Origin of the sequence: Phycicoccus avicenniae (assembly GCF_018139485.1) — a bacterium.
Classification (GTDB): domain Bacteria; phylum Actinomycetota; class Actinomycetes; order Actinomycetales; family Dermatophilaceae; genus Phycicoccus; species Phycicoccus avicenniae.
The window spans coordinates 1-57,110 of sequence record NZ_JAGSNF010000025.1 but is presented as its reverse complement, the minus strand read 5'-3'; the positions used below and the strand labels follow the sequence as shown (position 1 = coordinate 57,110).

At 74.7% G+C, this 57,110-nt stretch carries 52 protein-coding genes and 1 tRNA gene (1 of these 53 running past the window's edge); 39 read left to right on the top strand and 14 right to left on the bottom strand.

The window, feature by feature from the left end:
- The 4 genes from KC207_RS16540 to KC207_RS16525 form a co-directional block, all read left to right on the top strand.
- Nucleotides 1-796 carry the 3' portion of a GNAT family N-acetyltransferase gene (locus KC207_RS16540; protein ID WP_211604427.1) on the top strand. It extends 50 nt beyond the left edge of the window, so 796 of the gene's 846 nt are visible here — the last part of the coding sequence; the start codon falls outside the window, past its left edge; it ends in the stop codon at nt 794-796.
- A gap of 108 nt (nt 797-904) precedes the next feature.
- Nucleotides 905-2,674 (top strand): proline--tRNA ligase, encoded by a 1,770-nt coding sequence (locus tag KC207_RS16535; protein WP_211604426.1) that lies wholly within the window; start codon nt 905-907, stop codon nt 2,672-2,674.
- Entirely contained in the window at nt 2,671-3,432 is a 762-nt protein-coding gene (locus KC207_RS16530; protein WP_211604425.1) for an HAD family hydrolase, read from the top strand. Before KC207_RS16535 ends, KC207_RS16530 begins: the two co-directional genes overlap by 4 nt.
- 29 nt (nt 3,433-3,461) lie before the next feature.
- A complete protein-coding gene (locus KC207_RS16525; RefSeq protein ID WP_211604424.1) occupies nt 3,462-4,241 on the top strand; it encodes a TSUP family transporter in 780 nt (259 codons plus the stop codon).
- Nucleotides 4,242-4,254: 13 nt separating this feature from the next.
- On the opposite strand, the gene KC207_RS16520 is transcribed toward KC207_RS16525, so the two are convergent.
- Together KC207_RS16520 and KC207_RS16515 are read right to left on the bottom strand one after the other, a co-directional pair.
- Nucleotides 4,255-6,216 (bottom strand): alpha-amylase family protein, encoded by a 1,962-nt coding sequence (locus KC207_RS16520; RefSeq protein ID WP_367616066.1) that lies wholly within the window; start codon nt 6,214-6,216, stop codon nt 4,255-4,257.
- A gap of 567 nt (nt 6,217-6,783) precedes the next feature.
- Nucleotides 6,784-8,781: a thioredoxin domain-containing protein gene (locus KC207_RS16515; RefSeq protein WP_211604423.1), complete on the bottom strand. Its 1,998-nt coding sequence runs from the start codon at nt 8,779-8,781 to the stop codon at nt 6,784-6,786.
- Nucleotides 8,782-8,928: 147 nt separating this feature from the next.
- On the opposite strand from KC207_RS16515, the gene KC207_RS16510 reads away from it, so the two are divergent.
- Complete coding sequence (locus KC207_RS16510; RefSeq protein WP_249138822.1) at nt 8,929-11,289, top strand: molybdopterin cofactor-binding domain-containing protein; 2,361 nt, start codon at nt 8,929-8,931, stop codon at nt 11,287-11,289.
- A gap of 11 nt (nt 11,290-11,300) precedes the next feature.
- A complete protein-coding gene (locus KC207_RS16505) occupies nt 11,301-11,777 on the top strand; it encodes a (2Fe-2S)-binding protein (RefSeq protein ID WP_211604422.1) in 477 nt (158 codons plus the stop codon).
- A 51-nt stretch (nt 11,778-11,828) separates the two neighbouring features.
- On the opposite strand, the gene KC207_RS16500 is transcribed toward KC207_RS16505, so the two are convergent.
- Genes KC207_RS16500 through KC207_RS16490 form a run of 3 tightly spaced genes read right to left on the bottom strand, consistent with a single transcriptional unit; the run spans nt 11,829 to nt 13,708 of the window.
- Nucleotides 11,829-12,449: a protein kinase family protein gene (locus KC207_RS16500; protein ID WP_211604421.1), complete on the bottom strand. Its 621-nt coding sequence runs from the start codon at nt 12,447-12,449 to the stop codon at nt 11,829-11,831.
- Nucleotides 12,450-12,455: 6 nt separating this feature from the next.
- Complete coding sequence (locus KC207_RS16495; protein ID WP_211604420.1) at nt 12,456-12,734, bottom strand: hypothetical protein; 279 nt, start codon at nt 12,732-12,734, stop codon at nt 12,456-12,458.
- Complete coding sequence (locus KC207_RS16490; RefSeq protein WP_211604419.1) at nt 12,731-13,708, bottom strand: hypothetical protein; 978 nt, start codon at nt 13,706-13,708, stop codon at nt 12,731-12,733. Before KC207_RS16490 ends, KC207_RS16495 begins: the two co-directional genes overlap by 4 nt.
- Before the next feature lie 103 nt (nt 13,709-13,811).
- On the opposite strand from KC207_RS16490, the gene rimP reads away from it, so the two are divergent.
- The 9 genes from rimP (at nt 13,812) to KC207_RS16445 (ending at nt 24,407) form a co-directional block, all read left to right on the top strand.
- Nucleotides 13,812-14,327, top strand: coding sequence for a ribosome maturation factor RimP (rimP, locus tag KC207_RS16485; protein ID WP_211604418.1), 516 nt, complete (start codon nt 13,812-13,814; stop codon nt 14,325-14,327).
- Between the two features lie 3 nt (nt 14,328-14,330).
- Nucleotides 14,331-15,395: a transcription termination factor NusA gene (gene nusA, locus KC207_RS16480; protein WP_211604417.1), complete on the top strand. Its 1,065-nt coding sequence runs from the start codon at nt 14,331-14,333 to the stop codon at nt 15,393-15,395.
- Between the two features lie 104 nt (nt 15,396-15,499).
- A complete protein-coding gene (locus tag KC207_RS16475; protein ID WP_249138821.1) occupies nt 15,500-15,742 on the top strand; it encodes a YlxR family protein in 243 nt (80 codons plus the stop codon).
- Nucleotides 15,743-15,835: 93 nt separating this feature from the next.
- On the top strand, nt 15,836-18,646 hold the full coding sequence (infB, locus tag KC207_RS16470) for a translation initiation factor IF-2 (protein ID WP_211604416.1): 2,811 nt from the start codon (nt 15,836-15,838) through the stop codon (nt 18,644-18,646).
- A gap of 222 nt (nt 18,647-18,868) precedes the next feature.
- Nucleotides 18,869-19,342: a 30S ribosome-binding factor RbfA gene (gene rbfA, locus KC207_RS16465; RefSeq protein ID WP_211604415.1), complete on the top strand. Its 474-nt coding sequence runs from the start codon at nt 18,869-18,871 to the stop codon at nt 19,340-19,342.
- Nucleotides 19,326-20,297: a tRNA pseudouridine(55) synthase TruB gene (gene truB / locus KC207_RS16460; protein WP_211604414.1), complete on the top strand. Its 972-nt coding sequence runs from the start codon at nt 19,326-19,328 to the stop codon at nt 20,295-20,297. Before rbfA ends, truB begins: the two co-directional genes overlap by 17 nt.
- A 10-nt stretch (nt 20,298-20,307) precedes the next feature.
- Nucleotides 20,308-21,270: a bifunctional riboflavin kinase/FAD synthetase gene (locus KC207_RS16455; RefSeq protein ID WP_211604413.1), complete on the top strand. Its 963-nt coding sequence runs from the start codon at nt 20,308-20,310 to the stop codon at nt 21,268-21,270.
- A complete protein-coding gene (locus KC207_RS16450; protein ID WP_211604412.1) occupies nt 21,270-22,409 on the top strand; it encodes an FtsW/RodA/SpoVE family cell cycle protein in 1,140 nt (379 codons plus the stop codon). Before KC207_RS16455 ends, KC207_RS16450 begins: the two co-directional genes overlap by 1 nt.
- Nucleotides 22,410-22,532: 123 nt before the next feature.
- The gene (locus tag KC207_RS16445; RefSeq protein ID WP_211604411.1) at nt 22,533-24,407 is read left to right on the top strand and encodes an AMP-dependent synthetase/ligase; all 1,875 of its coding nucleotides are present in this window, start codon (nt 22,533-22,535) and stop codon (nt 24,405-24,407) included.
- 73 nt (nt 24,408-24,480) lie between these two features.
- On the opposite strand, the gene KC207_RS16440 is transcribed toward KC207_RS16445, so the two are convergent.
- From KC207_RS16440 to KC207_RS16425, 4 genes are all read right to left on the bottom strand, one after another.
- On the bottom strand, nt 24,481-25,311 hold the full coding sequence (locus tag KC207_RS16440) for a hypothetical protein (RefSeq protein ID WP_211604410.1): 831 nt from the start codon (nt 25,309-25,311) through the stop codon (nt 24,481-24,483).
- Complete coding sequence (locus tag KC207_RS16435) at nt 25,308-25,886, bottom strand: RNA polymerase sigma factor (RefSeq protein ID WP_211604409.1); 579 nt, start codon at nt 25,884-25,886, stop codon at nt 25,308-25,310. The genes KC207_RS16440 and KC207_RS16435 overlap by 4 nt, the downstream gene beginning before the upstream one ends.
- Before the next feature lie 73 nt (nt 25,887-25,959).
- The gene (locus KC207_RS16430; RefSeq protein ID WP_249138820.1) at nt 25,960-26,547 is read right to left on the bottom strand and encodes a protein-L-isoaspartate O-methyltransferase family protein; all 588 of its coding nucleotides are present in this window, start codon (nt 26,545-26,547) and stop codon (nt 25,960-25,962) included.
- Complete coding sequence (locus tag KC207_RS16425) at nt 26,544-27,914, bottom strand: dihydrolipoyl dehydrogenase family protein (protein ID WP_211604408.1); 1,371 nt, start codon at nt 27,912-27,914, stop codon at nt 26,544-26,546. Before KC207_RS16425 ends, KC207_RS16430 begins: the two co-directional genes overlap by 4 nt.
- An 85-nt stretch (nt 27,915-27,999) precedes the next feature.
- Between KC207_RS16425 and KC207_RS16420 the strand changes: the two genes are divergently transcribed.
- The 13 genes from KC207_RS16420 to KC207_RS16360 all read left to right on the top strand — a co-directional run bounded on the left by KC207_RS16420 (nt 28,000) and on the right by KC207_RS16360 (nt 42,057).
- Nucleotides 28,000-29,967, top strand: coding sequence for a TIGR03960 family B12-binding radical SAM protein (locus KC207_RS16420; protein ID WP_211604407.1), 1,968 nt, complete (start codon nt 28,000-28,002; stop codon nt 29,965-29,967).
- 28 nt (nt 29,968-29,995) lie between these two features.
- Nucleotides 29,996-30,460: a GNAT family N-acetyltransferase gene (locus KC207_RS16415; protein WP_211604406.1), complete on the top strand. Its 465-nt coding sequence runs from the start codon at nt 29,996-29,998 to the stop codon at nt 30,458-30,460.
- Nucleotides 30,461-30,567: 107 nt separating this feature from the next.
- Nucleotides 30,568-31,626, top strand: coding sequence for an OmpA family protein (locus KC207_RS16410; RefSeq protein WP_211604405.1), 1,059 nt, complete (start codon nt 30,568-30,570; stop codon nt 31,624-31,626).
- A gap of 1 nt (nt 31,627) precedes the next feature.
- Nucleotides 31,628-32,218 carry a hypothetical protein gene (locus tag KC207_RS16405; protein WP_211604404.1) on the top strand — a complete coding sequence of 197 codons (591 nt, stop codon included), beginning with the start codon at nt 31,628-31,630 and terminating at the stop codon, nt 32,216-32,218.
- A gap of 73 nt (nt 32,219-32,291) precedes the next feature.
- A complete protein-coding gene (locus tag KC207_RS16400; RefSeq protein WP_211604403.1) occupies nt 32,292-32,591 on the top strand; it encodes a hypothetical protein in 300 nt (99 codons plus the stop codon).
- Between the two features lie 44 nt (nt 32,592-32,635).
- Complete coding sequence (locus KC207_RS16395; protein ID WP_211604402.1) at nt 32,636-33,586, top strand: acyl-CoA thioesterase; 951 nt, start codon at nt 32,636-32,638, stop codon at nt 33,584-33,586.
- Between the two features lie 71 nt (nt 33,587-33,657).
- Nucleotides 33,658-34,416: a TIGR03936 family radical SAM-associated protein gene (locus tag KC207_RS16390; protein WP_211604401.1), complete on the top strand. Its 759-nt coding sequence runs from the start codon at nt 33,658-33,660 to the stop codon at nt 34,414-34,416.
- A gap of 149 nt (nt 34,417-34,565) precedes the next feature.
- Nucleotides 34,566-37,541, top strand: coding sequence for an Rne/Rng family ribonuclease (locus KC207_RS16385; protein ID WP_211604400.1), 2,976 nt, complete (start codon nt 34,566-34,568; stop codon nt 37,539-37,541).
- Nucleotides 37,542-37,698: 157 nt separating this feature from the next.
- The gene (rplU, locus tag KC207_RS16380) at nt 37,699-38,007 is read left to right on the top strand and encodes a 50S ribosomal protein L21 (RefSeq protein WP_211604399.1); all 309 of its coding nucleotides are present in this window, start codon (nt 37,699-37,701) and stop codon (nt 38,005-38,007) included.
- A 36-nt stretch (nt 38,008-38,043) separates the two neighbouring features.
- Nucleotides 38,044-38,316, top strand: coding sequence for a 50S ribosomal protein L27 (gene rpmA, locus KC207_RS16375; RefSeq protein ID WP_211604398.1), 273 nt, complete (start codon nt 38,044-38,046; stop codon nt 38,314-38,316).
- 108 nt (nt 38,317-38,424) lie between these two features.
- Nucleotides 38,425-39,954, top strand: a complete 1,530-nt coding sequence (obgE, locus tag KC207_RS16370; RefSeq protein WP_211604397.1) for a GTPase ObgE — start codon at nt 38,425-38,427, stop codon at nt 39,952-39,954.
- Between the two features lie 13 nt (nt 39,955-39,967).
- Entirely contained in the window at nt 39,968-41,131 is a 1,164-nt protein-coding gene (gene proB / locus KC207_RS16365; protein WP_437179140.1) for a glutamate 5-kinase, read from the top strand.
- 11 nt (nt 41,132-41,142) lie between these two features.
- A complete protein-coding gene (locus KC207_RS16360) occupies nt 41,143-42,057 on the top strand; it encodes an amidohydrolase family protein (protein WP_249138819.1) in 915 nt (304 codons plus the stop codon).
- A gap of 35 nt (nt 42,058-42,092) precedes the next feature.
- Here KC207_RS16360 and pdxY read toward each other — a convergent pair whose 3' ends face one another.
- A complete protein-coding gene (gene pdxY / locus KC207_RS16355; protein ID WP_211604396.1) occupies nt 42,093-42,947 on the bottom strand; it encodes a pyridoxal kinase PdxY in 855 nt (284 codons plus the stop codon).
- 61 nt (nt 42,948-43,008) lie between these two features.
- Here pdxY and KC207_RS16350 point away from each other — a divergent pair, with 61 nt between their 5' ends.
- The gene (locus tag KC207_RS16350; protein WP_249138818.1) at nt 43,009-44,298 is read left to right on the top strand and encodes a glutamate-5-semialdehyde dehydrogenase; all 1,290 of its coding nucleotides are present in this window, start codon (nt 43,009-43,011) and stop codon (nt 44,296-44,298) included.
- Nucleotides 44,299-44,356: 58 nt separating this feature from the next.
- Here the strand turns inward: KC207_RS16350 and KC207_RS16345 are convergent, their stop codons facing one another.
- Nucleotides 44,357-45,361, bottom strand: coding sequence for a glycosyltransferase family 2 protein (locus KC207_RS16345; RefSeq protein WP_211604394.1), 1,005 nt, complete (start codon nt 45,359-45,361; stop codon nt 44,357-44,359).
- A gap of 568 nt (nt 45,362-45,929) precedes the next feature.
- Here KC207_RS16345 and KC207_RS16340 point away from each other — a divergent pair.
- From KC207_RS16340 to KC207_RS16320, 5 genes are all read left to right on the top strand, one after another.
- Nucleotides 45,930-46,169: a hypothetical protein gene (locus tag KC207_RS16340; RefSeq protein ID WP_211604393.1), complete on the top strand. Its 240-nt coding sequence runs from the start codon at nt 45,930-45,932 to the stop codon at nt 46,167-46,169.
- 26 nt (nt 46,170-46,195) lie between these two features.
- Entirely contained in the window at nt 46,196-46,765 is a 570-nt protein-coding gene (gene nadD / locus KC207_RS16335) for a nicotinate-nucleotide adenylyltransferase (protein WP_249138817.1), read from the top strand.
- Complete coding sequence (gene rsfS, locus KC207_RS16330; RefSeq protein WP_211604391.1) at nt 46,762-47,142, top strand: ribosome silencing factor; 381 nt, start codon at nt 46,762-46,764, stop codon at nt 47,140-47,142. The genes nadD and rsfS overlap by 4 nt, the downstream gene beginning before the upstream one ends.
- Nucleotides 47,139-47,795, top strand: a complete 657-nt coding sequence (locus tag KC207_RS16325) for a histidine phosphatase family protein (RefSeq protein ID WP_211604390.1) — start codon at nt 47,139-47,141, stop codon at nt 47,793-47,795. The genes rsfS and KC207_RS16325 overlap by 4 nt, the downstream gene beginning before the upstream one ends.
- 67 nt (nt 47,796-47,862) lie before the next feature.
- Nucleotides 47,863-47,935: transfer RNA gene (locus tag KC207_RS16320), tRNA-Ala, on the top strand.
- Between the two features lie 171 nt (nt 47,936-48,106).
- On the opposite strand, the gene KC207_RS16315 is transcribed toward KC207_RS16320, so the two are convergent.
- Nucleotides 48,107-48,706: a DNA-3-methyladenine glycosylase I gene (locus tag KC207_RS16315; RefSeq protein ID WP_211604389.1), complete on the bottom strand. Its 600-nt coding sequence runs from the start codon at nt 48,704-48,706 to the stop codon at nt 48,107-48,109.
- On the bottom strand, nt 48,703-49,854 hold the full coding sequence (locus KC207_RS16310) for a metallophosphoesterase (protein ID WP_211604388.1): 1,152 nt from the start codon (nt 49,852-49,854) through the stop codon (nt 48,703-48,705). The genes KC207_RS16315 and KC207_RS16310 overlap by 4 nt, the downstream gene beginning before the upstream one ends.
- Before the next feature lie 44 nt (nt 49,855-49,898).
- On the opposite strand from KC207_RS16310, the gene KC207_RS16305 reads away from it, so the two are divergent.
- The 3 genes from KC207_RS16305 (at nt 49,899) to KC207_RS16295 (ending at nt 52,936) form a co-directional block, all read left to right on the top strand.
- On the top strand, nt 49,899-51,368 hold the full coding sequence (locus KC207_RS16305; protein ID WP_211604387.1) for a flavin-containing monooxygenase: 1,470 nt from the start codon (nt 49,899-49,901) through the stop codon (nt 51,366-51,368).
- Nucleotides 51,369-51,488: 120 nt separating this feature from the next.
- On the top strand, nt 51,489-52,244 hold the full coding sequence (locus KC207_RS16300) for a CHRD domain-containing protein (RefSeq protein ID WP_211604386.1): 756 nt from the start codon (nt 51,489-51,491) through the stop codon (nt 52,242-52,244).
- 2 nt (nt 52,245-52,246) lie between these two features.
- The gene (locus tag KC207_RS16295) at nt 52,247-52,936 is read left to right on the top strand and encodes a class F sortase (protein ID WP_249138816.1); all 690 of its coding nucleotides are present in this window, start codon (nt 52,247-52,249) and stop codon (nt 52,934-52,936) included.
- A gap of 86 nt (nt 52,937-53,022) precedes the next feature.
- Here KC207_RS16295 and KC207_RS16290 read toward each other — a convergent pair whose 3' ends face one another.
- On the bottom strand, nt 53,023-53,571 hold the full coding sequence (locus KC207_RS16290) for a TetR/AcrR family transcriptional regulator (RefSeq protein WP_211604385.1): 549 nt from the start codon (nt 53,569-53,571) through the stop codon (nt 53,023-53,025).
- A gap of 75 nt (nt 53,572-53,646) precedes the next feature.
- Between KC207_RS16290 and KC207_RS16285 the strand changes: the two genes are divergently transcribed.
- Together KC207_RS16285 and leuS are read left to right on the top strand one after the other, a co-directional pair.
- A complete protein-coding gene (locus tag KC207_RS16285; RefSeq protein WP_211604384.1) occupies nt 53,647-53,973 on the top strand; it encodes a DMT family transporter in 327 nt (108 codons plus the stop codon).
- Nucleotides 53,974-54,135: 162 nt separating this feature from the next.
- The gene (gene leuS / locus KC207_RS16280; protein WP_211604383.1) at nt 54,136-57,051 is read left to right on the top strand and encodes a leucine--tRNA ligase; all 2,916 of its coding nucleotides are present in this window, start codon (nt 54,136-54,138) and stop codon (nt 57,049-57,051) included.
- The last annotated feature ends 59 nt before the right edge of the window (nt 57,052-57,110 follow it).

Sequence of the window (57,110 nt, the reverse complement as noted above, 5' to 3'; positions counted from 1 at the left end):
CGCCGCCCTCGAGGTGTGCGCCCGCGAGCCGGCCGTGGGGGTGTTCGCCGCGGCCCGCATCCTCGAGGGGTCGGCCGCGGGGTCGCTGTCGTCGGTGCTCGGCCACCGGGAGGACGGCGTCCTCGACGGGATCTGCTGGGCGAGCGCGAACGTCGTCCCGGTCGGCACGACCGAGGCGAGCCGCCCGCTCTTCGCCGAGCGCCTGCGGCGCTGGCGCGGCCGGTGCGCGTCGGTGTTCGGCCCCCGCGAGGAGGTCGTCGGGCTCTGGCAGCACCTCGAGCCGCACTGGGGGCCGGCCCGCGCGGTCCGCGCCCACCAGCCGCTGCTCGTCGCCGACCGCCCGCCCTCGACGCTCGGGGTCGAGCCCGACCCCCGGGTGCGGCTCGCACGGCGGGACGAGGTCGACCTCGTGCTGCCGGCCGCCGAGCACATGTTCACCGCCGAGATCGGCTACCCGCCCTACACGGGGAGCAGCCGGGGCTACCGGGCCTCCCTCGCCTCGCTCGTCGGGCGCGGCCACACCTACGTCGTCGTCGAGGACGGCGAGGTGGTCTTCAAGACCGACATCGGCAGCCTCGCCCTCGGCTGCGCCCAGCTCCAGGGGGTGTGGGTGACGCCCCGGCTGCGCGGCCAGGGCCTGGCCGTCCCGATGCTCGCCGCCGTCCTCGAGCACCTCATGGTCGGTCCGGCGCCGCTCGTCAGCCTCTACGTCAACGCCTTCAACGCCCCGGCCCGCGCGACCTACGAGCGCCTCGGCTTCCGTGCCGAGGGCGAGTTCACGACCGTCCTGCTCTGACCGGGGGTGACCGCGCGGCGGGGACCGGGGGAAACCGCGCGGCGGACCGGTCGGCCGCGTCGTTATCCTTGCCGGGTCCCGCACCCCGACGCCCCCAGGAGCCTCCCCGTGGCCATGCGCATGTCGTCCCTGTTCCTGCGAACCCTTCGCGAGAACCCGGCGGACGCGGAGGTGCCGAGCCACCGGCTGCTCGTGCGGGCGGGCTACGTCCGCCGGGTGAGCCCCGGCATCTACACGTGGCTGCCGCTCGGCCTGCGGGTCTTCCGCCGCGTGGAGGCGGTCGTCCGCGAGGAGATGGACGCCATCGGTGCCCAGGAGCTGCTCTTCCCCGCGCTGCTGCCGCGCGAGCCCTACGAGGCCTCCGGCCGCTGGGAGGAGTACGGCCCGAACGTCTTCCGCCTCAAGGACCGGCGCGGCGACGACTACCTCCTCGGCCCGACGCACGAGGAGATGTTCACCCTCGCGGTCAAGGACCTCTTCAGCTCCTACAAGGACCTTCCGCTGTCGATCTACCAGATCCAGACGAAGTACCGCGACGAGGCACGGCCGCGGGCCGGACTGCTGCGCGGGCGCGAGTTCGTCATGAAGGACAGCTACTCCTTCGACCTCGACGAGGCCGGGCTGGACAAGAGCTACCAGCTGCACCGCGACGCCTACGTCCGGATCTTCGACCGGCTCGGCTTCCACTACGTCATCGTCCAGGCGATGGCCGGTGCGATGGGCGGGTCGAAGTCCGAGGAGTTCCTCGCGACGGCCGAGAACGGCGAGGACACCTACGTCCACTGCCCGGGCTGCGGGTACGCCGCGAACGTCGAGGCCGTGCGCGTGCCGGTGCCCGACCCCGTCGACGCCTCCGGCGTGCCGGCGGCGCACGTCGAGGACACCCCCGACACCCCGACGATCGACACCCTCGTCGCCCACCTCGAGCAGGCCTTCCCCCGCGGGGACGGGCGGGCCTGGACCGCGGCGGACACGCTGAAGAACGTCGTCGTCACCCTCGTCCACCCCGACGGCACCCGCGAGCCGCTCGCCATCGGCGTGCCCGGCGACCGCGACGTCGACGAGAAGCGGCTCGCCGCCCAGGTCGAGCCGGCGGTCGTCCAGGCCTTCGACGAGAAGGACTTCGCCGCGCACCCGGTCCTCGCCAAGGGCTACATCGGCCCCGGCGTGCTCGGCTCCGAGCGGTCGAGCGGCATCCGCTACCTCCTCGACCCGCGGGTCGTCGACGGCACGGCCTGGGTCACCGGAGCCGACGAGACCGGCCGGCACGTCCTCGACCTCGTCGCCGGCCGCGACTTCACCGCGGACGGCACGATCGAGGCCGCCGAGGTCCGCGACGGCGACGCGTGCCCCTCGTGCGGGCACGCCCTCGAGTCCGCCCGCGGCATCGAGATGGGCCACATCTTCCAGCTCGGCCGCAAGTACGCCGAGGCCCTGGACCTGCAGGTCCTCGACGAGAACGGCAAGCTGCGCACGGTGACGATGGGCTCGTACGGCGTCGGGGTCTCCCGGGCCGTCGCGTGCGTCGCCGAGGGGAACCACGACGAGCTCGGCCTCGTCTGGCCGCGCGAGCTCGCCCCGGCCGACGTCCACCTCGTCGCCACCGGCAAGGACCAGGCGGTGTACGACTACGCCGAGGAGCTGACCCGGGCCCTCGACGCCCGCGGGGTCGAGGTCCTCCTCGACGACCGGAAGCAGGCGAGCCCCGGCGTGAAGTTCAAGGACGCCGAGCTCGTCGGCGTCCCGACGATCGTCGTCGTCGGCCGCGGGCTCGCCGAGGGCACCGTCGAGATCAAGGACCGGCGCTCGGGCGAGCGCCGGGAGGTGCCCTCCGACGGCGCCGTCGAGGAGGTCCTGCGCGAGATCGGCCGCGCATGACCGCCCGGCCCGTCGAGGCCGTCGTCTTCGACTGGGGCGGCACCCTCACCCCGTGGCACGACGTCGACCTGCCCGAGCAGTGGCGCGTCTTCGCCCGGGAGGTGCACGGCGTCCCCGTCGGCTCCGACGAGGTCCCGCAGGAGGACCTCGACGCCGCCCACGACCTCGCCGACCGGATCCTCGCGGCCGAGGGCGCCGCGTGGGCCCGGGGGCGCGACGAGCACTCCTCCGCCGCGCTCGCGGACATCCTCGACGCCGCCGGCGTCGACGCCGAGCACGACCGGCACCACCTCGCGCTCGCCGCGTACCGCCGGTTCTGGGAGCCGCACACGCACACCGACCCGCAGGTCCGCCCGCTCTGGGAGGGGCTGCGGGAGCGGGGGATCGCCGTCGGCGTCCTGTCGAACACCATCTGGAGCCGCGACTACCACCGCGAGATCTTCGCGCGGGACGGCGTCCTCGACCTCGTCGACGCCGACCTGTACTCCAGCGAGCTCGACCACGTGAAGCCGCACCCCGAGGTCTTCCGCGCGGCGTGCCGGGCCGTCGACGTCGCCCCCGAGCACGCCGTCTACGTCGGTGACCGGCTCTTCGAGGACGTCCACGGCCCGCAGCAGGTCGGGATGCGCGCGGTGTGGGTGCCGCACTCGGTCCTGCCGGCCGACCAGAAGGTCGAGGTCGACGCCGTTCCCGACGCGCAGGTCCAGGAGCTGCGCGAGGTGCTCGACGTCGTCGACGCGTGGTGCGGCCGTGGCTGAGCGTCGTGCCGCCGCGGGGACCCCCACCGGTGGCTGACCCCGACCTCACCGTCCTGCTGCTCCTCGCTCTCGCAGGGTTCGTCGCCGGCTGGGTCGACGCCGTCGTCGGCGGCGGCGGGCTCGTCCAGCTGCCGGCCCTGCTCGTCGGCGTGCCCGGGGCGACGCCCGCGCAGGTGCTGGCGACGAACAAGATCGCGGCGGTGTGGGGAACGGCCGTCTCGTCGGCCACCTACTACAGGCGGGTGCGCCCGGACCTGAGGACGGCGCTCCCGATGGCGGGGATCGCCTACCTCGGCGCCGTCGGCGGAGCGCTCCTCGGGCTCCACGTGCCCAAGAGCGCGTTCAACCCGGTCATCCTCGTCATGCTCGTCGTCGTCGGGGCCTACACCCTGCTCAAGCCCTCGGCCGGCGAGCTCACGGCGCTGCGCTGGAGCGGTGCCCGGCACACCACCGCCGCCGTCCTCACCGGCTTCGCGATCGGCGCCTACGACGGGGCGCTCGGCCCGGGGACGGGGAGCTTCCTCGTGTTCGCGCTCGTCGGGCTGCTCGGCTACGCGTTCCTCGAGGCGAGCGCGACGGCGAAGATCGTCAACCTCGCGACGAACCTCGGGGCGCTCACCGTCTTCCTCCCCGGCGGCCACGTCCTGTGGGAGGCCGGGCTCGTCATGGCCGCGACGAACGTCGTCGGGGGGTACGTCGGCGCACGGACCGCCGTGGCGCGCGGGAGCCGGTTCGTCCGCGGCATCTTCGTGGTCGTCGTCGGGGCGTTCGTCGTGCGGATCGGCGGGGACCTCCTCGGCCTCTGGTGAGGCGGCCCCGGCGTCAGGACGGGGGCACGGGCACCGCCGCGGCGTGCGCGACGGCCTCGCGGGCCGCCTCCTCGGGCACGAGCCAGAGCACGGCGTGGGGCGGGAGCCGGACGAGGTCGTGCTCGGCGTCCCAGGAGGGTGCGGAGCCGGTGAGCGCGTCGACCGCCGACGCGAGCCCGAGGTCACGGACCCGCCACCCCGGCCACGTCCGCTCCCCCGGGGTCACGTTGTACACCCCGGCGAACCGGCCGAGGGGGTGGTCGCGCAGGGTCACGAGGACCCCGGGGTCGTCGACGGGGCCGAGCACGGTCGCCACCGACGCGTGCAGGTGCGGCAGCGCCGACCGGGTGCGGACGAGGTGCCGCAGGTCCCCGAACACGCGCCCCGGGACGGTCGCGGGGTCGTGCCGCGCCGCGACCCGGTCCGGGTCCAGCCGGGGGCGGTGCGCCCACCGGTTGTCGTCCTCGTGCCCGGGCTCGCCGGCCCAGTGCGGGTCGTTCGGCTGGGCGAGCTCGTCGCCGCTCCAGATCACCGGGACCCCGCCCCAGCCGAGGACGACCGCGTGGGCGAGGCGCAGGGCCGCGAGGGCGCCGTCGACCTCGGCGGGCGTCCTCGCCGCCTCGAGCCCGACGAGCGAGGCCGCCGTCCCCGACGTCCGCCGGTCCCCGGTCACGGGGTTCAGCTGGAAGGTCAGCCCGCGGGCGGGGGAGCCGGGGAAGCCCCCGGTGAACCAGTCCGCGAGGAAGGCGCGGTGGGCGTGCCCGGAGAGACCGACGGCTGCGGCGTCCTCGTCGGAGACGGCCCAGCCGATGTCGTCGTGGCAGCGCAGGTAGGTCACCCACGTCGCGGTCGACGGCGCCGGGGGCAGCGACCCGAGGGCCTGCACCGCGAGCCGGACGTCGCGGGTCGCGAGCATCGACCACACCTGGACCATGAGGGAGTTGTGGTACGCGAGGTCGCTCACCTTGCCGGTGTGGCGACCCTGTCCGAGGTAGGCGAGCAGCTGGGCCGGCGCGACGATCGCCTCGGCCTTGAACGCGACCGACGGGCACGCGATCCGCGTCACCGCCCGTAGCACCTGGGTCAGCGCGTGCACCTCGGGCTGCCCCTGGCAGTCGGTGCCGAGCCGCTTCCACAGGAACGCGACGGCGTCGAGCCGCAGGACGTCGACGCCGAGGTTCGCCAGGTGCAGGACGACCCCGACGAGCTCGGCGAGCACGTCCGGGTTGCCCCAGTCGAGGTCCCACTGGAAGGAGTTGAAGGTCGTCCAGACCCACCCGTCGAGCTCGTCGTCCCACGTGAAGCTGCCGGGTGCGAAGTCCGGGAAGACCTCCGGCAGGGTCCGCTCGTAGGCGTCCGGCTCCGTGCGGTCGGGGAAGACGTGGAAGTACGCCCGGTAGCGGGGGTCGCCGGCGCGGGCCCGGACCGCCCAGTCGTGCTCCCGCGCGACGTGGTTGAGCACGAGGTCGAGGACCAGGCTCATGTCGTGGTCGTGGAGGACGTCGGCGAGGTCGGCGAGGTCCTGCGTCGTCCCGAGGTCGGGACGGACCTCGCGGTGGTCGACGACCGCGTAGCCGCCGTCGCTGTCGCCCTCGCGCGTCCGCAGGAGCGGCATGAGGTGCAGGTAGCGCACGCCGAGCTCCTCGAGGTAGGGCACCCGGGCCGCGACGCCGTGCAGGTCCCCGGCGAAGCGCTCGGTGTACGCGGCGTACCCCACCATGCCGGGGTCCTGGAGCCAGTCCGGGCGCAGCATCCGCTCCAGGTCGCGGCGGTGCAGCCGGTCCGGGCGGCGGGCGAAGGCCTCGGCGGCCAGCGCGACGAGACGGGCGCCCACCTCGGCGGAGCGGCCGGGGTGGACCGCCTCGAGCCCCTCGACGAGGTCCGGCCACCAGCGCTCGAGCCGCGCCCGGAGCATCTCGTCCCGGCCCCCGGGGTCGGCGGGCAGCGGCGGTGGGGGCGGGAGGCGTCCGGGCACGGCCCGATCATCCCGGAGTCCGGCCCCGGAGCACCACCGGGTACCGGCCCCGGGGGGACGCGGAGCACCGCCACCCTCGTCCGGACCTCGGGCGCCGTGGGACGACGACGGTCCGGCCCTGTGCAGGCGGGGCCGCCGCTGCTACCTTGGTGCCGTTCAGCCGATGTTCAGCAGGGGACGTCGGTGAGAGCACTCGAGGCCGATCATGTCCCGACCTCCCCAGGTCCACGGCCGCCGACCGTCTCGCGGTCGGTCCGCGCCCTCGGGCCCGTCGGGGTCCGGGTTCGTGCCCGGACCGGATCCCACCCCGTCGTCCCTGCACCCGCCTCCGGTGCGCCACCGGGGCGGGGGACACCTCCAGACCCGGCGTGTCGTGCTCAGGCGCGACGCGTCCGGTCCGTCGGTGCTCGTCATCGACGGACCGGCGGAGGCCGGACGGCGGTGACCCGCTCGCGGGTCACCTTCCCTCTGTGCCGTCCGGCTCCGTGGGACGCCCCCGGCGCGTGGCCGCACCCCACGCCCCGGGGGCGTTCTGCCGTCCGCCCCGCCCCGACCGGCGCGGACCGCTCACGACCCCCGCGACACCAGGAGGCCCTCCAGGTCGCCCACGGTGGTGACCGGGCGGTCGCACACGAAGCCCCGGCACACGTAGGCCGCCGGCCCCTCGTCCACGAACGGGCGGTCCGCCAGCAGCGGGACGCCCGGTGTGTCCGGCGCCCCCGCGACGACGACCGTCCCCGGGGAGGTCGACCGGCGGGCGGCACGGACCAGCGCCTCCGCCGACGGCCCGGAGCCGACGACGGCCACCTGCAGCGGGCCCGCCGCCGCGGCCTCGGCGACGGCGAGGGCCCAGCCGGCGAACCGTGGCTCCGACCCGGCGACCGCGCCACAGGCCGCGAGCGCGGTCTCCGCCGTGGTCCGCAGCGTGGTGTCACCGGACAGCGCGGCCGCGGTGAGCAGGGCGCCGGCGAGCGCCGAGGCGCCCGAGGGCTCGGCGTTGTCCGACCGTCCCGCCGGACGTGAGAAGAGGGCGGGGGCGTCGTGGGCCGTGTCGTGGACGTCCCCGTCGCCGTCGACGAACCGTTCGGTCGCGTCCCGCAGCACGGCGAGGGCCTCCGTGAGGTGGCGGGCCCGTCCCGTCGCCTGGTGGAGCGCGAGCAGCCCCTCGGCGAGGTCGCCGTGGTCGTCGAGGACGGCGGGGGCGAGCGAGGGCACCCCGTCCTTGGACGTCCGGCGCAGGCGGCCGTCGACGAGGTGGGTCGCGAGCACGTGGTCGGCGGCGGTCGTCGCGGCCTCGACGAGGTCGGGCCGCTCGAGGAGGACCCCGGCGTCCGCGAGCGCCGCGACGGCCAGGCCGTTCCACGCCGTGACGACCTTGTCGTCGCGGGCCGGCTGCGGGCGGGCGTCCCGCGCGGCGCGCAGCCGCGCGCGCACGTCGGACCACCAGACCGGGTCCCCAGGGTCCTCGAGCAGACGGAGCGTCGACGAGCCGTGCTCGAACGTGCCGGCCGGGGTCACCGACAGCAGGCTCGCGGCCCGCTCCCCGTCGGGCTCGCCGAGGACGTCGACGAGCTGCCCCGGTGTCCACGCGTACGTGAGGCCCTCGCGGGAGGCTCCGTCGACGACGGTGTCGGCGTCCAGGGCGGAGGCGAAGGCGCCGGCGGGGGTCCGCAGGTCGCGCAGGAGGAAGTCCGCCGTCTCCTCGGCGACGCGCCGCGCGAGCGGGTCCCCGGTCGCTCGCCACAGGTGGGCGTACACCCGCAGGAGGAGGGCGTTGTCGTAGAGCATCTTCTCGAAGTGCGGCACGACCCAGTCGGCGTCGACGGCGTACCGGGCGAAGCCGCCGCCCAGCTGGTCGTACATGCCGCCGCGGGCCATCGCCTCGCACGTGCGGCGGACCATCGCGAGCGAGTCCTCGGACCCGGTGCGGGCGTGGTGGCGCAGGAGGAACTCCAGGACCATCGACGGCGGGAACTTCGGGGCCCCGCCGAAGCCGCCGCGGGCGTCGTCGAACTGGGTCCGCAGCCGGAGGGCGGCGGCGTCGAGGACCTCGGGGCCGAGCGCCGCGCGCTCCCCGGGACCGGTGACCTCGCGCAGCCGGGCGGCGATGTGCGCGCCCGACGCGACCACCCGGTCCCGCTCGTCCCGCCAGAGGGCCGTGACGTTCGCGAGGAGGTCGAGGAGGTGCTCGCGCGGCAGGTAGGTCCCGGCGAAGAACGGCTCACCGTCGGGGGTGAGCAGGCACGTCATCGGCCACCCGCCCTGGCCGGTCAGCGCCGTCGTCGCGGCCATGTAGACGGCGTCGACGTCCGGGCGCTCCTCCCGGTCGACCTTGACGGCCACGAACCCCTCGGCGAGCACCCGGCCGACCTCGTCGTCCTCGAAGCTCTCGTGGGCCATGACGTGGCACCAGTGACACGCGGCGTAGCCGACGGAGAGGAACACCGGGACGTCCCGCCGACGGGCCTCGGCGAAGGCGTCCTCGCCCCACTCCCACCAGTCCACCGGGTTGTCGGCGTGCTGGAGCAGGTAGGGGGAGAGGGACTGCGCGAGCCGGTTCGCCATCCACCCACCGTACGGACCGGTCGTCCCACGGGGCGGGTCCGGCCCATCCGCCCCCGGGGAGGTCTCCGAACGTTTCGTACCCACGGGTAACGGGCCCCCTCTGGGTCACGACGTCGTGACCGGCCCCCGCCCGGGAAGGACAGGCCGATGACGACTGCCCACGACCACGACGCCGACGGGACCCGGACCATGCGATCCACGGACGGCTCGCCACCGGGAAGGGGGGTGAGCCGGCGCGGCTTCGTCGGCTGGGTCCTCGCGGGCAGCACCCTCGCGGTCGCCGCGGACCTCACGACGGGTGCGCAGCCGGCGCAGGCCGCGGTGCCCACCCCGCCGCAGGTCCCGGAGCTCTACGACCTCGGGGACCTCCAGACCCAGTCGGCCCTCCCGACGTCGCAGCTCATCACGATCACCGTCGACGAGGACGGTCTCGCGCACTTCGCGATGCCGCGGATGGAGGTCGGCCAGGGCATCACGACCGCGGCGGCGATGATCATCGCCGAGGAGCTCGACATGGCGGTCGAGGACGTGCGGGTCACCCTGGCCCCCGCCCGCCCCGAGCTCGTCTTCAACCAGCTGACCGGTGGCTCGAACACGATGCAGTCGATGTTCACCCCGATCCGGGTCGCCGCCTCGGTCGCCAAGGGCAGGCTGCTCGCCGCGGCCGCGACCGCGCTCGGGGCGCAGGTCTCGGGTCTCACGACGAAGGCCGGCGTCGTCACGCGCACCGACGGCGCGTCCGTGACGTACGGCGAGCTGTCCGCCGCGGCGGCGAGCGACGAGACCGTCGCCGTCGAGGTCGGGCTCAAGGCCCGGGACGGCTTCGACGTCCTCGGCACCCCCCGCTCCCGCGACGACGCGCTCGCCGCGGTCACCGGCCGCAAGCAGTTCACGATGGACCTCGACGTGCCGGACGCCCTGCCCACGATGCTGTGCCGGCCGCCGACCCTCAACGGCTCGCCGCGATCGCTGCGCAACCGGGCGCAGGTCGAGGCGATGCCGGGCGTCACCGACGTCGCCGTCGTCGACACCGGGGTCGCCGTGCGCGCCGCGACCTTCGGCCAGTGCATCGACGCCGTCCGTGCGATGGACGTCGACTGGGAGGGTGGGCCGGTCGACGGGGAGGACGACGCCTCGATCCTCGCCGAGCTGAAGCGGGCCGAGATCCCGATGGTCGTGCCGAAGGTCCCGTTGCTCGCGACGACGCTCGACCTCGAGGTCGAGTTCATGTTCCGCAGCAGCGCCGCGCTCGAGCCGAACTGCGCGATCGCCGACGTGCGGCCCGACCGGGCGACCGTGTGGTCCGGGCTCAAGGCCCCGATCGTCGCGCAGCGCGACGTCGCGAAGGCCGTGGGGCTGCCGCAGTCCGCCGTCGAGGTCAACGTCGTCACCGGCGGCGGCTCCTTCGGGCACAAGCTCTTCGGCGACGCCGCGGTGGAGGCCGCGGTCGTGTCGAAGGCGATGGGCAAGCCGGTCAAGCTGCTGTGGCACCGCGCCGACGAGCCGCGCCAGGGCCGGCTGCACCCGATGGCCACCTCGCGGGTGCGGGCGACGACCCTCGCCGGGCAGGTGCTCACCTACGAGCAGCGGCACACGAGCGTCGTCACCGACTTCGGGCACGGGCTCGGGGAGCGCCTCACGGCGCTCGCCGCGGAGCTGCCGGCGAACCTCGGCGGGCTCACCCTGTCGCAGTCGATCTTCACCCTGACCCAGGAGACGCCGTACGACTACGGCGTCGTGACCCAGCTGCTCAGCGAGGTCGACACCCGCTTCAACACCGGCAGCATGCGCAACATCTACTCACCGGACGTCGCGGTCGCCCGTGAGCTCATGACCGACCTGCTCGCGCGCCGCGTCCGCAAGGACCCGTACCGCTTCCGCAAGGAGTTCGTCCGCAACGAGAAGGTGCGCCGCTGCCTCGACACCGTCGCCGAGGTCGGCGGCTGGGGCCGCTCACTGCCGGACGGGGTGACCCAGGGGATCGCGGTCCACGCCGAGTACAAGGGCGCGACCGCCGTCCTCGTCGAGCTCGACACCCGGCCGGAGACCGTCGGCCGGCGGATCCGGAACGCGGTGACCGGCCCGCGGGTCACGAAGGCGGTCATCGCCGTCGACGCCGGCTTCGTCGTCAACCCCCGGGGGCTCGAGGCGCAGATGATGGGCGGCGTCGCCGACGGCATCGCCCTCGCGCTCACGAGCAGCTGCCACCTGGAGGACGGGCACTTCCTCGAGGCGAGCTGGGACAACTACTTCTACACCCGGCAGTGGAACACCCCGCCGGAGTTCGAGTGCGTCGTCATGGACTCCGACGACGAGCTGCCCGGCGGCGCCGGCGAGGCGGGCGTCGCCGCGTCGGTCTCGGCCGTCGCCTGCGCGTACGCCCGGGCCACCGGCACCGTGCCGACCCGCTTCCCGATCAACCACGACGGCCCGCTGGCCTTCGAGCCGAAGTCGTTCGTCCCGTCCGTCCCCGCGTCGCCCGTCAACGGGCTCGACCTCACGTCCTGAGGAGCACACCGATGGCACAGCACACCTTCCGGGTCAACGGAGAGACCGTCACGGTCGACGTCGAGGACGACGTCCGCCTGCTCTGGGTCCTGCGGGACGTCCTCGGGATCACCGGCCCGAAGTACGGGTGCGGGATCAACGTCTGCAAGGCCTGCACGTCGCACGTCAACGGCCGCGCCTTCAACCCGTGCTCGGTGCGGGTCGGCGACCTCGGCCCCGACGACGAGGTGACGACGATCGAGGGCCTCGCGGACACCGTCGATGACGACCTGCACCCGATGCAGCAGGCGTGGGTCGAGCGCGACGTCGCCCAGTGCGGCTACTGCCAGCCCGGCCAGATCATGGCCGCCGTCGCGCTCGTGCGGGCGGTCCGCGAGGAGGGCCGCACCGTCACCGACGACGACCTCGACACGATCCGCAACATCTGCCGGTGCGGCACGTACACCCGCATCCGCGAGGCCGTGAAGGACGGCGCCGAGCGGATGTGACGCCCGGCCGGGGGCGCCCGCCCGTCGGGCGCCCCCGACCGCACGACGCGGTCAGTCGTCGAGCGCCTTCATGACGGCGAGGTCGAGGCTCAACGCGGTCTCGTCGGCCCCCGACTCGGCCGTGCGGGCGACCTCGACCCCGGCGCGCAGCAGGGTCCAGGCCCGGGCCTCCTCGGGGTCCAGCCCCGCCGCGTCGGCGACAAGGGCGAGCCGGTGCCGGACCGACCAGCGCAGAGCCGTGCCCGTGCCGAGGTCGGCCGGCCGCATCCGTACCGCGGGCCACACGTCCCACGCGGGATGACCGGCGAGCGGCTCCGGCAGCACGGCGACCGGATCACCGTGGTCGAGGCGCAGCGCACGGTCGTCGAGGGCCCCGTGCAGCAGCCGAGGGAGCGTGCCCTCGGAGCCGAGCAGGTCGGCCGCGAGCCCCCGGGTGCGGGTGGCGACCCGACGGGGGACCGAGGGCAGGTGGGGCAGCCGCTCCAGCAGCGGGGGGACCACCGTGGCGATCGTGGGCACCGACGGCGGGGCGGGGACGCGCAGCCGTCGCAACAGCGCCCCGACGGCCTCGCACACCGGGTCGTCCCACCACGCGTCGTCGAGCGGCTCGAGCCGCGGGTGCAGGAGGAGGCCCCGGGAGGGCAGCGCCGCGACGAGGGCGGCGGCGGCCACCCCGTCTCACGTCCGGAGGGCGACCTGGGCGGTCCGGGTGGCCCGACGCGGCCGGTGCGCCACGAGGGTCAACGGCTCGTCCCGCCGTCGCACCGGCAGCAGGAGGGCCTGCGGCGCCGCGGTCGGCGGTCCGTCGACGGTGAGCGTCCACCGGTCCAGGGCCTCGGCGACGTGCCCGGGCAGTGCGGACAGCCACGCCGCACCGCTCGGGCCGTCCTCCGCGGGAAGTTCCGGGACCCCCGTCCGCCACGCCTCGGGCAGTGCCGCGAGGTCGAGCGCCGTCACGCGAGCCCGGGGAACGGCTGGAGGTCCGCCCCCCAGCGGTGGACCTCGACCTCGACGGGACCGAGCCAGCGCACGACCCCGGCCACCCCCGTGGCGCCGTCGCCCGACACGACCTCGGCGGCGGCCCCGCCGATCGTGGCCCGCAGCGCGAGGAGGGTGTCGAGGACGAGGCGGTCGACGTCGCGGCCGGTCTCGACGGGGCCCGGGAGGGGGCGGCCGAGGACCGCGCCGTCCGGGACGTCGCGGGACAGGTCGGCGTGCAGGGTGTCGAGCGTCCCGAGGGTCCGCGCCGCCCGGTCGCGTCGGGACCCCGAGGAGCGGGCGGCCGCGACCTCGAGGAAGTAGCGCGCCGCCCCCGCGGCCTCGGCGAGCCGGGCGACCGGCGCGGCGTCGACGACGTCGTCGACGAGCACCGGGGGAGCGCCCCCGAGCAGGACGGCGGCGGCCCACCGCTGGGCGTGCAGGGTCGTGACCGGTCCGCGCAGGTCCTCGCCGACGTCCGCGACCGCGGCGAGGTCGTCGAGGACGACCGCCTCCGCCGCGGCGAGCCGCCGCCGGGCCGGGACCGCGGGCGTGCCGGACGGGCTCCCGGACGGCGTCGGGGCAGGGGCGGCCGGCGTTTGAACACTCGTCGAGGGCCGGGGTCCGTCCGGCCCGGGGTCGGCGAGGCGCTCCGGCGGCATCCCGCCGCGCAGCAGGGCCGTGCGCACGACGGTGACCTGGCGCCGGTGCAGCGCGGCGAGCGCGCTCGGGAGCGGACCGTCGGTGTCGCCGGCCAGTCCGGCGAGCGCCGCGCTGTCCGCGACGAGCCGGACGAGCAGGTCCTCGGCGGGCAGCGGGGTGCGGACCGGGACGAGCGGGACCCGCGGGGCGTCGTCCTCGAGCCGGATGCCGCAGCCCGTGAGCAGGGCCGTGCCCGCGACGGCCAGCACGACGGGGCGCCGGCGCGGACGCGGGGTCTCGGCGGCCGGCATGGACGGCATCCTCCCACGGTGCACCGACCCCGCACGGGTGCCCTAGGGTGGGGTTCCCCCGGCGCCCGCCGGACGAGAACTGCACAGGGAGGACCGATCCGTCATGGCCACCGTCGACCGCGTCCTGCCCGTGCTCCGCGAGGCCCTCACCGGCTCCGGTCTCGTCCTCGAGGACGTCACCGTGACCCCCGCCGGCAAGCGCCGCGTCGTCCGCGTGCTCGTCGACCGCGACCTCGGCGACGTCGACACCGTGACCGAGGTCGTCCCCCCGCTCTCGCTCGACGAGGTGGGCGACGCGACCGGCCTCGTCGGGGACGCCCTCGACACCGCCGACGTCCTCGGCGAGCAGCCGTACACCCTGGAGGTGTCCTCGCCGGGCGTCGGTCGACCGCTCACCGAGCCGCGGCACTTCCAGCGCAACGTCGGCCGCCTCCTCACCGTGACGACCGCCGAGGGGGACGTGGCCGGGCGGCTCGTGGCCGCCGACCGGGCCGGCCTCACCCTCGCGTCGGGCGGCCCGAAGACCCCCACCACCGAGCGGACCCTGGGCTACGACGACGTGCAGCGTGCCGTCGTCGAGGTCGAGTTCGGGCGTCCGACCGAGACGAAGGAGAGCTGAGACGTGGACATCGACCTCGCGGCCCTGCGCGCCCTGGAGCGGGAGCGCGGCATCTCGCTCGACGTCATCGTCCCGGCCATCGAGCAGGCCCTGCTCCTCGCCTACCAGCGCACCGAGGGGCACTACCGCAACGCCCGCGCCGAGCTGGACCGGGGGAGTGGGCACGTCGTCATCTGGGCCCGCGAGGAGACCGAGGTCCCGGCACCGGAGGGCGAGGTCGACGAGGAGGGTGCCCCCGCCCGTCCGCGTCGCGAGCTCGGCCCCGAGTTCGACGACACCCCGACCGGCTTCGGCCGGGTCGCCGCCGCGACCGCGCGTCAGGTCATCGTGCAGCGGATGCGCGACATCGAGGACGATGCGATCCTCGGCGACTTCCGCGGCCGTGAGGGGGACATCGTCGCCGGTGTCGTCCAGCAGAGCCCGGACCCGCGGCACGTCACCGTCGACTTCGGGACGGTCGAGGGGATCCTGCCGGCCGCCGAGCAGGTCCCCGGCGAGACCTACCCCCACGGGGCGCGGCTGCGGACCTTCGTCGTGTCGGTGCGCCGTGGTCCGCGCGGCCCGCAGATCGGGCTCTCGCGGACCCACCCGAACCTCGTCCGCAAGCTCTTCGCCCTCGAGGTCCCCGAGATCGCCGACGGCAGCGTCGAGATCGCCGCGCTGGCGCGCGAGGCGGGTCACCGGACGAAGATCGCGGTGCACTCGACCGTCCCCGGCCTGAACGCCAAGGGCTCCTGCATCGGGCCGATGGGTCAGCGGGTGCGCGCGGTCATGGCCGAGCTCCAGGGCGAGAAGATCGACATCGTCGACTGGTCCTCCGACCCGGCCGAGTTCATCGCCGCGGCGCTCTCGCCCGCCCGGGTCGCCTCCGTCGAGGTCGTCGACCCGTCGCTGCGGGCCGCGCGCGTCGTCGTCCCGGACTACCAGCTCTCGCTCGCCATCGGCCGGGAGGGGCAGAACGCCCGGCTCGCGGCGAAGCTGACGGGCTGGCGGATCGACATCCGACCCGACACCGGACCCGGGTCGGGCACGTCCGTCGACGCCGGCGACACGCCCGAACCCGCGTAGGCGTTAGACTGGTGGGGATCGACCGGACTGGACCCCGTCCGTCGGCCCCGGTGCGCACGTGCATCGGGTGTCGTCGGGTGGATAGCCGGTCGACACTCCTGCGAGTGGTGCTCGGGCAGGGGGAGAGCGGCCCCACGGTCGTCCCCGACCCGCAGCGCCGTCTCCCGGGGCGCGGGGCGTGGCTGCACGCCGACCCCACGTGCCTCGACCTCGCCGTCCGCCGTCGGGCGTTCGGTCGCGCGCTGCGCAGCGGCGCCGGCCCGGACACCGCAGCGGTGGCCGACTGGGTCAGGGCCCGGGCGCAGGAGGACAACCGTCACGAGATCGAGAACCGGAAGCGGGTCTGAACGCGATGAGCACCCGATGAGTACTCAGCGATGAGTTCCCCCCAGCTGTAACGACGGTCCGCGCCGCGCGGCACGGACCTGGACAGGAGAGATGTGTCGAAAGTCCGTGTGAGCGCCCTCGCGAAGGAGCGCGGTGAGACGAGCAAGGTCGTCCTCGCCCGCCTGAACGAGATGGGCGAGTACGTCAAGAGCGCCAGCTCGACGATCGAGGCGCCGGTGGTCCGGCGCTACAACGAGAAGTACCCGGCCGAGGAGGCCGCGGCCAAGCCCGCCAAGAAGGCGCCGGCGAAGAAGGCCCCCGCCGCGAAGCCGGGTTCCGCCGCGCCCGCGGCCCCGGAGCAGTCGGCCCCCGCGCCGCAGGCCCCGTCCGCCGCCCCGACGCCGGCTCCGGCCCCCGCCGAGCCGACGCCGTCCGCACCGGCGCCCTCCGCCCCCGCGGCGGACTCCACGCCGGCCGCCCCGGCCGCGCCGACCCCCGGTCCGGCGAGGCCGGCCGCCCCGACCCCGTCCGCCCCGGCGCCCGCCGCGCCGTCCGCGCCGGCCGCCCGTGAGGGCGGCGGCCGCGAGGGTGGCGGTCGCCAGGGCGGTTCCCCGCGTCCGGGCCCGCGCCCGGCCGGTCCGCGTCCGGGCAACAACCCGTACGCCTCGAGCCAGGGCATGGGCCGCTCCCGCGGGGGTGAGTCCACCCGTCCGGGCAACAACCCGTTCGCGTCGAGCCAGGGCATGCCGAAGCCGCGCTCCGGCCCGGGACCGCGTCCCGGTGGGTCGCAGGGTCCGGCGGGTCCGCGCCCCGGTGGTGGCGGCGCCCGTCCGAGCCCCGGGATGATGCCCGACCGCAGCGCGGTCGCGCGTCCCGGTGACCGTCCCGCCCGTGGTGGCGGTCGCGGTGGCCCCGGCGGCGGTGGCGGCGGTCCCCGCGGCGGCTTCGGTGGTCGTCCCGGCCCCGGTGGCCGTGGCGGTCGTGGCAGCACCCAGGGCGCCTTCGGGCGCGGTGGTGGCCGTCCGCAGCGAGGCCGCAAGTCCAAGCGCGCGAAGCGCCAGGAGTTCGAGCAGATGCAGGCGCCGTCGATCGGTGGCGTCAGCGTCCCGCGCGGCGACGGCTCGACGATCGTCCAGGTCCGTCAGGGCGCCTCGCTCACCGACTTCGCGGACAAGATCGACGCGAACCCCGCGTCGCTCGTCACCGTGCTGTTCCACCTCGGTGAGATGGCGACGGCGACGCAGAGCCTCGACGAGGACACCTTCAAGCTCCTCGGCTCCGAGCTCGGCTACGACATCCGGATGGTCTCCCCCGAGGAGGAGGAGCGCGAGCTCTTCGACTCGTTCGAGATCGACATGGAGTACGGCGTCGACGCCGAGGACGACGACACCCTCGAGGCGCGGCCGCCGGTCGTCACCGTCATGGGTCACGTCGACCACGGGAAGACGCGGCTCCTCGACGCCATCCGCAACGAGGACGTCGCCGGTGGCGAGTCCGGTGGCATCACGCAGCACATCGGTGCCTACCAGATCCACAAGGAGCACGAGGGCGTCGAGCGCGCCATCACCTTCATCGACACCCCGGGTCACGAGGCGTTCACCGCCATGCGTGCCCGTGGTGCCAAGGTGACGGACATCGCGATCCTCGTCGTCGCCGCCGACGACGGCGTCATGCCGCAGACCATCGAGGCGCTCAACCACGCCCAGGCGGCGGACGTCCCGATCGTCGTCGCGGTCAACAAGGTCGACGTCGACGGTGCGAACCCGCAGAAGGTGCGTCAGCAGCTCACCGAGTACAACCTCATCGCCGAGGAGTACGGCGGCGAGACGATGTTCGTCGACGTGTCCGCGCGACAGGGTCAGAACATCGACTCGCTGCTCGACGCGGTGCTGCTCACCGCCGACGCGGCCCTGGACCTGCGGGCCAACCCGGACCGGGACGCCCGCGCGGTCGCCATCGAGGCCAACCTCGACAAGGGCCGCGGCGCCACGGCGACGGTGCTCATCCAGTCCGGCACGCTCCGGGTCGGCGACGCCATCGTCACCGGTGCCTCGCACGGTCGCGTCCGCGCCCTGCTCGACGAGCACGGCAACAACCTCGACGAGGCCGGGCCGTCGCGTCCGGTCCAGGTGCTCGGGCTGTCCTCGGTCCCGCGGGCCGGTGACACGTTCATCGTGGCGCCGGACGACCGGACGGCGCGTCAGATCGCCGAGAAGCGGGAGGCCGCGGACCGGCAGGCGTCGCTCGCCAAGGCCCGCAAGCGCATCTCGCTCGAGGACCTCAACGAGGCCCTCGCGCAGGGCAAGGTCGACACCCTCAACCTCATCCTCAAGGGTGACGTGTCGGGTTCGGTCGAGGCCCTCGAGGACGCGCTGCTGCAGATCGACGTCGGCGACGAGGTCGACCTGCGGATCATCGACCGCGGTGTCGGCGCCATCACGCTGAACAACATCAACCTCGCGATGGCGTCCGACGCGATCATCCTCGGCTTCAACGTGCGGGCCGAGGGCCAGAACGCGGAGGTCGCCGAGCGCGAGGGCGTCGAGATCCGGTACTACTCGGTCATCTACCAGGCGATCGAGGAGATCGAGCAGGCGCTCAAGGGCATGCTCAAGCCGGAGTACGAGGAGGTCGAGCTCGGCACCGCGGAGATCCGCGAGATCTTCCGGTCCAGCAAGTTCGGCAACATCGCCGGGTCGATCGTCCGCGGCGGGGAGATCAAGCGGGGCTCCAAGGCCCGCATCACCCGCGACGGCGTCGTCATCGCCGAGAACGTCGAGGTGGCCGGTCTGCGCCGGTTCAAGGACGACGTCACGGAGGTCCGCGAGGGCTACGAGTGCGGTATCAACCTCGGCAGCCACAACGACCTGCAGCTCGGCGACATGATCAGCACCTACGAGATGAGGGAGAAGCCGCGGGCCTGACCCCCTGGTCCCACCCGCCCCACTGACCTCGACATTTCGGGGTCACCCCGAAATGCCCCGTGAGGCAAGACATCGGTTGTCTTGCCTCACGGGGCGTTCCCTTGCCTCGAGCGGCCGCGCTCGGCAGAGCCGACCGCGGTGCGCGCCGGTCGAGCGCGGATGACTACGCTGAGGAGCCGTCCCAGCCGAGGACGACCAGCCCGCCCGAACGAAGGAGGAGCCGTGGCCGACGAAGCACGTGCCCGCCGGGTCGCCGACCGCATCAAGACGGTGACCGCCGCGAACCTGGAGGCCATCGTCAAGGACCCCGACCTGGGATTCGTCACGGTGACCGACGTCCGGGTCACCGGCGACCTCCAGCACGCCTCCCTCTTCTACACCGTCTTCGGCGACGAGGAGCAGCGCGAGACGACCGCCCGCCTCCTGGAGGCGAACAAGGGCCGGCTGCGCTCGTTCGTCGGCAAGCAGCTCGGCATCCGGCTCACCCCGACCCTCGAGTGGGTCGCCGACGCCATCCCCGAGAACGCCGCGCACCTGGAGGACCTGCTGCGCGAGGCCCGCGAGCGGGACGCCGAGGTCGCCCGGACCTCCGCCGGCGCCCACTACGCCGGCGAGGCCGACCCGTACCGCAAGGAGCGGGCGGAGGACCTCGAGGACGCCGACGACGTCGAGGCGCCGGGTGCCGCCGAGCGCTGACGCCCCGCGCCGCGACCCCCAGCGTCCCGACGCCCCGCGCCCCGCCGCGACCCCGGACGGCCTCCTCGTCGTCGACAAGCCGCAGGACTGGACGAGCCACGACGTCGTCGCGCGCTCCCGGCGGCTCTGCGGCACGCGGAAGGTGGGGCACGCCGGCACCCTCGACCCGATGGCCACGGGGGTCCTCGTGCTCGGTGTCGGGCGCGCGACGAAGCTGCTGACCTTCCTCGTCGGCGCGGACAAGGACTACACGGCGACCGTCCGGCTCGGCCAGGACACCCTCACCGACGACGCGGAAGGCGAGGTGACGACCGCGGCGGGGGCCACCGACCTCGACCGCGCCGCTCTCGACGCGGCGGTCGCCGACCTCACCGGCGCGATCGACCAGGTGCCGAGCGCCGTGAGCGCCGTCAAGGTCCAGGGGGAGCGGTCCTACCACCGCGTCCGCGCGGGGGAGGAGGTCGACCTGCCCGCCCGCCCGGTCCGGGTCGACCGGTTCGAGGTGCTCGACGTGCGACCCACCCGCGTCGCGGACCTGCCCGTCGTCGACGTCGACGTCGCGGTCACCGTCTCCTCGGGCACGTACGTCCGGGCCCTCGCCCGCGACCTCGGCGCCGCCCTCGGGACCGGGGGCCACCTCACCGCGCTGCGCCGGACGCGGGTCGGCGGCTACGGGCTCGACGTGGCCCACCCGCTCGCCGACCTCGAGGCCCGACAGGGCGCCCCGATGCCCGTCCTCCCGCTCGCGGAGGCGGCCCGCGCGGGGTTCCTCGCCCGCTCGCTCGAGGCCGCCGAGGCGCGGGCCCTCGGGTACGGCCAGCGCATCGCGTCGGCCGCTCCCGGGCGCTCCGTGCCCGTCGCCGCGTTCGCCCCGGACGGCTCCCTCGTCGCGATGCTCGACGAGTCCTCGTCCACCGCGCGCTCCCTCGTCGTCTTCGCTCCGGCCCGTCCGTAGAGTGGCACCCGTGCACCGATGGACCGAGCCGAACCGGACGCCCGAGCAGCTGCGCCCGTGCGTGGTGACCCTCGGCAACTTCGACGGCGTCCACCGAGGTCACAAGGCCGTCCTCGCCGCCCTCGCCGAGGTGGGGGCCCGGCTCGACCTGCCCACCGTCGCGGTGACCTTCGAGCCGCACCCGCTCGCCGTCCTGCACCCCGACCGCGCCCCGGACCTCATCGCCCCGGGCGCCGTGCGCGACGACCTCCTCGAGGACGCCGGGCTCGACGGACTGCTCGTCCTGCCGTTCACCCGCGAGTTCGCCCAGCAGAGCCCGGAGGACTTCGTCCGGGACCTCTTCGTGCGCGACCTCGACGCCCGGGCGGTCGTCGTCGGCGCGGACACCCGGTTCGGCGTCCGCAACTCCGGCGACGTCGGGACGCTCACCGCGCTCGGTGAGGAGCACGGCTTCGAGGTCGTGGCGCTCGAGGACGTCGGCGACGGCGAGCGCTGGTCCTCCTCCGCGGTGCGGCGCGCCCTCGTCGCCGGCGACGTCGCCGAGGCGGCACGCGTCCTCGGCCGTCCGCACCGGGTCGTCGGCACCGTCGTCCACGGCAACCACCGCGGCCGCGACCTCGGGTACCCGACGGCGAACCTCGCCGCCGACGCGCTGGGCCTCGTGCCGGAGGAAGGGGTGTACGCGGGCTGGCTGACCCGGGTGGACCAGCCGCCGGACAGCCCCGACCGCACGATGCCGGCCGCGGTGAGCGTCGGCACCAACCCCACCTTCGACACCCGCGACCGGCGCACCGTGGAGGCCTACGTCCTCGGCCGTGACGACCTGGACCTCTACGGGGAGGTCGTCATGGTCGAGTTCGTCGAGCACGTCCGGCCGACCCTGCGCTTCGAGAGCGTCGAGGAGCTGACCGAGGCGATGGCCGGGGACGTCGAGCGCTGCCGCGAGCTGCTCGCCCGGATCGTCCCGGGCTGATGCGCGCGGGCCCGACCCGCACCCGCCGGGGGTCCGGGGTGGCGGGCCCCTTCGCCCGGCACGACGTGGGGCTCTACGTCGCGGCCGCCGGCACCTCGCTCGTCGGGGCGCTCCTCGTGTGGTCGGCGACGGTGTCCACGGCGGGGAACGCCTACCTCGTGCGGCACCTCCTGACGGCGGCCGTGGGGCTCGTGGGAGCGGTCCTCGTGAGCCGGGCCGGCCGTGAGCGACTGCGGGTCGCGGCGCCGTGGCTGTGGGCCGGGTCCGTCCTGCTCCTGCTGCTCGTCCCGACCCCGCTCGGGACGACGGTCAACGGCGCCCGCTCCTGGATCCCCCTCCTCGCCGGGTTCACCCTCCAGCCGGCCGAGCTCGCCAAGGCGGGCATCGTCGTGGCGCTCGCCGCCACGCTCGCTGGTCGGCTCGACCGCGGCCAGGTCCCCGGCGTCCGCACGCTCGGTGCCGCGGCGCTCCTCGTCGGGGTCCCCACGGCCCTCGTCGTCCTCCAGCCCGACCTCGGGACGGCGCTCGTCCTGCTCGCCGCCGGGTTCGCCGTCGTCACGGTCGGCGGCGCGCCGGCACGGTGGGTGCTCGCCACGGTGCTCGCGGCGGTGGTCCTCGCGGTGCTCGCGTGGACCGCCCCGCTGCTCAGCGCCTACCAGCGGGCGAGGATCACCGGGTTCCTCGACCCCGCCGGCGACCCGCAGGGGGCGGGCTACCAGGTCCGCCAGGTCCGGCTCGCGGTCGGTGGCGGCGGCGCGTTCGGCCAGGGCTTCATGGAGGGTCCGCGCACCCAGGGCGGGTTCGTGCCGTTCCAGCTCAACGACTTCGTCTTCTCCGTCGCGGCCGAGGAGCTGGGGTTCGTCGGCGCCGCGGGCCTCGTGCTGCTGCTCGGCGTCCTCGTCGTGCGGGTCCTCGTCGTCGCGGCGCGCTCCGAGGACACCTTCGGACGCCTCGTCGGGGTCGGGGTGGCGGTCTGGCTCGCCGTGCAGGTCGTGCAGAACGTCGGGATGAACCTCGCGCTGCTCCCGGTGACGGGCATCCCCCTGCCGTTCGTCTCCTACGGCGGGTCGTCGATGCTCGCGTCCTGGCTGGCCGTCGGCCTCGTCGACGCGGCCTGGGTGGGCACCCACCGCCGCTGAACGAGCCTGCGCGACACCGATGTCAGCGACGACACGGAGTCGTGCGTCGCCGATGGCCTACCCACGAGCACCCCTGTGTGTCACCATTCTTCGACCCCGTCACCGACGCCGAGGACAGAGCCGATGACCACCGCGAGCCCCACGATCCACACCCCCGCCGACGAGCCGGTCGACCAGGCCGTCCTCGACGGGCGCGCGCAGAGCGTCGCGCACCTCTTCCGGGACCGGGTCGCCGCCTCCGGACCGAAGCCCGCCTTCATGCACGCCGTCGCCTCCGGGTCCGGAGAGGAGTGGGTCACCGTCTCGTGGGACGAGGCCGACACGGTCGTCCGCGAGGTCGGCGCCGGCATCGTCGCCCTCGGCGTCGAGCCCGAGGACCGCGTCGCCATCGCCTCCGGGACCCGGTACGAGTGGGCCATCGCCGACCTGGGGATCATGGTCGCCGGCGCCGCCACGACGACGATCTACCCGACGACGATCGCCGACGACGTCGCCTTCATCCTCTCCGACTCCGCGACGAAGGTCGTCTTCGCCGAGAACGAGGAGCAGCTGGAGAAGCTGCGCTCGGTCCGGCCGCAGATCCCCGGCGTCTCCCGGGTCGTCCTCGTCGACGGCTCGCCCGACGGCGACGACTGGACCCTCACCCTCGACGAGCTGCGGCAGCTCGGCCGCGAGTACCTCGAGGGCGACCCGGGCGCCGTCGACGCGCGGATCGACGCGATCACCCCCGACCGGCTCGCGACGATCATCTACACCTCGGGCACGACCGGTCGGCCCAAGGGCGTGCGCCTGCTGCACAGCGCGTGGACCTACGAGGGCGCGGCCGTCGCGGCGATCGACATCATCCACGAGGACGACCTGCAGTACCTGTGGCTGCCGCTCGCGCACGTCTTCGGCAAGAACCTCCTCACCCTGCCGCTGCAGATCGGCTTCTGCACCGCGATCGACGGCAGGATCGACAAGATCGTCGACAACCTCGCCGTCGTGAAGCCGACCTTCATGGGCGCCGCCCCCCGCATCTTCGAGAAGGCGCACGCGCGGGTCCACATGATGATGGAGGCCGAGGGCGGCCTGAAGGCCAAGCTCTTCAAGGCCGCCAGCTCCACCGGCCGCGAGGTGAGCATCCTGCGCGAGCAGGGCAAGGAGCCGAGCGGGATGCTCGCCCGCAAGCACGCCGTCCTCGACAAGCTGGTCGGGACCAAGATCCGCGACCGCTTCGGGGGGCGGGTGCGCTTCTTCATCTCCGGCTCCGCGGCCCTCAACCAGGACGTCGCCCGCTGGTTCGACGCGATGGGGATGCTCATCGCCGAGGGCTACGGCCTCACCGAGACCTCCGCGGCGTCGTTCGTCAACCGCACCCGGGCCTACCGGTACGGCACCGTCGGCTGGCCGCTGCCCGGCATCGAGGTGAAGATCGCCGACGACGGCGAGATCCTCATGCGCGGGCCGGGCAACATGCAGGGGTACCACAACAACCCCGAGGCGACCGACGAGACGATCGACGCCGAGGGCTTCCTGCACACCGGTGACATCGGTGAGCTCGACGAGCGCGGGTTCCTCAAGATCACCGACCGCAAGAAGGACCTCTTCAAGACGAGCGGCGGCAAGTACGTCGCGCCGGGCGCCATCGAGTCGATGTTCAAGGGCCTGTGCCCGTACGCCAGTCAGCTCATCGTCCACGGCGCCGACCGCAACTTCGTCTCCGCCCTCGTCACCCTCGACCCGGACGCGATCGCCGGCTGGGCCGAGGCGAACGGCATGGCCGGCCGCTCGTACACCGAGGTCGTCACCTCGGACGCCTGCCGCGAGATGGTCCAGGGGTACGTCGACCAGCTCAACGGCCAGCTGAACCGCTGGGAGACGATCAAGAAGTTCACGATCCTCGAGCACGACCTCTCGGTCGAGGACGGCGAGCTGACCCCGAGCCTGAAGCTCAAGCGCAAGGTCGTCGCGGAGAAGTACAAGCCGCTGCTCGACGCGCACTACAGCGGATCCTGAACCACCCACGGTCCCGACACGCACTCCGGCCGGGCTCGCGACCTCCGTCGCGGGCCCGGCCGTGGCGCGTCGGTCAGAAGGTGCCGGACCGGCTCGTCCCGTCGGAGAACGTGACCGTCGTCGGGATCGAGCGCTCGCGGCCCGGGTCCCCCGGCCACCAGGCGGCGAGCCGGCCGTCGTGCACCGTGGCCTCGACGTCACCGGCCGAGGTGTGCAGGGTCACGGCGGCGACCTCCTCGCCGACCGTCCCCGTGGCCACCGAGATCCCCTCGCCCGAGCTCCCGCCCCCCACGCCCGAGGCGAGGACGTCCCGTGGCCCGGGCCCGCTCCCGCCGTCCGCGGCGGCGGACGCGAAGACGGTGAGCCGGCCGAACCAGCCCGGACGTTCCAGGACGCAGACCCCCGACAGCCCGGGGTCGCCGGCGAGGACGACGAGGGTCCACGGCCCGCGGTCCTCGGCGAGGACGAGCCCTGCGGAGCGCACGGCCGACGCCGTCAGTTGACCGGTCTCCGACCCCGCCGCATCGAGGTGCTCGGCGAGGGTGTCCCGGCAGGAGGCGGCCGCGGACACCTGGTCCGGTGTGCTCGGGTCCTGCGGTGCGGCGGTCCACCCCGCGTACGCGACGTCGTCGCCGCCGAGCGTGGGCAGCACGACGAGCGCGACGCTGCTCGCCGCGGCCAGTGTGGCGAGCACGAGGCGACGACGACCTCGGACCCGCCGCCGTCCCGGTCCGGCCCCGTCGCTCGGACTCCCGACGCGCGAGCGGTCGACCCCGTGCTCGCGCAGGACGCGTTCGAGCACGGCGTCGGCACGGGCCCGTCGGGGAGCGTCGGGGGCGGAGGGTGCGGGGTCGAGGGACCTGAGGGCCTTCTCGGTGGGTCGGTCGAGTCCGGTGCGGGTCATGGTGTGCGTCCTTCCGCCAGCGCGCTCGGGGAGGGGGACGGCCCCGGGACCGTCGGGTCGAGGTGGCGACGCAGTCGCCGTCGGGCCCGGGTGAGACGCAGCCGCAGTGCCACCGGAGTCACCCCGAGGACCGCGGCGGCGTGGGCGCTCGTGAGGTCCTCCCAGTACGTGAGGGCGAGCACCTCCTGGTCCTCGGCGGACAGCCGTGGCCAGGCCCGGACGAGGTCGAGGCGCCGGGCGAGCACCTCCGGGTCGTCGACGACCGACTCCTGCCCGCCGCGCTCGGTACCGACCCGGACGGCCAGCGCCTCGCGACGCCGCTCGCCGCGGCGGGCCGTGAGCAGGGTGTTCCGGGCTATCCCGAACACCCAGGCGCGGCGGGCGTCGCGGTCCGCGGGCAGGTCGGCGAGCCGCCGCCAGACGACGAGGAGGACGTCGGCGACGACGTCCTCGGCCGCCGACGGCGCGACTCGTCGGCGCACGAAACGCTCGAGGTCGGTGAGCACCGCGTCGTGGAGGTCGCGGAAGAGCTGCGCGTCCTGTGCGTCGTGCCGGCCCCCGGCGTTCTCGTCCACGTCCTCCCCTGTCCGGCAGTGGCAGGAGTGTGTCACCTCCGAGGGCGCGACGCGGCGGGATCGGTCGCTCCGGTCAGTCGGTGACGAGCGGGACGAAGCGGTAGGCGCCGTGCTCGGTGACGGTCGGAGCGTCGTCCCCGTCCTCGCCCTTCACGACCCGCAGCATGACCCCGGCGACGGGGGCGACGAGCACGCCGCCGGGACGCAGCTGGTCGAGGAGCTCGCCCGGGACCTCGGTCGACATCGCCGAGACGAGGATCCGGTGGAAGGGCCCGTCGTCGGGGGCGCCGAGGCGGTGCGGGTCGGCCTCGCGGACGCTCGCCCACGGGACGCCGGCGGCTCCCACGGCGGCCGCGGCGCGGCTCGCGAGGTCCGGGACGAGCTCGACGCCGACGATCCTGCCGGACGCGCCGGTGAGCTCGGCGAGCAGCGCGGTGCTCCAGCCGGACCCGGCGCCGACGTCCAGCACCCGCTGCCCGGGCCGGACGTCGAGCAGCTCGAGCATCGCGCGCACCGTCCGGGGCTGGCTGTTCGTCTGGCCGAACCCGATGGCGAGCGGGCCGTCGGTCCCGGCGTCCCCGACGACCGCCCGGGGCAGGAAGTGCTCCCGGGGCTGGGCGGCGAAGGCGATGTCGAGGGCCCCCGCGGCGGTCCGGCTCACCGGTCCAGGTCGGCGAGGGCGTCGGAGACGGCCCGGTGGAACGTGGGGTAGGCGAGGACCTGTTCGCGCAGGACCGCGGTGGAGATCCGTGCGTGGACGGCGGTGGCGAGCATCGCGAGGATCTCACCGCCCGTCGACCCGACGGCGGTAGCGCCGACGAGGTGCCCGGCGCTCCGGTCCTCGACGACCTTGACGAGCCCGGGCCCGCCGTGGATCCAGCCGCGGGTCCCGAGGGAGCTCGTGACGCCGGTCCGCACGTCGGCCCCGGCGTCCCTCGCCTGCTGCTCGGTCATCCCGACGGCCCCGACCTCCGGGTCGGTGTACGTCGCGCGGGGGACCGCGTGGTAGCTCGCCCAGGGACCGTCGGCCCCGGTGAGGTCACGGACGGCGATGCCCGCCTGGTACATCGACATGTGGGTGAAGGGGCCCTTCGCCGTGATGTCGCCGATGGCCCACAGCTTCTCGCCGGCACGCATCCGCTCGTCGACGTCGACCGACCGGGCCCGCGGGTCGAGCCCGACGGTGTCGAGGCCGATGTCGGCGAGGTTCGGCCGGCGGCCCGCGGCGACGAGCAGCCGGTCGGCGTCGAGCTCGACGTCCGTCCCGCCGTCGTCGGTCACGTGGACGGCGAACCGTCCGTCGGCGTGGGCGACCGACCCGACGGTGGCGCCGGTGAGGAGCTGGATACCCTCGTCGGCGAAGGCGGCGGCGACGACCTCGGAGGCCTCCGGCTCGTCGGCGGGCAGGATGCGCGGGCCGGACTGCACGAGCGAGACCCGGGACCCGAAGCGGGCGTAGGCCTGGGCGAGCTCGGCGCCGATGGGGCCGCCGCCGACGACGACGAGCGAGTTCGGGGCCTCGGTGGCCTGCAGGGCCTCGCGGTTGGTCCAGTAGGGAGTGCCCGCGAGACCGTCGACGGGGGGAGCGGCGGGGGAGGTCCCCGTGTTGAGGACGACCCCGACGGACGCGACGAACCGGGTGCCGCCGACCTCGACGACCCCGGGTCCGGCGAGCCGGCCGTGGCCGCGGACGAACCGCACCCCGGCGTCCTCGAGCCGCTGCACGGCGACGGCGTCGTCCCAGTCGGTCGTCGCCTCCTCGCGGATGCGGCGGGCGACGACGGAGAAGTCGGGGGAGACCTCCGCGCTGCCCGCGTAGGTGCCGACGCGGCGGGCCTCGGCGAGGGTGCCGGCGGCGCGGATCATCATCTTGCTCGGGATGCAGCCGAAGTACGGGCACTCGCCGCCGACGAGCCGTTCGTCGATCCCGACGACGCTCATCCCGGCCTGCGCGGCCTGCGTCGCGACGGACTCGCCGCCGGGTCCGAGGCCGAGGACGACGAGGTCGACGTGCTGGTCATCGCTCATGGGTCCAGCCAAGCACGTCCGTGCAGGTCACGCACGGGTCCCCAGGTCTTTTGGGCAGGAGGTGGGCGGCGCCTACCCTTGAGGGATGCCCGGAGAGTCCGTCTTCCCCGCCCTCGAGCCGCTGCTCGAGCAGGTGAGCAAGCCCATCCAGTACGTCGGGGGCGAGCTCAACTCGACGGTCAAGCCCTGGGACGTCGCCGGGGACGAGACCGTCCGGTGGTCGCTCATGTACCCCGACGCGTACGAGGTCGGCGTCCCCAACCAGGGCGTCATGATCCTCTACGAGGTCCTCAACGAGCGCGAGGACGCCCTCGCCGAGCGCACGTACGCCGTGTGGCCCGACCTCGAGGCGCTCATGCGGGAGCACGGCGTCCCGCAGTTCACCGTCGACGGGCACCGCCCGGTCGGGGACTTCGACCTGCTGGGGCTGTCCTTCGCCACCGAGCTCGGGTACACGAACATGCTCACCGCGCTCGACCTCGCCGGGATCCCGCTCCACGCCCGCGACCGGGACGAGAGCCACCCGCTCGTCGTCGCCGGGGGGCACGCCGCCTTCAACCCCGAGCCGGTCGCCGACTTCGTCGACTGCGCCGTCGTCGGCGACGGCGAGGAGGCCGTCCTCGCGATCACCGACATCGTCGGGGACTGGAAGCGCGAGGGTCGTCCCGGCGGCCGCGAGGAGCTACTGCTGCGGCTCGCCCGCACCGGGGGCGTCTACGTCCCGCGCTTCTTCGACGTCGACTACCTGCCCGACGGGCGCATCCGGCGCGTCGCCCCGTCCGCGGCGGGCATCCCGTGGCGGGTCAGCAAGCACACCGTGATGGACCTCGACGCCTGGCCGTACCCGAAGCAGCCGCTCGTGCCGCTCGCGGAGTCGGTGCACGAGCGGATGTCGGTCGAGATCTTCCGCGGCTGCACCCGCGGGTGCCGGTTCTGCCAGGCCGGGATGATCACCCGCCCGGTCCGCGAGCGCTCCATCACCGGCATCGGCGAGATGGTCGAGCAGGGCCTGTCCGCGACCGGGTTCGAGGAGGTCGGCCTGCTGTCGCTGTCCTCGGCCGACCACTCCGAGATCGCCGACCTCACGAAGGGGCTCGCCGACCGCTACGAGGGCTCGAACACCGGCCTGTCGCTGCCGTCGACCCGCGTCGACGCCTTCAACATCGACCTCGCGAACGAGCTGACCCGGAACGGGCGCCGGTCCGGGCTGACCTTCGCCCCCGAGGGCGGGTCGGAGCGGATCCGCAAGGTCATCAACAAGATGGTGTCCGAGGATGACCTCATCCGCACCGTCGCCGCGGCCTACGGTGCCGGCTGGCGTCAGGTGAAGCTGTACTTCATGTGCGGCCTGCCGACCGAGACCGACGAGGACGTCCTCCAGATCGCCGAGCTCGCGAAGAAGGTCATCGAGACCGGCCGCGAGGTGAGCGGCCGCAAGGACATCCGGTGCACCGTCTCGATCGGCGGGTTCGTCCCCAAGCCGCACACCCCGTTCCAGTGGGCCGCGCAGCTCGGCGCCGAGGAGACCGACGCCCGGCTCGAGAAGCTGCGCGACGCCATCCGCTCCGACAAGCGCTTCGGCCGGTCCATCGGCTTCCGGTACCACGACGGCAAGCCCGGTGTCATCGAGGGCCTGCTCTCGCGCGGCGACCGGCGCGTCGGGCGGGTCATCGAGGCCGTGTGGCGCGACGGTGGCCGGTTCGACGGCTGGTCCGAGCACTTCTCCTACGACCGCTGGGTCGCCGCCGCCGAGCGCGAGCTGCCGGCGCAGGGCGTCGACCTCGACTGGTACACCACCCGCGAGCGCGAGGAGTCCGAGGTCCTGCCGTGGGACCACATCGACTCCGGGCTCGACAAGGAGTGGCTCTGGCAGGACTGGCTCGACGCCCTCGACGAGACCGAGGTCGAGGACTGCCGGTGGACGCCGTGCTTCGACTGCGGCGTGTGCCCGCAGATGGGTACCGACATCGAGATCGGCCCGACGGGCAAGACGCTCCTGCCGCTCACCGTCCTCGGCTCCGGCCGGGAGCGGATGGCCGAGCACGCCCACTGACACCCGTCGTCGGGCCTACCGTGGTGCGGTGACCAGCCCGTACCGCGTCGCGCGGCTCGACCCCGACGACCCGGCGGACCTCGCCGACCTCGCCGCGATGCGGACCGCGTGGACCCGGGAACGGACCGAGGGGCTCGAGGAGGGCTTCGCCGACCGGCTCGAGGGCTGGTGGCGACGGCAAGGCGGGGCGCGGCACGCCTGGGTCGCCCGCTCGGCGGACGACGCACCGCTCGGGACGGCGAACCTCCAGGTCTTCGAGCGGATGCCGCGTCCCGGCCTCCCCGACGCGCGGTGGGCCTACGTCGCGAACGTCTGGACCGCACCGGAGCACCGACGGCGTGGGGTCGGACTGCTGCTCATGGGTGAGGTGCTCGGCTGGTGCCGCGAGGAGGGGATGGAGCGGGTCGTCCTCAACCCGAGCGAGGTCTCGCTGCCGCTGTACCGAGGGCTCGGGTTCCGGCCGGCCGACGACCTCATGCGCCTCGACCTCTGACCCGTCGCCCGGGGCGGACGGTCCTTCGGTACGCTCGGGTCCGGTCCGTGGGGGTCACGGACGCACGGGGAGGCGATGCGCCGGTGGGCGCCGGGGAGTGGTTCGTGATGACGAGAGGGACGACGTCGGTCCTCGCCGCCGGCGCCGCTGCGGTCCTCGCCGCGGTGGTCGTGGCGCCGGCCTCGCGGGCGGCCGATCCCGGGGACCTGGAGATCCCGGTCCGCGGCCAGGTCGTCACCCTCGGGTCCCAGCGTGGGGGCACGCCCGGCGTCGTCACCGTCCACCGCGTGGCGCGGACGGAGGACGCGACGGTCGTCTACTGGTCCTTCGGCGTCCCCGAGGGCGCCGAGGGTGGGAACGGCAACCCGCTGGGCGGCAGCACGACCGCCTTCTACGACAGCCTCACGGGCCCCCAGATCGGTGACGTCGGTCTCGTCGACGCCGCGGCAGGGCTCGTGTACCGGCCGCTCGTGGCCGACGACGGATCCGGCCGGTGCGTCTGCCCGGCGAACCAGGCCCTCTACGGGCTGGAGCCCGGCCAGGCCGGGGTGCTCTGGGCCGGGGTCGCCCCGCTGCCGGCGGACGTCACGACCGTCGACGTCGTCATCGCGGAGCAGGTGCTCCCCGACGTCCCCGTCGAGGAGGGACTCCTCGAGCCGGTGGCCGAGGACCAGGACCTCCCGCTCGTCCTCGGGACCGGCTGGCCCGACATCCCGGCCGACGAGCTCGCGGACGCGGCCTCCCTCGACCCGGCGGCCTTCGAGATCACCGAGCGCGTCGCCAACCTCGAGCAGTCGGTGACGACGTCGCAGGAGGAGGTCGACCTCGCCGCCGACGTCCTCTTCGCGAAGGACTCCGCACGTCTCACCCGCCGGGCGGCGTCCACGATCCGCGAGGCCGCGGCCACGATCCGCGACTCGGCCCCCGAGGGGACGAGGCTCACCGTGGTCGGGCACACGGACTCGGACGCCTCCGCGAGCTACAACGACCGGCTCTCGCGGCAGCGGGCCGAGGCGGTCGCGACCGCCCTCGGCCGTGAGCTCGGCGCGGACTACACCCTGCGGACCGAGGGCCGCGGCGAGTCCGAGCCGATCGCCGACAACCGGAGCGAGTCCGGCAAGGCGAAGAACCGCCGCGTCACGGTCTCGTTCGGGAACGGTGGCTGACATGGCCCGTCGACCCCTCCGCACCGCGGCCACCACCCTCGCCGCCCTGCTCGCCGTCGGGCTTCTCGGCGGATGCAGCGGGGACACCCCGACGGAGACCGCACCGACGTCGGACGGCGACGGCACCGCCGCGGACACGTCCGCGGCGAGCCCGAGCCCGTCGTTCACCCCCCGCGACCTCAGCGACAGCGTCCTCGGCGCCACCCTGCCGGAGTCGAGGGGCTCGTCCGACGGGACCGTCGACGGCGCGAGCGCGACCCTGGAGGTCGCCGAGGTCCGCGCCTCGGCGACGGCGACCCTCCTCACGTTCTGGTACTCCGGCGGCGACGCGGCGCCCGTCCGCCGGGGCAACGCCAACTGGGAGACCTTCCCCACCCTCGTCGACACCGACGCCGGGCGGGTGTACGAGCCCCTGACGTACACGGACTTCGAGGGGACGACCCGCTGCCTGTGCACCGACGTGGTGCGCGTCGGGGACCCGCCCCAGGTCCGGACCGCGATGTACCCCGCCCTCCCCGAGGACCTGACCGAGGTCCGGGTGCGCCAGGACGGCTTCGAGGAGCCGATCGTCCTCGAGGTGACGCGCCCGTGACGGCCCGGGGCCCGGGCTCGGCGCCACGACCCTCGTCCTGGCGCTCGCGGCGTGCGGGGCGTCGCCCGAGCCGATGCTCCTCGGCGACTCGATGGCGGGCGCGGCGGTGCCGGTCCTCGAGGTCGAGGGGGCACCGACGGTGTGGGTGTCGTCGCAGGACGGGTCCGACCCGCGCCCCGGCGGGGTGCCGTCGCCGGCGATGTGCCAGGTGACCGGCGGCGGTGTGCCGACCCTCGTCGAGCCCACCGCCTCGAACACGGCCCTCGGGGACACCGACCTCTGGGTGGTCGCCCAGGTCGAGGGGCTGCAGCCGCCGGGGGAGGTCACCTGCGACGGGCCCGGCGTGAAGCACGTCTACGTGGGGGTCCCCTGACGGACGGGCGCGCACGGGACCGCCCGATCCGGGAGGATCGACCCGTGGACGCCCAGCACCGGCCCCGCCCCCGGGTCACCCTCCGCTTCCTCGCCGCCCCGACCGACGCCGGACACTCCGGGTCGGTGTCCGCCGGCCGGGTGCTCGAGTGGATCGACAAGGCGGGGTACGCGGCCGCCGCCGGCTGGAGCGGGACGTACTGCGTCACCGCGTACGTCGGCAACGTCCGGTTCACCCGGCCGGTCGAGGTCGGCGACCTCGTCGAGGTGACCGCGACGGTCGTCCACACCGGCCGCAGCTCGATGCACATCACGGTCGACGTCGCCTCCGGCCAGCCGCGGACGGGCGACCTCGAGCCCGCCACCCGCTGCCTCATCGTCTTCGTCGCGGTCGACGGCGACGGCCGGTCCACGCCGGTCCCGCCGCTCGTGCCGACGACGCTGGCCGAGGAGCTGCAGCAGCGGTGGGCGGTGCGCCGCGCCGACCTGCGGGCCGAGGTCGAGGCCGCGATGGAGCGTCAGGTCTACACCGACGCCGGTACCGCCCCGCGGGTGACGATGCGTTTCCTCGCCGCCCCGACCGACGTCAACTGGGGCGGCAAGGTGCACGGCGGGATCGTCATGCGCTGGGTCGACGAGGCGGCGCACGTCCTCGCCACCCGGTGGTCGGGCGACGCGAACAACGTCGCGATCTTCACCGGAGGGGTCCGCTTCTACCGGCCGCTGCGGATCGGCCACCTCGTCGAGGTCGAGGCCCGGCTGCTCCACACCGGCCGGACCTCGATGCACGTCGGCGTGCACGTCCGCTCCGGCGACCACGCCGACGGCGCGGACTCGATGGAGCTCACGACCTTCTGCCGCACCGTCTTCGTCGGGCTCGACGACGACCGCCGGGCGGTGCCGACCCCGCCGTGGCGCCCGGTCTCGGACGAGGACGCCGCACTCGACGCGCACGCCGTCGAGCTCGTGGCGATCCGGGCGCGCTTCGAGCAGTAGCCCCTCCGGCGGGACCTGGGCAGGCCGTCGGGATTCGGTCCCCGGCCGGGCCCCGCCTACCCTTGCTTGCCATGGCCCGACAGCGCACCCCCGAGGGACCCCCGCCTCCCCCCGCCGTGCAGAAGCTGCGGATCCGCTACGCCAAGCGCGGCCGGCTCCGGTTCTCCTCGACCCGTGACTTCTCCCGGGCCCTGGAGCGGGCGCTGCGACGGGCCGGGGTGCCGATGGCCTTCTCCGCCGGGTTCCACCCGCACCCGCTCATCTCCTACGCCAACGCCGCCCCGACCGGGACGGCCAGCGAGGCCGAGTACTTCGAGATCCGGGTGACCGAGCGGGTCGACACCGACGCCCTGCGGGAGGCGCTCGACGAGGCGCTCCCGGCCGAGCTCGCCGTCGTCGAGGTCGTCGAGGCGGGTCCCGGGACGCTCGCGGACCGGCTCGAGGCCAGCGACTGGCGGATCGTCGTCCGCGGCGCCGAGCGGGCCGCGCTCGAGGAGGCCGTCGCCGCCTACCTCGCGCTCGAGCGGGCCGAGACGACCCGCACCTTCAAGCGCGGACCGAAGACGTTCGACACCCGCGAGCCGGTGTGTCGGATGGTGGTCGAGGGGGTCGACCCCGAGGGGTGTGCGATACTGCGACTGGTCGTACGGCACACCACACCGTCCGTGCGCCCCGACGACGTCCTGACCGCGCTCCACGCAGTCACGGGGTTCGCCCCGCCGGTCCCGCCCCTGGTGACCCGGCTGGCGCAGGGCCCGCTGCTCGAGGGAGAGAGCGGGGTGGCCGACCCACTGGCCACCGACCGGGAAGCCGTCGGCTCCGACCGGTGACGCGCCGCCCGCGCGAGCCGCGCCGGGGTAGCTGCTGACTTCCGTGCGGCACACGCCGCACGATGCGATCGCACACCGCGGTCGGCGTGGACCCGCTCCGGCGGGGGCCGGTGTGGACGTCGGCCGTCGGGTGACGAAAGGAGCCCTCGATGGCTTCGGAGAACGAACCGACCACGCCCGCCACCGTCGAACCGGCGACGACCGACACCGCCGGCGCCACGGACGCCCCCGCCGAGCAGCCGACGGCTGCGCCCGCGAGGAAGGCGACCCGCAAGCGCGCGACGAAGAAGGCCAGCGCCCCCGCCGCCGAGCCGGCGGCGCCCGCCGGACCGGACGACGGGCCCGCCGACGCCGCCGCCACGGACGCCCCCGCCGAGCAGCCGAAGGCCGCGCCCGCGAAGAAGGCGACCCGCAAGCGCGCGTCGAAGAAGGCCGCGAGCCCGGCGGACGAGGCACCCACGGCCGCGTCCACCGACGCAGCCCTCGCCGAGCCGGCCGCAGCGCCCGGCCCCGACGCGGCCACCGGTGCCGCGGAGGCCCCGGCAGCCGGCGGCCCCGGTTTGGGGCTGCTCTTCCAGGCCCCCGACCCGGAGGCCGCCAAGCCCCGACGCCGGGCCAGCGCCCCGGCGCAGAGCCCATCCGAGGCCCCCCGACAGGACCGCTCCGAGGACGAGGCCCCGAACGCGGCGGAGTCGTCCGAGCCCGCCCGGGACGCTGCGGACGACGGCGACGACGCGGACGAGGGCGGCTCGCGCCGCCGGCGCCGCGGCGGCCGCGGACGGCGTGGGCGCAGCCGGTCCGGCGAGGACCAGACCGGTGACGAGCAGGGGTCGGACTCCGACGAGAGCGCCTCCTCGGACGACTCCTCCGACGACGACGGCGAGGGCTCCGGATCCGGCGGCCGCCGTCGGGGACGCCGCTCCGGCCGGTCCAAGGCCGGCTCCGGCGACGCCGGGAACGACCGGGAGAAGGACTCCGGCGACGGCCCCGGCGAGGGCGACTCCGACGACTCCGACGACGACGGCTCGGGCTCCTCGAGCAGCCGCCGTCGCCGTCGCCGCCGTCGCGGCGCGTCCGGGGGCGACTCGGACGACCCGCCCGGCACCGTGACCAAGGTCCGCCAGCCGCGGGCCGACCGCGACGAGCCGACCGCCGTCAAGGGCTCGACCCGCCTCGAGGCCAAGAAGCAGCGCCGCCGCGAGGGCCGGGAGGCCGGGCGACGCCGCACGATCATCACCGAGGCCGAGTTCCTCGCCCGCCGGGAGTCCGTCGAGCGCACGATGGTCGTCCGCGGCCGCGAGGGGCGGACCCAGATCGGCGTGCTCGAGGACGACGTCCTCGTCGAGCACTACGTCTCCCGCGAGACGACCGCGTCGATGGCCGGCAACGTCTACCTCGGCCGCGTGCAGAACGTCCTGCCGTCGATGGAGGCCGCCTTCGTCGACATCGGCAAGGGCCGCAACGCGGTGCTCTACGCCGGCGAGGTCAACTGGGACGCCGCCGGCCTCGAGGCCAACCAGCCCAAGCGGATCGAGAACGCGCTCAAGTCCGGCGACACCGTCCTCGTCCAGGTGACGAAGGACCCGATCGGGCACAAGGGCGCCCGGCTCACCTCCCAGATCAGCCTCCCGGGCCGGTACCTCGTCTACGTGCCGGAGGGCTCGATGACGGGCATCTCCCGCAAGCTGCCGGACACCGAGCGCTCGCGGCTCAAGGGCATCCTCAAGCAGGTCGTCCCGGACAGCGCCGGCGTCATCGTGCGCACCGCGGCCGAGGGCGCCTCCGAGGAGGAGCTGACGGCCGACGTCGAGCGCCTCACGAAGCAGTGGGAGCGGATCAAGGGCAAGGCCGACAAGGCCACCGCGAAGAAGTCCGGCGGCGGGGGAGCGCCCCAGCTGCTCCACGGCGAGCCGGACCTCACGATCCGCGTCATCCGCGACGTCTTCACCGAGGACTTCACGAAGCTCGTCGTCTCCGGCGACAAGGCGTGGTCCGAGGTGAGCGAGTACGTCGAGGACGTCGCGCCCGACCTCGCGCAGCGCCTGACCCGGTGGACCGACGAGCAGGACGTCTTCGCCGCGCACCGGATCGACGAGCAGATCGCCAAGGCGATGGACCGCAAGGTCTGGCTGCCCTCCGGTGGGTCGCTCGTCATCGACCGCACCGAGGCGATGACCGTCGTCGACGTCAACACGGGCAAGTTCGTCGGTTCGGGCGGCAACCTCGAGGAGACGGTGACGAAGAACAACCTCGAGGCCGCGGAGGAGATCGTCCGCCAGCTGCGGCTGCGCGACATCGGCGGCATCATCGTCATCGACTTCATCGACATGGTCCTGGAGTCCAACCGCGACCTCGTCGTCCGCCGCCTCCTAGAGTGCCTCGGGCGGGATCGCACGAAGCACCAGGTCGCCGAGGTCACCTCGCTCGGGCTCGTCCAGATGACCCGCAAGCGGGTCGGCTCGGGCCTCATCGAGGTCTTCTCCGAGGCGTGCGAGCACTGCTCCGGGCGCGGCATCGTCGTGCACGCCGAGCCGGTCGAGAAGACCAACGGCGGCGGTGACTCCGGCGGTGGCCGCGGTCGTGGCCGGCGCGGCGGGTCCGGTGGATCCGGCAACGGTGGCTCGAATGGCCCCAGCGGCTCCGGTGGCAAGGGCTCCGGCTCGAACGGGTCCTCCGGCGGCGGGTCCGGGCAGGCCGAGGAGCACCCCGAGCGCTCCGGCCCCACCGCGGCGCAGATCGCCGCCGCCGCCCACGCGGCCGCCATCAAGCACACCGAGCACGGCGACGTCGTCGTCGACCCGGACGCGGTCGGTGCCGCGGCCGTCGAGGCCGCCGACACCGCGCCGAAGGACCCGCCGGTCGAGGCGGCCCCTTCGCCGGACCCCGGCGCCACGACGGCCCCCGCCGAGGCGACGCCCCCCACCGACGTCCCCGAGCCCGTCGCCGAGCAGCCGGTCGTGCCTCCGGCGCTCCCGGTCAGCGAGCCGGAGCCCGAGCAGCCGCGCCGCCGCCGCAAGCGCGGGCGCGTCGTCGCCCCGGCGGGTCCGCCGCAGGGCGGCGAGGCCGGTGACGCCCCGGCGGCCGAGGCGGACGCACCGGCCGAGCCCGACAGCGACGGGTCCTGACCTCAGGGTGGGCGGGCCCGCCTGATTTGGAGGGGCCCGCCGCCCGCCGGTACGCTGGTGGGTCGGTGCGCCCACCGCGTCGGTGTCCCGTGTCGTCCACGGGGTCGCTATCGGCCGGTCACGAGCGAGCGCACCCGAACAGGAAGTGAGTACGAACGTGTACGCGATTGTGCGCGCAGGCGGTCGCCAGGAGAAGGTCTCCGTGGGCGACACCCTGCTCATCGACAAGCAGACCGGCCAGGCCGGCGACACCATCCGGCTGCAGCCGCTCCTCGTCGTCGACGGCGGCTCGGTCACCAGCGACGCCTCCAAGCTCGCGAAGGTCACCGTCACCGCGGAGGTCGTCAAGCCCGCCAAGGGCCCCAAGATCACGATCCTCAAGTACAAGAACAAGACCGGCTACCGGAAGCGCCAGGGCCACCGCCAGCCGCTCACCCAGGTCAAGATCACCGCGATCGACGCCTGAGCCCACGCTCGGACCTCACGGACAGGACAGACAGACATGGCACACAAGAAGGGTGCGTCCTCGACCCGCAACGGTCGTGACTCGAACGCACAGTTCCTCGGCGTCAAGCGCTTCGGCGGCCAGACCGTCAAGGCGGGCGAGATCCTCGTCCGTCAGCGCGGCACCCACTTCCACCCGGGCGACGGCGTCGGCCGGGGCGGCGACGACACGCTCTTCGCGCTCGTCCCCGGAGCGGTGACCTTCGGCAGCAAGCGCGGACGCAAGACCGTGAACATCACCCCGGCCGCGGAGACCGCCGCCGCCGAGTGAGCCGTGCCGGGCCGTCGCCCGGCACCACGCACCACGCCGCCGAGGGGCGGGCCGGCTGAACGGCCCGCCCCTCGACGCATCCCCACCCGCACCCCAGGAGCAACCCCCATGGCGACCTTCGTCGACCGCGTCGTCCTCCACGTCACCGCGGGCAACGGCGGCCACGGGGTCGCCTCCGTCCGCCGCGAGAAGTTCAAGCCGCTCGGCGGCCCCGACGGCGGCAACGGCGGGCGGGGCGGCTCGGTCGTCCTCGAGGTCGACCCGCAGTCGACGACGCTCATCGACTACCACCACAGCCCGCACCGCCGCGCCGACAACGGCAAGCCCGGCGCCGGTGACGAGCGCAACGGCGGCGACGGGGGCGACCTCGTCCTCCCGGTGCCCGAGGGGACGGTCGTCAAGGACGCCGCCGGCGACGTCCTCGCCGACCTCGTCGGTCCGGGCGCCCGCTTCGTCCTCGCCCAGGGCGGTCGTGGCGGGCTCGGCAACAAGGCGCTCGCGAGCCCGCGCCGCAAGGCGCCGGGGTTCGCGCTGCTCGGCGAGCCGGGGGAGAGCCGCGACGTCGTCCTCGAGCTGAAGTCGCTCGCCGACGTCGCCCTCATCGGGTTCCCGTCGGCGGGCAAGTCCTCGCTCGTGTCCGTGCTGTCGGCGGCGAAGCCGAAGATCGCCGACTACCCGTTCACGACCCTCGTCCCGAACCTCGGCGTCGTCACCGCCGGCGCCGAGCGGTACACCGTCGCCGACGTCCCCGGCCTCATCCCGGGGGCGAGCCAGGGCAAGGGCCTCGGCCTGGAGTTCCTCCGGCACGTCGAGCGCTGCTCGGTCCTCGTCCACGTCGTCGACTGCGCGACGCTCGAGCCGGGCCGCGACCCGCTCACCGACCTCGACGTCATCGAGGACGAGCTCGCCGCCTACGTCACCGACGACAGCCTCGGCGGCCGGCCGCTGTCCGAGCGCACCCGCGTCGTCGTGCTCAACAAGGCCGACGTCCCGGACGCCCGCGACCTCGCCGAGATGGTCCGCCCGATGCTCGAGGAGCGTGGCCTCGAGGTGCACGTCGTCTCCGCGGTCGCCCACCAGGGCCTCAAGGAGCTGACCTTCGCCCTCGCCCGACACGTCGCCGCCGCCCGCGCCGAGACCGAGCGCGAGGCCGCCGAGCAGCCCCGACCGCGCATCGTGCTCCGGCCGAAGGGCGTCGACGACAGCGGGTTCCTCGTCCGCCGGGAGAACACCCCGGACGGCGAGGTCTTCCGCGTCGTCGGCGAGCGGCCCACCCGCTGGGTGCGCCAGACCGACTTCTCCAACGACGAGGCCGTCGGCTACCTCGCCGACCGGCTCACCCGGCTCGGGGTCGAGCAGCAGCTGCTCGAGGCCGGGGCGGTCAGCGGGTCCACGGTCCTCATCGGCCCGGAGGACGACGCCGTCGTCTTCGACTGGGAGCCGACGATGAGCGCCGGGGCCGAGCACCTCACCGGCCCGCGCGGCACCGACCTGCGGCTCGGGGAGTCCACCCGCAAGACCCGCGGGGAGAAGCGCGAGGAGTTCCACTCCCGCAAGGACGCCCAGACCGCGGCCCGCGACGAGCTCGCGGCCGAGCGCCGGGCCGGCCGGTGGACCGGCGGCGAGGACGACGCGTGAGCGGGCACCGCGCGTGACCACACGCGGCGCTGAGAGGGGCCCGGCGACGAGCGACGCCGCCGCCGGGCTGCGTGACTCGCTGCGCGGCGCCGGGCGGCTCGTCGTCAAGGTCGGCTCGTCGTCGCTGACGAGCGCCGACGGCGGAGCCCTCGACGTGGACGCCCTCGGCGCGCTCGTCGACGTCCTCGCCGCGCGCCGGCTCGCCGGTGACCAGGTCGTCCTCGTCTCCTCCGGGGCCATCGCCGCCGGGATCGGCCCGCTCGGGCTGACCCACCGGCCCACCGACCTCGCGACCCAGCAGGCCGCCGCGAGTGTCGGCCAGGGTGCGCTCGTCGCCGCCTACCAGGCGGCCTTCGCCCGGCACGGGCTCAGCGTCGGGCAGGTCCTGCTCACCGCGGACGACACGACCCGCCGCAGGCACTGGACGAACGCCCGGCGCACCCTGGAACGGCTGCTCGACCTCGGCATCGTCCCCATCGTCAACGAGAACGACACCGTCGCGACCCACGAGATCCGGTTCGGCGACAACGACCGGCTCGCGGCCCTCGTCGTCGACCTCGTCGGCGCCGGTGGGCTCGTGCTGCTCACGGACGTCGACGCGCTCTACGACGGGCCGCCGTCCCAGGGCGGCTCCCGACGGGTGCCCTACGTCGGGACGAGCGAGGACCTCGACGCCGTGACGATCGGCGGGACCGGGTCCTCGGTCGGGTCCGGGGGGATGGTGACGAAGGTTGAGGCGGCCGGCATCGCCGGCACCGCGGGCGCCCCGACGCTGCTCACCCGCCTCGCCGACCTCGCGGGGGCGCTCGCCGGCGAGGACCGTGGCACGCTCTTCGCGCCGGCCGCTGCGACGACCGGCTCCCGCAAGCGCTGGCTCGCGCACGCGACGACCGCGCGGGGACGGCTCGTCCTCGACGACGGCGCCGTGCGGGCGGTCACCGAGCGGCGCACCTCCCTGCTGCCCGCCGGGGTCACCGACGTCGTCGGCACCTTCGCCGCGGGCGACCCGGTCGACGTCTGCGCCCCCGACGGCCGGGTCGTCGCCCGCGGTCTCGTCACGTACTCCTCCGGCGAGCTGCCGCGGATGCTCGGCCGCTCGACGAAGGACCTCGCCCGCGACCTCGGGCCGGGCTACGAGCGCGAGGTCGTCCACCGTGACGACCTCGTCGTCCTCTGAGCGGGGCGACCGTGCCCGCCGTCCCGCCGCGCACCGACGAGGACGTCCCCGCGTTCTGGCGGGCGCTCGGTCTGCCGGGCCTCTACGACGTCCACGTCCACTTCCTCCCGCCGCGGATCCAGCGCGCCGTGTGGGCGGTCTTCGACGACGCCGGCCCGAAGATCGGCCGCCCCTGGCCCATCCGGTACCGCGGGAGCGTGCAGGAGCGGGTCGAGCACCTGCGGGCGATGGGGGTGCGCCGCTTCGGGACGCTGCCGTACGCGCACAAGCCCGGCGTCGCGACCTTCCTCAACGACTGGGCCCGCACGTTCGCCGGCGAGGTGCCGGAGGCCCTGTGGTCCGCGACGCTCTACCCCGAGCCGGAGGCGGCGCGCTACGTCCCCGACCTCGTCGCGGCGGGCGCGCAGGTCTGGAAGGTGCACGTGCAGGTCGGAGAGTTCGCCCTCGACGACCCGCTGCTCGACCCCGCGTGGGAGGTGCTCGCCGCCGCCGGCACCCCGGTCGTCGTCCACGCGGGGTCCGGGCCGGTCGGCAACGCCTTCACCGGGCCGGTCCCGCTGCGCCGGGTCCTCGAGCGGCACCCGCTCCTCACCGTCGTCGTCGCCCACCTCGGGGCGCCGGAGTACGCGGGGTTCCTCGACCTCGCCGAGCGGTTCGAGCGGACGCACCTCGACACGACGATGGTGTGGACCGACTTCTTCTCGGCGATCGAGGAGGCGGGGGCCTTCCCGGACGACCTCCTGCCCCGGCTCGCCGACCTCGGCCCGAAGGTGCTCCTCGGGTCGGACTTCCCGACGATCCCGTACCCGTACGCCCACCAGCTCGAGGCGCTCGCACGGCTGCGTGACCGGGAGCCCCGGCTCGACGACGCGTGGCTGCGCCAGGTGTGCTGGGAGACCCCGCGCCGGCTCGTCGAGGGCGCCTGACCTCCGGCCCCTCCGGCGCCGGCGGTCGGGCGGGGTCAGTGCAGGCGCTCGACCTCGAACTGCATCCGCGGGGTCGCGATCGTCTCCTGGCTCTGGACGAGCTGCAGCTCGCGCCGGCCGGACCGGTGCGTCGTCTCCAGGAGGTCGAAGACGCTCGAGACGGTGCGCCCGAGCGCCACGCCCGCGTCACCCGTCTCGAGCAGGTGCGCGGTGAAGAGCGCGGCGGTGACGTCGCCCGACCCGTTGGCCTTGAGCGGCAGCCGCGGCGTCCGCACGATCCACGCACCGTCCCCGTGGACGGCGAGCATCTCGATGGTGTCCTCCGGCCGGTCCGGGCGCAGGACGCTCGTCACGAGCACCGTCGAGGGGCCCATCGCGCGGGCCGCCTCGACGGAGGCGAGCGTGGAGTCGAGGTCGTCCGGCTCGGTCCCGGTGAGGAAGCCGAGCTCGAACTGGTTCGGGGTGATGAGGTCGGCCTGCGGGACGACCTTCTCGCGCAGGAGCACCGGGATGGCGGGGTGGACGAAGCAGCCGGACGTCGCGTTGCCCATCACCGGGTCGCAGGCGTAGATCGCCGACGGGTTCGCGGCCTTGGTCCGGGCGACGGCGTCGAGGACCACCTCGCCGATCTGCTCCCCGCCCTGGTAGCCGGACAGGACCGCGTCGACCTCGCCGAGCGCGCCGCGCTCCTCGACCCCGGTGACGACCTCGCGCACGTCCTCCGGCGGCATGAGCGGGCCGCGCCAGGCGCCGTAGCCGGTGTGGTTCGAGAAGTGGACGGTGTGCACCGGCCACACCTCGACGCCGAGGCGCTGGAGCGGGAATACCGCCGCGGAGTTGCCGACGTGGCCGTACGCGACGGAGGACTGGATGGAGAGGATCGTCGTCACCGCGCCATCCTCGCACCGGACGCCGCCGCGACGCACGGCCGCTCCGTCCTACGCTGACGCCATGGCCGAGCACACCGCCGTGGACCCCGCCGACGTCGAGGCCGTCCGGACCGCCGCCGAGGGCGCCGGCGCCGCCTCCCGGCGTCTTGCCCTCCTGTCGCGGGCCGAGAAGGACGCCGCGCTGCACGTCCTCGCGGACGCCCTCGACGCCGCGACCGAGGAGGTCGTCGCCGCGAACGCCCTCGACCTCGAGCGGGGCGCGCAGCAGCGGATGGCCGAGAGCCTGCGCGACCGGCTGCGGCTCGACCCGGACCGCGTCGCCGCCGTCGCCGGGGCGCTGCGCGACGTCGCCGGCCTGCCCGACCCGGTCGGGGAGGTCGTGCGCGGCTCGACCCTCGCCAACGGCCTGCAGATCCGCCAGGTGCGGGTGCCGATGGGCGTCGTCGGGATGATCTACGAGGCCCGCCCGAACGTCACGGTCGACGCCGCCGGCCTCGGTCTGAAGTCCGGCAACGCCGTCCTCCTGCGCGGTGGCAGCGCCGCCGCCGAGACCAACGGCGCCCTCGTCGGCGTCCTCCGGACGGCCCTCGAGGGGCACGGCCTGCCCGCGGACGCCGTGACGCTCCTCGAGGGCGGGCACGGGGTCGTCCGGGCGCTCATGACGGCCCGCGGCCTCGTCGACCTCCTCATCCCGCGGGGTGGGGCCGACCTCATCGAGGCCGTCGTCACCGGCTCGACCGTCCCGGTCATCGAGACCGGCGTCGGCAACTGCCACGTGTACGTCGACGCCGCGGCCGACCTCGACCGTGCGCTCGCCATCGCCGTCAACAGCAAGACGCACCGGCCGAGCGTCTGCAACGCCGCCGAGTCCCTCCTCGTCCACCGGGACGTCGCCGCGGCCTTCCTGCCGCGGGTGCTCCCGGCGCTCGCCGCCGAGGGCGTCACGCTGCACACCGACGACGTCGCAGGGGAGAGGGCCGCGGCCGCCGGGGTCGTGCACGACGCCGTGACCGACGAGCACTTCGCGACGGAGTTCCACGGCCTCGAGATGGCCGTCGGGGTCGTCGACGACCTCGACGCCGCCCTCGCCCACATCCGCCGGCACGGGTCGGGGCACACCGAGGCGATCGTCACCGAGGACCGGGCGGCCGCCCGCCGGTTCACCGCCGAGGTCGACGCCGCCGCCGTCATGGTCAACGCGAGCACCCGGTTCACCGACGGCGGCGAGTTCGGGTTCGGCGCGGAGATCGGCATCTCGACCCAGAAGCTGCACGCCCGCGGGCCGATGGCGCTGCCGGAGCTCACGACGACGAAGTGGGTCGTCGAGGGGGACGGCCAGGTCCGGACCTGACCGCGTCGTCCGGGTCGGACGCGTCTGGCGCCGCCGACGCGGCCCGCCCGGCGGGCGGTCAGCCGCCCGTGCCGCCCGAGGCGTCCCGCCGGGGGAGCGGGGTGACCCGGGCGTCGGCGCGCTCCTCGCCGCCGGTGAGGCTGTCGTGCGCGACGAAGTACGTCGGACGGGCCTGCAGCGCCGCGTAGGTGCGCCTCACGTACTCCCCGAGGATGCCGAGGGCGAGCAGCTGCACGGCGCCGACGGCGGCGACGACGACCACCGTCGAGGTCCAGCCGGGGAGGGTGTTGCCGAGGAGCATCGCGGCCACGGCGTACACGAGGACGGCGAGCGCCGCGACGCCGCCGAGGAGGCCGAGCCACGTCGCGAACCGCAGCGGGGCGATGGAGAACCCGGTGACCCCGTCGACGGCGAGCCGGAGCATCTTGCCGAGGGGGTACTTCGAGTCGCCCGCTGCCCGCTCGGCCCGGGTGTAGCCCACGGAGGCGCTGGGGAAGCCGAGGGCGGGGACGACGAGCCGCAGCACCCGGTTCTGCTCCGGGAGGGCGTTGACGGCGTCGACGGTGGCCCGGGACATGAGCCGGAAGTCGCCGGCGTCGACCCGGGAGTCGACGTCGGACAGGGCACGGATGGAGCGGTAGAAGGCGCGGGCGGTGACCCGCTTGAAGGCGGTGTCGCTCGAGCGGTCCTCCCGCACCCCGTAGACGACGTCGACGTCCTGCTCGCGGGCGACGGCGAGCATCTCGGCGATGGTCTCCGGCGGGTCCTGCAGGTCGGCGTCGATCGTCACGACGTAGCGCCCCCGGGCCCGGTCCAGGCCCGCGGAGATGGCGGCCTGGTGGCCGGCGTTGGCCCGCAGCCGCACGACCCGCACGGCGTCCCACTCGCGGCGCAGCCGCTGGAGCAGGACGGGGGTCGCGTCGCTCGAGCCGTCGTCGACGCAGAGGATCTCGTACGTGACGCCCCAGGCCTCGGCGAGCGGGCGGAGGCGGTCGACGAACAGGGGGATGACGTCCTGCTCGTCGTACATCGGGACGACGACCGACAGCTCCGGCTCCGGCATGCGCCCAGGGTAGGCGTCGCGGCGCCCGGCATCGACCCGTTCGGGCGGGTGGGGGAGGTCCCACCCGACCCCCGAGGTGCGGCCGGAGGGCCCCCGAGTACGAGACCGGGGGCCCTCGGCCGGCGGCGGAACCACCGGCCCGCGGGCCGGTGGACCCTTGCGGCGAGCCGCACGAGGTGAACCACGCGACGATGGTGCCGCCCCGAGGGACGGACTTCTCCCGGGCCGTCGGCCGCGGTACCCGCGCCGTCGCACGCGGCGTGCACCCCCCGAGGGCGGCGCACGGCCTGCGCCCGTCTCCGGGACGCAGGGCGTCGTACCGTTATCCGATCGACCCACCCCTGGGCGTCACGGGCACGGACCGTTCTCGGGGTCCGGGCCTGCTCCGCGCAGCGGGCGTGGGGACTGTTCTAGCCGTCCGGCGAGGGTCGTCGCAACCTGTTCGGGGGGTTTTCCGGCGTCGTCGGTCCGGGCGGCGTGTCGTCCACAGGCCGCCGCGCACGACACCCCCGTCGTGCACAGCCCTGTGGACGAAATCGGTGGACAGCCACCCGGTAGGCTGACCGCCATGTCGAGCATCGTCGTCGCCCTCGCCGCGGCCGAGGAGGCCGGCGGTACCGAGCTGCCGCTGCCCGCGTGGAGCATCGGGCTCATCGCCCTCCTGGTCTTCCTCGCCCTCCTCGGGGTCACCTGGTCCTTCCGGGGCACCCACCACAAGTACGCCCCGCCCGCCCAGGGTGCCAAGGGCGCCGCCGAGGGCGGGACGAGCGACGCCCCGCACTGGCCCGAGCACACGGACCACCACTGAGCGAGCGCCGCGTGCGGCTCGGGGTGATGGGCGGCACGTTCGACCCCATCCACCACGGCCACCTCGTCGCGGCGTCGGAGGTGCAGTCCCTCCTCGGGCTCGACGAGGTGCTCTTCGTCCCGACCGGCCGGCCGTGGCAGAAGGCCGAGTCCGACGTCACGCCGGCCGAGCACCGCTACCTCATGACCGTCGTCGCGACCGCCTCGAACCCCCGGTTCACCGTCTCCCGGGTCGACCTCGACCGGGAGGGGGCGACGTACACCGTCGACACCCTGCGCGACCTGCGGGCCGCCCGCCCCGACGCCGAGCTGTTCTTCATCACCGGCGCCGACGCCCTGGCCCAGATCCTGTCGTGGAAGGACGCCGACGACCTCTGGGACCTCGCCCACTTCGTCGGGGTCACCCGCCCCGGGTACCCGCTCAGCGAGTCGGGGCTGCCCGAGGACCGGGTCACCCTCCAGGAGGTCCCCGCGATGGCGATCTCCTCGACCGACTGCCGCGAGCGGGTCCGGGACGGCCACCCGGTCTGGTACCTCGTCCCCGACGGCGTCGTCCAGTACATCTCGAAGCACCACCTCTACACAGGAGCACCGTGACCGCCACCGACCGCGCCCTCGAGCTGGCCCGCGCCGCGGCGACCGCCGCGTCCGACAAGCTCGCCACGACCATCACCGGGATCGATGTCTCGGACCAGCTCGCGCTGACCGACGTCTTCGTCATCGTCTCCGCCGAGTCCGAGCGCCAGGTCGGCTCGATCGTCGACGAGGTCGAGGACGTCCTGCGCGAGCGCGGGGCCAAGCCCGTCCGCCGGGAGGGCCAGCGCGACGGCCGCTGGGTCCTCATCGACTTCAGCGACATCGTGGTCCACGTCCAGCACGACGAGGAGCGCGAGTTCTACGAGCTCGAGCGGCTGTGGAAGGACTGCCCGGCGATCGACCTCGGCGTCGTCGGGACCGAGCAGGGCGGACGGTGAGCGCCGGCGCGGGTCCGCGCCGGGTCGTCGTCCTGCGCCACGGCGAGACGACGTACAACGCCGCCGGGGTGTGGCAGGGGCAGCTGGACAGCCCGTTGTCCGACCTCGGCGTGCAGCAGGCCGAGGCGGCCGGTGCGGCCGTCGCCGCCCTCGGCCCCGCCCGGGTCGTGACCTCGGACCTGCAGCGCGCCCGGCGGACCGGCGAGAGCGTCGCCGCCGCGGCCGGTGTCCCGATCACCGAGGACGTCCGGCTCCGCGAGATCCACGCCGGGTCCTGGCAGGGGCTGACGAACGACGAGATCGTGGCCCGCTGGCCCGACGAGCACGCCCGCCTGCGGGCCGGGGAGGACGTCCCGCGTCCCGGCGGCGGGGAGTCCCTGGCCGACGTGCGGCGCCGCACCGGCGCGGCGATCGAGGACGCGCTCGCGGCGACGGCGGCGGGGGAGTGCGTCGTGCTGTCGACCCACGGGGCGGCGGGCCGGGCGGCCGTGTCGTGGCTGCTCGGGATCGAGGTCATGGACGCCTGGCGGATGCTCGGGGCGCTCGGCAACTGCCACTGGGGCGAGGTCGTCGAGGGGGCCCACGGCTGGCGGCTGCGGACGTGGAACGTCACCGGCGCGCCGGGCCCGGCGGACGGGACCTTCGTGCCCTGAGGCCGATTTGGGGGAGCGGTTCGGGCGTGGGTAGACTCCACGTCGCCCCTTCGGGGGCATCCCACTCGGGGCTGTAGCGCAGTTGGTAGCGCACCTCCATGGCATGGAGGGGGTCAGGGGTTCGAATCCCCTCAGCTCCACGTGGTCGAACGGGCCCGGCGAGTACTCGCCGGGCCCGTTCCTCGTTCCCGGGCTCGTCCGTGGGGGCCGGCCGCGTCGCGTGGAGGATCCCCGGGGCGTGGACCCCGAGGATCCTCCACGCGGGCGGTTGCAGTCCGGGGGAGACGGGGGCGCCGGGTGACGCCGACCGGTCAGCCGGGCCAGACCCCGCTCGTGCCGCGGCGGTGGCTGCCGAGCAGGTGGGTGTCGACGATGCCGAGCGCCTCCATGAGGGCGAACATCGTCGTCGGGCCGACGAAGGTGAACCCGTGCCGCTTGAGGGCCTTCGACAGCGCGACCGACTCCGGCGAGGTCGTCGGTACCTCGGCGAGGGCGCGCGGACGCGGGGTGTCGGCCGGTCGGAAGGACCACACGAACGCCGCGAGGTCGCCGTCGGGGTGCTCGCGCAGGGCCACCGTCGCGCGGGCGTTCGTCACCGTCGCGAGGACCTTGGCGCGGTTGCGGACGATGCCCGCGTCGCCGAGCAGCCGGGCGACGTCGGTGTCGTCGTAGCCGGCGACGACGTCCGGGTCGAAGCCGTCGAACGCCGCGCGGAACGCCGGCCGCTTGCGCAGGATCGTCGCCCAGGACAGCCCGGACTGGAACGCCTCGAGGGAGAGCCGCTCGAACACCCCGCGCTCGTCGCGGACCGGCATCCCCCACTCGGTGTCGTAGTAGTCGCGCAGCAGGGGGTCGGTGGCGGCCCAGCGGGGCCGGGCGAGGCCGTCCTCGCCGACGACGACGTCGCTCATCGGGCGGGTCCCCGGCGCAGCGTGACGACGGGGACCTCGGGGGCGGCGGCCACGCGCACCGGCGGTCCCCAGGCGCCGACGCCGCGGGAGGTGACGACCGTCGTGCCGGCGACGACCTCGACCCCGTCGACCGCGGGCTGCTGGAGCGGCACGAGGTACCGCAGGGGCCACAGCTGGCCGCCGTGGGTGTGCCCGGACAGCTGCACGTCGACGCCACGGCCCTCGACGTCGAGCGCCTGCCGCGGTTGGTGCGCCGCGAGCAGCGCGAACTCGTCGGGGTCGACGTCCTCGAGCGCGGCCTCGACGTCCGGCGAGAAGGTGCCCGTGCCCTCGAGGTCGTCGAGGCCAACGAGGCGGATCGCGGCGCCGTCCCTGCCGACCCGGACGGACTCGTCGCGCAGGACGGTGAGGCCGAGGCGCTCGAACTCCGCGACCCAGCCCGCGGCGCCGGTGTACATCTCGTGGTTGCCGGTCGTCGCGAACACCCCGAGCGGTGCGGTGAGCCCGGCGAGGGGAGCGATCTCGGCGGCGTACCGCTCGGCGGGCCCCTCGACGAGGTCGCCGGCGACGACGACGAGGTCGGGACGCGCCCCCTGGACGAGGTCGACGACCCCCTGGGTGAACCCGGCCCCGCGCACGGCCCCGGCGTGGATGTCGGTGACGAGGGCCACGCGCAGGCCGTCGAGCTCCGCGGGCAGCGTGGGGGAGGCGACCTCGTACTCGGTGAGCGACGGCCGGGCCGCGGCCGCCACCCCGTACCCCGTGACGACGACGGTGACCGCGACGACGAGCAGCGAGCCCACCCGGTTGAGCCGACGACGGGCGGCCGCACCGTGGTCCTGCCGCCGGCGCACGAGCCAGGTCCCGACGCTCACGAGCCACACCGACCCGAGACCGAGCGCGAGGTAGAGGCACGCCGCGAGGAAGGTCTGCCCGACCCAGGCGAACGGCCGCATCGTCGCGGGGGACCAGGCGGCCCCCCACCCGTCGAGACCGACGGGGACGAGCGCGGCGAGCCCGACGAGGACGAGCGCGACGACGACCCGCACGGGCACCGGCCACCGGGGCGCGACCGCGAGCCGGTGCCAGAGGAACAGGACGAAGCCGGCCGTCACGGCGAGGGGTGCCACCACGGCGAGCACACTCATGGGCGGCATCGTCGCACGCGGCCCCGACACCTACGGTGGACCCCGTGACCCGCGACCCGATGGCCCCGCAGCCGCTCGACGTCGACGTCCTCGTCGTCGGCGCCGGCATCTCGGGCGTCGGCACGGGGGCCCGGCTCGCCATGCACCGTCCCGACCTGACGTGGGCGGTCGTGGAGGCGCGCGAGGACCTCGGCGGCACGTGGGACCTCTTCCGCTACCCCGGGGTCCGCTCGGACTCGGACATGTTCACCCTCGCCTACCCGTTCCGGCCGTGGACGGGGGAGCGCTCCATCGTCACCGGCGAGGAGATCCTGCGCTACGTCCGCGAGACGGCCCACGCGTACGGGGTCGACGCCCGCCTGCACCTCGGTCAACGGGTCACCGACCTCGCGTGGGACTCCGGCGAGCGGTGCTGGCGGGTGACGGCGGTCCGTGCCGACGGCGAGGTCCTCACCCACCGGGCCCGGTTCGTCCACCTCGCCACCGGCTACTACTCCTACGACGAGCCGCACGACGCCGGCATCGCCGGCCTCGACACCCTCGACGGCGACGTCGTGCACCCCCAGCACTGGCCACCCGACCTCGAGGTCGCGGGCCGCCGGGTCGTCGTCGTCGGCAGCGGCGCGACGGCCGTCACCCTCGTCCCCGCCCTCGTCCGGAGGGGCGCGGCCCACGTGACGATGCTGCAGCGCAGCCCCGGCTACGTCGCCGCCCTCCCCTCGCGCGACCCGGGGGCCGCGAGGCTGGGCCGCGTCCTGCCCGAGGACGTCGCGGGGCGGGCCGTCCGGGTCCGGAACGTCGTGGCGTCCGGGCTGTCCTACGCGGCGCTTCGCCGCTTCCCGGGGGCCGGGCGGCGCGTGCTGCGCCGCCGGCTGCTCGGGCGGCTGCCGGCGGGCTACCCCGTCGACACCCACTTCGGGCCGCGGTACGACCCGTGGGACCAGCGGCTGTGCGTGACACCCGACGGGGACCTCCTCGACGCGCTGTCCACCGGAGCGGCCCAGGTCGTGACGAGCGCGCTGGACCGGGTCGTGCCCGAGGGGGTCCGGCTCGTCGACGGCTCGGTCCTGGACGCCGACGTCGTCGTCACCGCGACGGGGCTGCGGCTCCAGGTCGCCGGCGGCGCCGACATCACCGTCGACGGCGAGCCCGTCGAGGTCGGCGAACGCTGGGTCCTGCGCGGCTGCATGCTGTCCGGCGTGCCGAACCTGTCCCTCGCCGTCGGGTACGTCAACGCGAGCTGGACGCTGCGCTCGGACCTCACCGCCCGGTGGGTCACCGGGCTCCTCGGCTGGATGGACCGCCGCGGGCTCACGGTCGCCACGCCCCGGTGGGACGGCTCGGGGGACGAGGCCCGGCCGCTGCTGCCGCTCATGGCGGGCTACGTCCGCCGCGGCGCGCACCTGCTGCCGCGCCAGGCCGGGCGGCGCCCGTGGCGGGTCGTCCAGAGCTACCCGCGGGACGTCCTCGAGATGCGCCGCGGCGGGTACGCCGAGGGCCTGGACGTGCGCTGACCGCAGATCGGTCCAATCCACGGGGCGGACCCTCCCGAACCCCTGACGCCGACGGGAGCTGCCTCACGGCGTGGAACGGCGTCGTCCCTCCCGCACCGGCGAGACGAACGGAGACGATCCATGCGAAAGTCCATCCCCGCAGCAGCCGCCCTCGCCCTCGGGGCCTTCCCGCTCGCCGCCCTCCCGGCGTCGGCCGCGGACGGCACCTACACGGCGAACCTCACCCAGCTCAACGACTCCGGGGTGACGAGCACGGCGATGGCGACGCTCGACGGGAACACCCTGGACATCTCGATCGAGAGCCAGGGCCTGCTCGCGGGCTCGCCCCACGCCCAGCACATCCACATCGGTGGCATGGGCCAGTGCCCGAGCAACGACGACGAGGGCAGCGGCGCCGACGGGGCCCTGCAGGTCAGCGACGCCGCCGACCAGTACGGCATGATCGGCGCCTCGCTGACGACCGAGGGCGACACCAGCCCGGACAGCGGACTGGCCGTCGACCGCTTCCCGGTCGGTGACGACTCCTACCAGCGCAGCTTCGAGGTGAGCGACGACGTCGCCGCGGCGATCGAGGACGGCACCGCCGTCGTCGTCCTGCACGGTGTCGACCAGAACGGCAGCGGCGAGTACGACGGCGAGGTCATGTCCGACCTCGACGACTCCCTCCCGGAGGAGGCCACCAACCCGGCCGCCTGCGGCGTGCTCACCGCCGGCCAGATGACCGAGATGCCCGGTGGCGGCGTCGAGACCGGTGGCGGCTCCACGGCCGGCATGGAGGAGGCCGGCCTCGCGGCCCTCGGCGGCACCCTCCTCGTCGGTGGCGCCGGCCTCGGCCTGCTCGCGGCGCGTCGCCGGACCGCGGACGAGCGCTCCTGACCGTGCGACTCCCACGCCTCGGCCACCGTCGCCTCCTGGCGGCGGTGGCCGCGGTGCTCGTCCTCGCGGGGGCCGGTGCGCTGGGGACCGCCCTGGCGAGCCAGGAGAGCGCCCCGCAGCCACCCCCCGTGACGGACGCGGCGCCGCGCAGCGAGCCCGAACCGTCGCCGACCGACACCCCGTCGAGCGAGCCGAGCGCCGAGCCCGAGCCGGAGCCGACCGGCATGTCCCGGTCCGCCGCCGTCCGGGTGCAGGCGCCGAGCGTCGACATCGACTCGGTCGTCAACGAGACCGGCCTGAACGCCGAGGGCGAGATCCAGGTGCCGCAGCACGGCCCGCAGTACGACGAGGCCGCGTGGTTCACCGGGTCCCCGTCGCCCGGCGAGCTCGGCCCCAGCGTCCTGCTCGGCCACGTCGACTCCGTGAGCACCGGTCCGTCGGTGTTCTTCGAGCTCGGCGGCATCGCGGAGGGTGACGAGGTCACCGTGACCCGTGCGGACGGCGAGGACGTGACCTTCGAGGTCTACCGCATCGACCGCTACGCGAAGAACGCCTTCCCGACCGCCTCGGTCTACGGCAACACCGAGGGTCCCGAGCTGCGCCTCATCACCTGCGGCGGGGACATCAACGAGGGCACCGGGCACTACGAGGACAACGTCGTCGTCTACGCGAAGGTCGTCCAGGCTGCCTGACGCCGCGTGTCCGACCCGACGGCCGAGGGGCCCGCCTCCGTCGAGGCGGGCCCCTCGTCGTGTCGTCGGACGTCCACGACGTGCGCTCAGGAGCCGCTGCAGAGGCGCTCGACCGCGGCGACGAGGGTCTCGAGCGCCGGGCCGGCGGGGGAGCCGAACGAGGCGTCGAGCTCGAGCCCCATGAAGGTGGCGTCGACGAGGTGGGTGACCCCGTCGAGACGGGCCGCCGGGACCCCCGAACGGGCCAGGTGGTCGCGGACCGCCGAGGACCACAGGGCGTTGGCCGACCCGACCGTCGACGCGTACGGCTCCCGGCCGAAGAGCCCGAGCGCGGACGCCTCGACGTGCAGCCGCTGACACCGGCGCACGGCGGGCGCCTCCCAGAGCCGGTGCAGGTCCCGCACGGCGGCGCCGGGGGAGGCGCTCGCCGGCAGCGCCCGGAGCCGCTCGAGCGCACGGGCGGTGGCGCATCGGACGACCTCGGCGACGAGCGCGTCCTTGCTCCCGAGGTGGTACAGCAGCATCCGGTCGCTCGTCCCGAGCGCCTCGGCCAGCGGCCGCAGGCTCAGCCCGACGAGCCCGTGGTCCAGGGCGTGGTCGGTCGCGGCCTCGACGATCTCCTCCCGGCGTCCCACGGGGAGTGAGTGTAGCGACTGCTACGCTGGCGGTGTAGCACCCGCTACACGCCGCGTCGCCGAGGGAGGTCCGCGATGCCCCCGTTCGTCCTGCTCCTGCTCGCCGTGGCCGCCGAGGTCGGGGCGACCGCGACCCTGCCGCGCACCCGCGGGCTGACCCAGCCGGGGTGGTCGGCGCTCGTCGTCGCGGGGTACCTCGTCGCCATCTGGCTGCTCGCCCTCGTCGTGCAGCAGATGGACGTCTCGGTCGTCTACGCCGTGTGGGCCGGCCTCGGGGTGGCCGCGGTCGCCGTCATCGGGTACCTCTTCCTCGGCGAGGACCTGGGCCCGGCCCGGCTCATCGGTCTCGCCCTCGTCGTCGCCGGGGTCGTCCTGCTCAACCTCCGCGGCGGCGGGCACTGAGGCCCACGGCCGGGGCGGCGGCCCGTGCGCTACCCTGAGCGCGTGACGAGCGGCCTGCTGCTTCGCTAGCCGCGCCGGCCCCCGGCCCGCGCGGCGACCCCTCCTGAGCGAGGGGTTTTTTCATGGCCCGAGGACGCCCGACCTGACGACGACGAGGACGAGATGAGCGAGACCCCGCACCGCTACACCGCCGAGCTGGCCGGCCGGATCGAGGTCGCCTGGCAGGACCGCTGGGAGGAGCAGGGCGTCTTCCGCGCCCCCAACCCCGCCGGCCCGTGGGCCGACCCCGAGGGCGTCGCGGAGCACGAGGGCGGCCACCTGCTCGTGCTCGACATGTTCCCGTACCCGAGCGGTGCCGGGCTGCACGTCGGCCACCCGCTCGGGTACATCGCGACCGACGTCTACGCCCGGTTCAACCGGATGCTCGGCAAGAACGTGCTGCACTGCCTCGGCTACGACGCCTTCGGGCTGCCGGCCGAGCAGTACGCCGTCCAGACCGGCCAGCACCCCCGGAAGACGACCGAGGAGAACATCGCGATCATGGCCCGCCAGCTGCGCCGGCTGGGCCTCGGGCACGACGACCGTCGCGCGGTGCGGACCATCGACCCGGACTACTACCGCTGGACGCAGTGGATCTTCCTCCAGATCTTCAACGCCTGGTACGACGCCGACGCCCCGCGCGAGGACGGCGGCACCGGCCGTGCCCGCCCGATCGCCGAGCTCGTCGAGGAGTACCGCAGCGGCACCCGCCCGCTGCCCGCCGAGGACGGCCGCGGCTGGGACGACCTGTCGCACGTCGAGCGCGCCGAGATCCTCGACTCCCGGCGCCTCGTGCAGTCCGTCGAGGCGACCGTCAACTGGTGCCCCGGCCTCGGGACCGTCCTCGCGAACGAGGAGGTGACGAACGAGGGCCGCTCCGACCGCGGCAACTTCCCCGTCTTCAAGCGCCGGCTGCGCCAGTGGGTCATGCGGATCACGGAGTACGCCGACCGGCTCGCCGACGACCTCGACGGGGTGCAGTGGCCCGAGAAGGTCAAGACGATGCAGCGCAACTGGATCGGCCGCAGCCAGGGCGCCCACGTCACCTTCCCCGTCGGCACCGACGCCGCCCACCCCGGCATCGAGGTCTTCACGACCCGCCCGGACACCCTGTTCGGGGCCACCTTCATGGCGCTCGCGCCGGAGCACCCGCTCGTCGACTCCCTCGTGCCCGAGGGCGGCTGGCCGGAGGGCACCGACGACGCGTGGACCGGTGGCGCCGCGACGCCCGCCGAGGCCGTCGCCGCCTACCGCGCGCAGGCCGCCGCGAGGACCGACCTCGAGCGACAGGCCGAGGGCAAGGCCAAGACCGGCGTCTTCACCGGCGGGTTCGCGCTCAACCCGGTGAGCGGCGCCCCCGTCCCGGTCTTCGTCGCCGACTACGTCCTCATGGGCTACGGCACCGGCGCCATCATGGCCGTGCCCGCCCAGGACGAGCGCGACTGGGACTTCGCGACCGCCTACCGGCTGCCGATCATCCGCACGGTGCAGCCGCCCGAAGACCACGACGAGGACACCGCGTACACCGGCGACGGCCCCGCCGTGAACTCCGCGAACGACGAGGTCTCCCTCGACGGGCTCGACGTCGCCGACGCCAAGGAGCGCATCGTCGCCTGGCTCGAGGACAAGGGCCTCGGCCGCGGCGCGGTGACGTACAAGCTGCGCGACTGGCTCTTCGCCCGCCAGCGCTACTGGGGCGAGCCGTTCCCCGTCCTCTTCGACGAGGACGGCATCGCCCACGGCGTGCCGGAGGACCAGCTGCCCGTCGAGCTGCCGGACGTCCCCGACTACACCCCGAAGGTCTACGACCCCGACGACGCGGACAGCGAGCCCGAGCCGCCGCTGGCCCGGGACACCGACTGGGTCACCGTCGAGGCCGACCTCGGCGACGGCCGGGGCACCCGGACGTTCCGGCGGGACACCAACGTCATGCCGCAGTGGGCCGGCTCCTGCTGGTACTACCTGCGCTACCTCGACCCGGCGAACGGCCAGGCCCTCGTCGACCCGGAGAACGAGGCGTACTGGATGGGCCCGCGCCCGGCGCCGGTCGCCGGCGCGCCCGCCGGGACGGGCGACCCGGGCGGCGTCGACCTCTACGTCGGCGGCGTCGAGCACGCGGTGCTCCACCTGCTCTACGCCCGGTTCTGGCACAAGGTCCTCTTCGATCTCGGCCACCTCTCCTCCTCGGAGCCGTTCCGCACGTACTTCGCCCAGGGGTACATCCAGGCGCCGGCCTTCACCGACGCGCGCGGCCAGTACGTCGAGGCGTCCGAGGTCGAGGAGCACGTGGGGGACGACGGCACCCCGTCCTTCACCCACGCGGGCGCGCCGGTGAACCGGGAGTTCGGCAAGATCGGCAAGTCGCTGAAGAACATGGTCTCGCCGGACGACATGTACGCGATGTACGGCGCCGACACCTTCCGGCTGTACGAGATGGGCCTCGGGCCGCTCGAGCAGAGCAAGCCGTGGGACACCCGGGCCGCCGTCGGCAGCCAGCGCTTCCTGCAGCGGCTGTGGCGCAACGTCGTCGACGAGGAGACCGGGGACCTGCGCGTCGCCGACGTCGACGTCGACGCCGAGACGGCGAAGGTGCTGCACCGCACGATCGCCGCCGTCCGCGAGGACTACGCCGGGCTCGGCTTCAACACCGCCATCGCCCGGCTCACCGAGCTGAACAACGCCCTGACCAAGCTCGGCGGCGACGTCCCCCGGCCGGCCGCCGAGGCGCTCGTCCTCATGGTCGCCCCGCTCGCCCCGCACGTCGCGGAGGAGCTGTGGCGCCGGATGGGCCACGAGACCTCGCTCGTCCACGCGGCCTTCCCCGAGGCCGACCCGGCGCTGCTCGTCGACGACACCGTGACGTGCGTCGTCCAGGTGGGGGGCAAGGTCCGCGACCGGCTCGAGGTGCCGGCCGACATCACGGAGGACGCCCTGCGCGAGCTCGCCCTCGCGAGCCCGAGGATCCAGGCGCTGCTCGAGAACGGGGTGCGGACCGTCGTCGTCCGTGCGCCGAGGCTCGTCAACGTCGTGCCCGCCTGAGGTCGAGGTCGCCCGTCCGGTGCTCACGCCGCGCAGTGGGCGGGCGTCTCGGGTCGTGG

Excerpts from the sequence above, each read along its gene's own strand:
- KC207_RS16385 (WP_211604400.1), top strand. The coding sequence starts at position 34,566 with ATGGCTTCGGAGAACGAACCGACCACGCCCGCCACCGTCGAACCGGCG.
- KC207_RS16420 (WP_211604407.1), top strand. The coding sequence starts at position 28,000 with ATGCCCGGAGAGTCCGTCTTCCCCGCCCTCGAGCCGCTGCTCGAGCAG.
- KC207_RS16505 (WP_211604422.1), top strand. The coding sequence starts at position 11,301 with ATGGCACAGCACACCTTCCGGGTCAACGGAGAGACCGTCACGGTCGAC.
- obgE (WP_211604397.1), top strand. The coding sequence starts at position 38,425 with ATGGCGACCTTCGTCGACCGCGTCGTCCTCCACGTCACCGCGGGCAAC.
- KC207_RS16410 (WP_211604405.1), top strand. The coding sequence starts at position 30,568 with ATGACGAGAGGGACGACGTCGGTCCTCGCCGCCGGCGCCGCTGCGGTC.
- rimP (WP_211604418.1), top strand. The coding sequence starts at position 13,812 with ATGGCCACCGTCGACCGCGTCCTGCCCGTGCTCCGCGAGGCCCTCACC.
- KC207_RS16530 (WP_211604425.1), top strand. The coding sequence starts at position 2,671 with ATGACCGCCCGGCCCGTCGAGGCCGTCGTCTTCGACTGGGGCGGCACC.
- KC207_RS16350 (WP_249138818.1), top strand. The coding sequence starts at position 43,009 with ATGGCCGAGCACACCGCCGTGGACCCCGCCGACGTCGAGGCCGTCCGG.
- KC207_RS16450 (WP_211604412.1), top strand. The coding sequence starts at position 21,270 with ATGCGCGCGGGCCCGACCCGCACCCGCCGGGGGTCCGGGGTGGCGGGC.
- KC207_RS16510 (WP_249138822.1), top strand. The coding sequence starts at position 8,929 with ATGACGACTGCCCACGACCACGACGCCGACGGGACCCGGACCATGCGA.
- KC207_RS16445 (WP_211604411.1), top strand. The coding sequence starts at position 22,533 with ATGACCACCGCGAGCCCCACGATCCACACCCCCGCCGACGAGCCGGTC.
- KC207_RS16285 (WP_211604384.1), top strand. The coding sequence starts at position 53,647 with ATGCCCCCGTTCGTCCTGCTCCTGCTCGCCGTGGCCGCCGAGGTCGGG.
- KC207_RS16515 (WP_211604423.1), bottom strand. The coding sequence starts at position 8,781 with ATGGCGAACCGGCTCGCGCAGTCCCTCTCCCCCTACCTGCTCCAGCAC.
- KC207_RS16310 (WP_211604388.1), bottom strand. The coding sequence starts at position 49,854 with ATGAGTGTGCTCGCCGTGGTGGCACCCCTCGCCGTGACGGCCGGCTTC.
- nadD (WP_249138817.1), top strand. The coding sequence starts at position 46,196 with ATGGGCGGCACGTTCGACCCCATCCACCACGGCCACCTCGTCGCGGCG.
- rpmA (WP_211604398.1), top strand. The coding sequence starts at position 38,044 with ATGGCACACAAGAAGGGTGCGTCCTCGACCCGCAACGGTCGTGACTCG.
- KC207_RS16345 (WP_211604394.1), bottom strand. The coding sequence starts at position 45,361 with ATGCCGGAGCCGGAGCTGTCGGTCGTCGTCCCGATGTACGACGAGCAG.
- KC207_RS16490 (WP_211604419.1), bottom strand. The coding sequence starts at position 13,708 with ATGCCGGCCGCCGAGACCCCGCGTCCGCGCCGGCGCCCCGTCGTGCTG.
- KC207_RS16340 (WP_211604393.1), top strand. The coding sequence starts at position 45,930 with ATGTCGAGCATCGTCGTCGCCCTCGCCGCGGCCGAGGAGGCCGGCGGT.
- KC207_RS16315 (WP_211604389.1), bottom strand. The coding sequence starts at position 48,706 with ATGAGCGACGTCGTCGTCGGCGAGGACGGCCTCGCCCGGCCCCGCTGG.
- KC207_RS16405 (WP_211604404.1), top strand. The coding sequence starts at position 31,628 with ATGGCCCGTCGACCCCTCCGCACCGCGGCCACCACCCTCGCCGCCCTG.
- KC207_RS16300 (WP_211604386.1), top strand. The coding sequence starts at position 51,489 with ATGCGAAAGTCCATCCCCGCAGCAGCCGCCCTCGCCCTCGGGGCCTTC.
- leuS (WP_211604383.1), top strand. The coding sequence starts at position 54,136 with ATGAGCGAGACCCCGCACCGCTACACCGCCGAGCTGGCCGGCCGGATC.
- KC207_RS16425 (WP_211604408.1), bottom strand. The coding sequence starts at position 27,914 with ATGAGCGATGACCAGCACGTCGACCTCGTCGTCCTCGGCCTCGGACCC.
- KC207_RS16400 (WP_211604403.1), top strand. The coding sequence starts at position 32,292 with ATGCTCCTCGGCGACTCGATGGCGGGCGCGGCGGTGCCGGTCCTCGAG.
- KC207_RS16390 (WP_211604401.1), top strand. The coding sequence starts at position 33,658 with ATGGCCCGACAGCGCACCCCCGAGGGACCCCCGCCTCCCCCCGCCGTG.
- KC207_RS16440 (WP_211604410.1), bottom strand. The coding sequence starts at position 25,311 with ATGACCCGCACCGGACTCGACCGACCCACCGAGAAGGCCCTCAGGTCC.